Below are 42,806 nucleotides of genomic sequence, written 5' to 3' on the forward strand. Positions count from 1 at the left end.
CGTTGTCAGGACCACTGATCAGGCTGGCCGTAAGCGGGTCGCCGTCGGGGTCGCTGTCGTTGGTCAGCACGTTGCCCGATACGGGTTCATCCTGTACGGCGAGGGCAATGTCACCCACTGCCTGAGGCGTGCTGTTGGGGGCTGGTGTCACGGTAATAAATACCGTTGCCGTATCGCATAGCGAGGGCGTGCCGTTGTCACAAACCGTATAGGTAAACACATCACTGCCGATGAAGTCAGCCGCCGGCGTGTAAACATAGCTGCCGTCAGCATTTACGGTGAGCGTTCCGTTAGCAGGATTGGTCAATCCGGCAAACGTCAACGCATCTCCGTCGGGGTCGCTGTCGTTGGCAGCTACTGTTCCGGTCACGGGCGTGTTGACGGGCGTTGTATTGGCGTCGTCAACGGCTACCGGGGCCTGATTAGCAGCCGGATCCACCGGAGCCGGAAGTACCTGCACGATCACCTGTGCGCTGTCGCAAAGAGATGGCGTGCCCGTATCACAGACCCGGTAGGTGAGCGTATCGGTACCTATAAAGCCTGAATTAGGTGTATAGGTGATCGTACCGTCGGCATTAACCGAGGCCGTACCGTTGGCCGGTGCCTGCACGACCGTGGGGTTCTGCAACGCATCCCCATCCGGGTCCACGTCGTTAGCCAATACGTTTACGCTGAGCGGTGTGCCCTCCGTCGTCTGGGTGTTGTCGTTCAGCGCAATCGGAGCATCGTTGGCCGGAGTCGGATTCGGCTGTACGGTCACGGCCACGCAGGCGGTATCGCTGGCGATGCCGTCGGAAGCCGCGTAGCAGAACACATCCTCTCCCACAAAGCCTGGATCAGGCGTGTAGGTGTAGCTGCCGTCAGGGTTGAGCACAACCGTCCCGTTGTCAGGACCACTGATCAGACTGGCCGTAAGCGGGTCGCCGTCGGGGTCGCTGTCGTTGGTCAGCACGTTGCCCGATACGGGTTCATCCTGTACGGCGAGGGCAATGTCACCCACTGCCTGAGGCGTGCTGTTGGGGGCTGGTGTCACGGTAATAAATACCGTTGCCGTATCGCATAGCGAGGGCGTGCCGTTGTCACAAACCGTATAGGTAAACACATCACTGCCGATGAAGTCGGCGGCCGGCGTGTAGGTGTAGGTACCGTCAGCATTTACGGTGAGCGTTCCGTTGGCAGGATTGGTCAATCCGGCAAACGTCAACGCATCTCCGTCGGGGTCGCTGTCGTTGGCGGCTACCGTACCGGTCACGGGCGTGTTGACGGTGGTAGTATTGGCATCGTCAACGGCTACCGGGGCCTGATTAGCAGCCGGGTCCACCGGAGCCGGAAGTACCTGCACGATCACCTGTGCGCTGTCGCAAAGAGATGGCGTGCCCGTATCACAGACGCGGTAGGTGAGCGTATCCACTCCTACAAAACCTGGATCAGGCGTGTACAGAATGGTACCGTCGGGATTGACACTGGCCGTACCGTTGGCCGGTGCCTGCACGACCGTAGGGTTCTGCAGGGCGTCACCATCCGGGTCCACATCGTTAGCCAATACGTTTACGCTGAGCGGTGTGCCCTCCGTCGTCTGGGTGTTGTCGTTCAGCGCGAGTGGCGCGTCATTGGCCGGAGTCGGATTCGGCTGTACGGTCACGGCCACGCAGGCGGTATCGCTGGCGATGCCGTCGGAAGCCGCGTAGCAGAACACATCCTCTCCCACAAAGCCTGGATCAGGCGTGTAGGTGTAGCTGCCGTCAGGGTTGAGCACAACCGTCCCGTTGTCAGGACCACTGATCAGGCTGGCCGTAAGCGGGTCGCCGTCGGGGTCGCTGTCGTTGGTCAGCACGTTGCCCGATACGGGTTCATCCTGTACGGCGAGGGCAATGTCACCCACTGCCTGAGGTGTGCTGTTGGGGGCTGGTGTCACGGTAATAAATACCGTTGCCGTATCGCATACCGCAGGTGTTGCACCTTCTACACATATCTCATAAGTTACATCATAGGTCCCCGGAGCAGCTGCCGCAGGAATGTTGATGGTTCCGTCTGGATTGATGGTCACACCTGTAAGACCTCCATCATTTACTACGGTAGGTGTAGTGGTATTGGCATCAGTGGCCAATGCACCATTCACTAAGTCATTGGTAAACACGGTAGGTGTAGTACCGCCAGGTGCGATGCCCGTGAAGGTATCGTTTGTTGCTACTATGGTATTACACGTAGTAATATTCACAATAACTTCAGTAGCGGCATTACCATCGCCACTGTAACAGTCATTGGTAGCATCATAAATAGCCGCATAATACGTACCCGATGTACCTACTGTGGTAGGGTCGGCTATTTTATTGGCCGTAGTGGCGGGCAATGCCGTATGCCATGTAAGGACAGTATTGGCGGGTAGATTGCTTACCGAAACCGCCGTATTAAGATTTATTGTCGCAACAGGACATGTATTGTTAAGCGTGATGGGTTGCTGAACTGTGATTGCTACAACCGCCTGATCACAAACGGTAGGTGAGCCTTCCAAGCAAACCTCGTAGGTAACATTATAATTGCCAGTAGCTGCTCCCGCAGGAATGTTGATGGTTCCGTCTGGATTGATGGTTACGCCTGTAAGTCCTCCATCATTTACTACTGTAGGTGTAGTGGTATTGGCATCTGTGGCCAATGCACCATTCACTAAGTCATTGGTAAACACGGTAGGTGTAGTACCGCCAGGTGCTATGCCCGTGAAGGTATCGTTATTGGCAACGATAGTATTACAAGGAGAAATAATTTCTACTATAACCTCGGTAGCCGCGTTGCCATCACCACTGTAACAGTCATTGGTAGCATCAAAAAAAGCCGCATAATACGTACCCGATGTACCTACGGTGGTAGGGTCGGCTATTTTATTGGCCGTGGTGGCAGGTAAAGCCGTGTGCCACGTAAGGACCGTATTGGCTGGTAGATTGCTTACCGATACCGCCGTATTGAGATTTACCGTAGTAGCAGGACACACATTGCTAAGGCACAATGCGGACGTGATGGTTACGTTTAAGGTATTGCTCGAATAACAGTCATTGGTAGCATCAAAAAAAGCGGCGTAGTAAGTACCGGGCGAAAGTGCCGTGATACTACTGAGCTTATTGGCCGTAGTGGCAGGTGTGCCACTATGCCAGGTAAGGGTGGTATTGGCGGGCTGATTGGCCGCCGTAACACCCGTAAGATCGGCTGTGCCGGTGGTGCAACCTGCCGATAGACTGACCTGGGCATGGGATACCATGCTCACAGCCAATACCATCAACAGGCAGAACAGCAGCGAAAGCCTCCCTCTTTGTTTTATATGTTGGTATATGACATTCATTATTTATAATTTTTTAAATGACGTAATCGCTGACCCGTTTGGGGATGGTTCATAAAACGCATTAGGCTTTAAACACCAGTAGCGTAAAATCCTGTAAGTGAGTTGGTTACCCCATAGGGATTTTACGCTACGGCTTTAGTAGTAGTTCTGTACGGCGTGCCGATAAGCACCAAATACTTTTTTATGACCAAACCTTGCTTGACTCATTTTAATAAATATGAAATGTCACTTAATTTTTGACAAGTATGGGTGCTGCCGTTCCTGCATTACAAGAAGAAGACAGCACAAATACATAGGTTTGGTTAGTTTCTATCTCACAGGTACCATTATTGTATTTAAGGCTATACAAACCTCCTGTGGTAGCTGTATAATTGGCGGTAGTAGCACCACTTACGGTGGAACCATCATTGTACCACTGATAAGCAGAGCCCGTGCCGTTGTTGGTGCTTCCATTGAGGTTTACGCTGCCGCCGCTATCAATCAAAACCACTGATACGGTGCGGTCATCGGTACAGGAAGTGCTGGCATCGGTATAAGTAGCGTAATAATTGCCTACCGTTGTGGCATTGTAGGTGGCCGAATTGGCTCCCGAAATGGGTGCATCATCTTGAAACCACTGTATTCCTGTCGCTCCGCTGGGTACGCCGCTCAACGTTACTGGCAATGAGCCTGTGTATTGTGCCATGCTTACCAAGCTAAGCAACAAAAAGCTTATGAGTAAACTGAATTGTTTCATTTTAGTATTTTTTTAATTATTAATTTTTTAATACATATTTTGGGCATTACTGCCCTTTATTACTATCTGCCTGCTTCGCAAACATGTCCACCCAAGCTTGCACTTGTGCGACAGATTTGGGCCGAAGCAGGATTTTGCGTGCGTTATCTAATAGATACATCGTAGGCGTGGCAGATACATAGTAGCTTTCTACTATGGGGCTTTTCCACATTTGGTAGTCGCATAGGCTCGGGAAGGGAAACTGCCCCGCAAAACTGCGGAAGGCTTTCTCTTCGCTATCCAACGAAACAAAAACTACCTCCATACCTGCGGCTTTCCACTGTGCGTATTGCTGGGCTATCTTGGGTATCTCTTCGGTGCATTTTTGGCACCAACCAGCACCAAATACCACCAATTTGTACTTACTCTGGATGTCCGACAAGCGATTGATTTCTTTTCCTGCCGATAGGACTGTACCCGAAAACTGAATATCAGGTGCCGTATTGCCCACTTTCATGGCACGGTAGGTTTCTAATTGCTTTGCCAAATCATTGGTGAGCGTACAACTGCGATTATTCAATAGTTTGAGCGACAGATATTCCGAAGCCTCAAACAAACTTTGCCGCTCCAGCAAATCAAAGAGATAGTCGCCTATTTCGTTGAGTTTTGCCTCGTCGTGGGTAAGCGTAGCGAGCATCGTATCTATCGAGATTTTCATCTCGGCATAGACGCTTTCTAAGGATACGCCACTGTTTTCGAGCAACCAAAAATGCCCTTCTATCGCCTCTCGCTGCAAACCACTCTTGTAGAGCCGCTCGTCGCTGTAATTGAGCTGCCGAAAGGCGGCTATCGTGGCAGGAATTTCCTGTGGACGATACTTAGCCACCGCCTGCACATTGCTCACGAGCTTGCGGATGGGTAAATACCACCGTACATAACTCGTCTCGGGCAGTTGGCTCAAAAAAGCTTGCTCTTCGGTACGCAACCGCTGCTGTTCGGCAGAGATGGCGGTGCGGGTAGCCGTACTTTGTTGGAATAGACTATCTGCCTGATAGCTTTGCTCCAAAAACGTCCATGCCGATAATACCTGCTCCCTTTTGGGTTGCTCGGTGGCGTACTGCTCAAAAGCCCGCTGCTCGGCTCCGCTCACGATTTTTACGGTTTGCGGCAGATGGAGTAGCTCGCCCTTGATGTGCATAGCCTCACGAGAAAGTACCACAATATAAGGCTGTTGCCCTGCGGTGCTGAGCAAGCCCATGCCGTAGTCTCGGGCGGTGTATGCCAGCTGAAACGTACCATCTGCCGCCACCGTAGTGCTGTCTATGGTATAGGCATGCATACCCGCAAAGCCACGCAACACTACGCTCTGCCCCGCCAGCTGTGGAAACTGCCCATTTATGCCCTGCGACCACCCAAGGGTTGCTGATAGCAACAAGCAGAACAAGGCCAAGACAATTCCTTTTATGCGTTGATGATTTCTCATGTTTATCTATTAATCTTTGTTTATTTAATCATTCTTTCCGAAGTGAAAGGAATGATTAATCGTCAAATCAATCAATCCCGATAGCTTTCGGGTTTAATTCTTAATGCAACGAACAGACATGCCTTGAACACGCTGACCAGCAGACATGACGGCATTGCTACTAGTTAAAAATAAGTAGCGTGAATTGGGATTTTCAACGTTACGAGTCCAATATTGTCCGAAGCTACCCACAGCATCGACAGGAGCACCGAGGGCAGTGCCAGCGCGGCTACCAGCCAAAAGCAACTTAAGCGGAGAAGCATAAGCTCCAGCGGCGTTGTTAGAACTCCAAGATAATCGCTCTTGAATCAATTCAAATTCTGTAGGTAACCGGTAGCCGATTGGGCAAGGACTATTGTCACCACTTACACCTTGCCATACATCCTCCATATTAGTTGTTGTTAAATACCAACTGAATGGTGAGGCTCGGTTAATTATAAATAAACCATCCCATGTGTTTCCAGCATTAGGTACTATTGTTGAAGCGACTTCTTCTATGGTACCGCTTGTTCTACATTGATGCCCGTCAGCAAAGCGACCCCATTGGAATAAATCACCGTAAGAAGCAGCATCTGTACTACTGGTAGCTACTTGGCTTGCTCCAAGGTTTCTGTCCATCCATGTTTTTCCAGTAATAGGATTGGTTACATCTACTACTTGGGTAATTACACCGTTGCAATGGACATAGCCAGCAGGGAAAGCTGGTGCTGTAGGACATCCATTAGCACCCACAGGTGTACCCGCAGGCGTGCCAGGACAAGCATCTGTTGCATCAGGCACACCGTCACCATCGGAGTCAGGCCCAGTAGGGCAATTTTGGCAAGCTGCAGGGAGCGTTACGGTGGTTTGGGCCCAAGTGCTTTGCGTTGTTAGGCTCAATAGGGCTATCATAAAGCCAGCGATTTGTAAAAATTTTGATTGTCTCATTTTTTTTTAAATTTATTTTTTGCTCCGTGCTTGGAGCAGTTATTGAATCGTTTGTATAATTATTGTTGTTGAAAAATAAGGTATTGTGCGGTGGTGTTGGGTTTGGTTCAGGGGGAGTTGTTGAGCACGTATAACCTGAGCCTGGCACAGGGGCTACCCACGGGGGGCTTGGCGGCCTCCGGCGGGGAAGCGGCAGCGGGGCTATGCCATAGCTGCTTGTCTGATAGGAATACCACCACCGTCAGGAAGGTAACCACTTGGTGGGATTGGGTGAAGAGCTTGTAAATGTGTGTCATTCATCTGTTTGTTTGATTGTTTTTTAGGGGAAAGCAATGCCTCATTTTTTTTAAGTGGTTGAGCATAGGCCTGCTAAGGGTGTCAAAAGGAGACACTCAGCAAAAAGAAAAAATGACATAATGAATTGTAAAATCTTTGACATAAAAGGTTGATTATTTGAATCGTTTTGTCAACCGATTTCAATATTCGTGCAAAAAGTGATAGTTAAGCCCCAATTTGGTGAAGACCTGTTTTGATTTGTATATGAACTACAAACCGTATAAAAAGCTACCAGGATATTCTAGGCGAATGCCTGAGTTGTCAAAAGTCATGCCAAAGAGGGGCACTGTGAATCGGGGATTATTGGGGATTATATATAATCCCGCGAAGGATGCGGCGCAGACATTTGGAGTGTTGCTGCGCATGAAAATATGTAGTAGTCTTGTAATACGGATATAGAAGCCTGCGGCATGACAAAGTGATTGGGTGTGCGTCTCCGTCATGCCTTTGCCCGTGTCGCTGAGGCGAATATAGACTTGATGCGGCTCGGTGGCGGGTATTACCGGAATACTCAACAAATTACCGTTGGACACAAATACTTTGTTGGATGTATTCACTATTGAAGTCGCCGGCCATAATTTGGCTAAAACCATTGAGATTCGACGAAAACATAAAATCAAGTTGCCAGATGCTATCATAGCCGCAACGGCTCTAGTGCATCATCTGACATTGGTAACGAACAACGTAAGCGACTTTGCCAGGATTGAAAATTTATTGGTAGTGAACCCATTTGCCGCCAAATAGATAAAAAAGCACTTGGGGCGTAAAATGTCACTGCCCAGCAAGCTATCCCCAAAGCAAAAGAAGGGCATAATTTGATGCAACTGATGCTGCCGATCTACTTCAAATTGTGATGCCTGCGGCATGACACATTAATCTTCTTTGGGCAGTCTCAACAAAAACGTTGTACTATTTCCTTCTTTGCTTTCCACACCGATCGAGATTTTTGCCTGTTTTGCAAAGGTACTGACGATAATCAGGCCCAGGCCGAGATTGTCTTGCTTGGGTTGGAACCGCTGGGGAGTAGCCAACACCTCTCTGACCAATTGTAGTTGGGTGTCCGTCAGGCCTTTGCCCGTGTCGCTGATGAGAATATGGACTTCATTTGACTCGGTGACGGGTATTAGTTCGACTGACACGCTGCCTTGTGCAGGGGTGTGTTGGGTGGCATTATCAATGAGGTTGCGCAAAATGAGGTTGAGGGCGTTGGAATCTGTATAAACTGCCAGGTCGGCAGGGCAAGTGAGCGTTAAATTCACCCCTTTGAGGGCGGCCACCGTCCCATATACCGATAGTAAATCTTCCAGGAGAGGCCGCAGGGCGAAAGTGGTGAAGTTGGGCATTAAACTTCCTTTCTGCGACAACGCCCAGTACATCAGATTGTCGAGCATTTGTCGGATGTAGAGTCCTGATTGGTCAATGGAACGCGAAAGTTTGATGATGGACTGTTGGTCGCCGCGTTGAAGGAGTTTACTGAATACCTCGCTGAGGCCGTAAAATGCGTGTAACGGTCGGCGAAGGTCGTGGGCAATGATTCGGATAAACTCATCGCGGAGTTGCACAAGGGCATTGAGCCGGGCGTTAGACTGTCGTAAGCGCACCCCCAAATAGGTCAATGCCGCAGCGACCAGCACGGCAATACCCAGTAAGGTGAGGATGAAGCGATTTCGGTTTTCAATTTGGGTTTGCCGGAGACTCAGTTCGGCAATTTGTTTTTGTTTATTTTCAGCCTGAAACTCGATCAATTTTTGATTGCGCTCAATGTTGTAAATCGTATCTTTTATCGAAAGCATACTATCTGCATACAGCATTGCTTCCTGATACCGTCCACGACGGCTTAATTCATTTTTGAATGAATTGTAAAGACCTTGATAATTATAAGGGAAATTTTTTTGGGGAAATACACGAATCAAGGTGGATAATTTTTGGCATAAGGCCAATTTTTCATCATACCGATTTAAGGAACCGCAATCGTTGATTAAATTCTGTGTATATACGGCAGTGAGGTAGAATTGGTCGGGTTTGAGTTGTGTTAAAATCTCTTTATTGATTGCATAAGAAGCCGCATATTCTCCCCGGTAGTAGTGGATAACAGCAATATATCCTTTGAACGCTGTCCAGGCGTATTTACATTGCGGGTGACTTTCGATATATTTTAGGGTGTTTTGATACGATTGTAAAAGAGAGTCCTGATTGGTACCGGGCTTTAGGGCCTGGTAATAATAGGCCGCACTTTCCACGGCAATAAAATCGTGCATGTCAAAACGAGCCTTCAATAGTTGCCTTGCTCTGAGCAGATAATCCTGGGCAGCATATTGATCTCCTTTGTTCCTATGTGCAATTGTGTAGTTAATATTTACTAATCTTGTAAGTGCAGCGATCATACCAGAGGTATCTTTTGAGATTTCGCAATCTTCCAACAATTGCAAAGCGTTTTTGAAGTCAGACTTGACCCAAACGGCGGCAAGTGATTTTCCCAATGGATGGTTGAGGCGTTGGGCAAGTTGGCGTATGTCGGTGGTGTCACGGTTTTTTTTTTCTGGATAAGTAAAAGGATAGGTTCTATTGAGCCTTATCAAATTCTTCAATCGTTCCTGGGTGGGTTGTGGGTGGGTTTTGAGCCAATTTTCGAGGCTGTCCACGTTGTTGGTTTGGTAGGTATCCGAAAAACGGAACGTTTGAGCCGTGGCCTGACCAACAGGCTGCACGTACATGAGTAATAGAAGAAGAATAGCACGGCCTTTCTTCAAAAATAACTTAGAAAACTGAACAGCTTTTGGGAAGGTGAATCGAAAAGACATCGTCAACGGTCTTTCGGCAATTTGTAGATTCATAGCGAGTCGGGTAAACTTTATAGAATAGAGGGTTCCCCTCAGGGAAAAAGGTAGGGTTCAGCGAAACACCAACCTGGACTGCTCCTTTGGGGGAAGTCATGATTGTTGGTATGAAAAAAAATGGTCAGTGCCCGAAGGAGACTAGTAACATCAGGAACGCTTGTAAAAAGCGTCAATGAAAGCCCTGCGATAACTACGCCCAATGTCGAAGGTTTTTTGGCGAATCACGACGATATTTTTATACAGGTCGATGTGGTCAATGTAGTCAATATTGATGATTACCGATTTATGAATTCTGATAAAATGGTGATCTAGTGAAGGAATTATGGCCGGAAACGACATTTTTTGTACATAAATACGATCATTCGTTTTTATGCTTGAATAATTCTGATTCACCTCAATCCACCAAATTTCGTTCAGGGGAATGCTTTTCTTTGTGGCATACCGAATCGGCACTTCCAACGTAGCAATTTCCCGGCCCTTAAAAGTTCGTAGGGCGTTCTGAACAGCAGCCTGCAGGGTTAACTGGTGAAAAGGCTTTACATGAAAGCTAGAAGTCTCCAATTGGAGGGCGTGTTCAAGATGCATTTTTTCAGCAAATTCCGTGATGAAAAGAATAGGACAGCTGACGGGATTATCCCTAAAATAGTCGTAGGACAATCCATCAGGTAGCCTTACATCAGCGATAATATAATCAGGCTGAAACCGGGCAAGCCTGCAGGCGGCCTCGGATAAGCTACTGGAAATCTGAGGATTGTCGCCCCAATCTTCGACCGTAAGTTGCATTTTGATTTGCCAAATAGGATCATCTTCCAGAATTAATGCATGAGCGTGTGCCATCTTTATGTAGTATATTAAGGAGAGTTTATTGCCTAAATTTAAGAGAATTCGTGCAAAGCAGAAGTAAAACTGGATAAATTATGCTCAAAAATTGATATAAAATTGATTTATCTCCAACAAGTATACTTTTCCACGCAGTTCATCACATTTTGTATGAAAACTACAAAAAAATCAACCACCTTGCTACCCGTTTAAAATCCTTGTTACACTGCTTAACAAACTAGGTATCAAGTAAAATGTACACAATACGTGTACTAAATTTAGCCTACTTCATGTATCTTCTTACTAGTAAAATATTTTATTGGATTTTATACTTAACTATTGTTCAACCAACACTCACTAAATAACTCACCTCACAATTATTATGAATCATCAACTTAAAACAGGAACACGGGCTATTACCCTCCATTTAAGCAGCGATATCGGGCTTGATCATCTACTTGAAGCGCTTCAGCCTACTTTTAATATCCTGATCAGGGAGCCAAATCTGTTCGATTTGCAGGCGAAAGAGGTCAATACTCATGGAATTGAGGACGATTCTTATGATCAGATCAACAGAAATTACAAATTACCAGTAGAAAAAGAAGTGAAAAAAAAGCCGCTCAGCCCAAAAGAACTACAAATTCTGGAACTGATCTCGAAAGGCCAATCATACGAACAAGTCGCTGAAAATTTGAATATGAATATTAATGGAATCCGATATTACATCAAAAAGGTATACCAAAAACTAAATGTAAACAATTCCCGCGAAGCAGCATATATCTACTCTACAAGTCTATCGCAAAAGAAATACTCTTAGTTTTTGCTTGTCCATAGAGCTAAGTTATTGATTATGAACAGTAAAAAATCAGAACAAAGTGCTCGGCCCCTGTTTTGTAACAGCCGTTTGTTCAATTCTAGTGCTCTTACTAAGAGCTCATCAAGAAAACTTCGTCATTGTTATTCATGACCTTATTGATGAGTGAATTGAAATGTAAATAATTTTGAATGTCAGGCTGAGCGAAGTCGAAGCCCGCCGGCAGACTGGCTTCGACTTCGCTCAGCCTGACAAATTCCTAAACTTTATACTTTCTTTACAAATCTACTCACGTATCAATAATACCCTGGTTTGGAGGTCAGGCAACAATGGACATGTAACCCAATTTCCTAAAAAAGATAATAAAAGATAACCCTATCAAAAAAAGAAGAGGCTGTTTCAGAATGGAATCGTATCAATTCCACTCCAAAACAGCCTCTTTTTTTTGATTCTATTTTTTAAAATTGTCTCAGGACCTTTTTGTTAAACTAAATTTTGGTTACTTTTTAACCTTTCTAACGGTAAACGGCACACATATTTCTGCCGGGCAACAATCTTCTACTACCAGGATAATCGGGCAGCAGCCTTCGGCAGGGCACGTGCCGGAAGTCGATGTGTAGGTGTACTCATAGCTTCCTAATTCGGTTTCGGTAGCCGTGTACGAATTACCCATAGCAACCTGTACCGGCTGTCCGCCCTGTGTCTTGCGGAACCATACTACTCCTGTGTACTGCAACGGTACGCTTAGTTCAAGGCTGCTACCCGCGCCTTTGCACAAGAGAACGGGCACCGTAAAGCACTCACGGTCAATATCATCCTCCGTTTCATCGCCGTTGCCGGGCGTGCTGTCTACGTCGTCTTCGGTCATCTTCGTGATCTCAGCCGTGTTGAACCATACACCGGCGGCGATTACTTTCACCCTGATTTGCAGACTTACGGTATCCCCTACCATCAGGCTATCGAAGCTCCATTTTTTGGTCAGTTGCGAGTAGCTTCCGATGTCAGCGGTACTGCTCAGGTACTGAACTCCGGCGTTTAGTTCGTCGGTAACTTCAATGCCATGCGCCGTGGCTTCACCTTCGTTCCAAACCCGGATCGTGTAAGTCAGCGTTTCACCCAGCATCGCCAGATTTTTGTCAATTGCTTTGTCCAGCGCCAGGTCATAAACTTTATCGCAATTCAGACGAGTAACTACAATTGTATCGCTGCAATTGCCGTTGCTGATGATGAACGAGTAGGTAAAATCTTTGGTCGCCATGCCACTGATTTTGCCATCGGTCGTGATCATCGCCGGATTTCCAGCCGCTGCCGTCCAGGTAGCACCCGCTACCGCAGGCAGCGTCAGCGTGTCGAAGCAGGTCGTTTGGTCGGGTAGTTCAAGCACACCCCGGAAGACTACCACCGTATCCGAACACGTACTGCCGAGCGTTGCATCCCGCAAAATGAATAGGTACACACCATTTTCATTCATGCCGCTTACCACTCCTGTTTGGGCAGCAATACTTACACTAACCGGATTGGTTGCTGCACTAATCCATTCTTCACCAGCCGCAGCGTCAGGCAGATTAACAGACGTTGCAGGGTGACACACAAATACTTGTGCAGGTCCGGCATCGGGTTTGACACACACATCGGCACAGTCACGATAGGGAACCAGAATGCTTACATCCGTAAAGCAGTCATCCTTGCCGTTGAAGATTCGGACAATGTAGGTCTGTCCGGTTGTCTGCACCGGGTTTGGCAGATTAGCTACGGTGATAGTCGATCCGGTTAACGCCGTTGCGGATGCATAGTTTGCCAGTCCGGCCACCGAAGTGGCGAAGCTGAATTTGTTTCCATCACTAATTCCGGTCACCACAAACGACGCATCATTTTGAGCCGTTTTGCCATCGCAGGTAGCCGCGGAGGCATCGGTTGCAGCAAACGTTGGCGCCACGCAGGGTGAAATCAAGCCCGCGTCAATTGTTGGGTTGTCTTTGTTTAAGCCCGTCAGCGTTGGATCAAGTGTTACAACCGGCGAAAGTCCAGCGGTGGTAAAGTCGTTGTCGCTTGCGTCGTTTCCGATATTTTGCTTCGGTGAAATCAGGCACGAATCGGGAAGCGTGGTTACGTCAATCTGTACGATGTAATCGCCTTTACCCAGATTCGTAAAGCTATACGCTCCGTTTCCAGCGGTGGTCGTTGAGTCGAGCTTTGCTCCCGGTGCACCGCCAACGGCTGACCAAAGAATCACCTTCACACCATTCACTCCCGGCTCGCCTGCATCCTGCTGCCCGTTGTCGTTCAGGTCCTTCCAAACAAAGTCGCCCAGGCTGCCCGTTGGAACCAGGCAGTTTTGAGTCGTGGTGGTTGAGTCTTTGCAGCCATCAAGTGTTACAATGATTTTTACTGTTTCTCCCGATGGTACACCCGTTACGCTGTTTCCACTGACCGTCCCTTTATCGGCTGTCACCAACGCACCGGCGGTTGCGGTAAATGTAACGTCAAACGTAGTTCCTGCTACATTACAGGTTGTCCCTGTTACCGTAATACTCGGCTGAGGCTTAACGGTAACGGTTGCAATTGCTTCCCCTTCGCATCCATTCACCAAACAGGTGGCCGTGTAAGTGGTGGTTACGGCTGGGCTGACGGTTTTGATCAGGCCCGTCGTGGCGTCGTTCCAGGTTACGGTTCCGGCGCAGTTGGTCACGGTCAATGTGGCGCTTTCACCTATACAAATTTCGGGACTGTTCACCGTTGGTGTGGGCAGTGGGTTGACCGTTACGGTAACCGGTGCCGCCTGACTGGCACAGCCGCTTGCCGTGATTGTACATACAGCGTAGTAAGTGGTGGTCGTAGTTGGGCTAACGGTGAGGTTGCTCAGGGGGGTTGTCAGACCTGCGTCCGTAAACCAGGTAACCGTACCGGCGGTGCACCCCGTTGCCGAAAGCACGCTGCTTTCACCCAAGCAAATGGTTGCAGGTGTAGCGGATGGTACGGGCGGCGTTACCACGGGGCACTCACAGTTAAAAGTAACCGTGAGCGTGTCGGAACATCCGTCGAGTTCAGCGATGATTCGGACGGTTTCGCCGGAAGGCACACCCGTGACGCTGCTGCCGCTAACGGTTCCTTTGTCGGCAGTAACGGTAGCTCCGGCAGTGGCCGTGAAGTTGACGGTGTAGGTGGTTAAATCGCTGGCGCAAACCGGATTTCCGCTGCTGGTAATTTCTGGTTGCGGCTTAACGGTCACGGTTGCGGTGGTTTCTCCTTCGCATCCATTCACCAAACAGGTGGCAGTGTAGGTGGTGGTTACGGCTGGACTGACGGTTTTGATCAGGCCCGTCGTGGCGTCGTTCCAGGTTACGGTTCCGGCGCAGTTGGTCACCGTAAGCGTGGCGCTTTCACCTACGCAAATTTCGGGACTGTTCACCGAAGGTGTAGGCAGCGGGTTGACCGTTACGGTAACCGGTGCCGCCTGACTGGCACAGCCGCTTGCCGTGATCGTACATACAGCGTAGTAAGTGGTGGTAGCAGTTGGGCTAACGGTGAGGTTGCTCAGGGGGGTTGTCAGACCTGCGTCCGTAAACCAGGTAACCGTACCGGCGGCGCATCCTGTTGCCGAAAGCACGCTGCTTTCACCCACGCATATGGTTGCAGGTGTAGCGGATGGTACGGGCGGCGTTACCACGGGGCACTCACAGTTAAAGGTAACCGTGAGCGTGTCGGAACATCCGTCGAGCTCAGCAATGATTCGGACGGTTTCGCCGGAAGGCACACCCGTGACGCTGCTGCCGCTTACTGTTCCCAGGTTGGCCGTAATGGTGGCCCCGGCAGTAGCTGTGAAGTTGACGGTGTAGGTGGTTAAATCGCTGGCGCAAACCGGATTTCCGCTGCTGGTAATTTCTGGTTGCGGCTTAACGGTCACGGTTGCGGTGGTTTCTCCTTCGCATCCATTCACCAAACAGGTGGCAGTGTAGGTGGTCGTTACGGCTGGGCTGACGGTTTTGATCAGGCCCGTCGTGGCGTCGTTCCAGGTTACGGTTCCGGCGCAGTTGGTCACGGTCAGTGTGGCGCTTTCACCTACACAAATTTCGGGACTGTTCACCGTTGGTGTGGGCAATGGGTTGACCGTTACGGTAACCGGTGCCGCCTGACTGGCACAGCCGCTGGCCGTGATTGTACATACAGCGTAGTAAGTGGTGGTCGCAGTTGGGCTAACGGTGAGGTTGCTCAGGGGGGTTGTCAGACCTGCGTCCGTAAACCAGGTAACCGTACCGGCGGTGCACCCCGTTGCCGAAAGCACGCTGCTTTCACCCAAGCAAATGGTTGCAGGTGTAGCGGATGGTACGGGCGGCGTTACCACGGGGCACTCACAGTTAAAAGTAACCGTGAGCGTGTCGGAGCATCCGTCGAGTTCAGCGATGATTCGGACGGTTTCGCCGGAAGGCACACCCGTGACGCTGCTGCCGCTAACGGTTCCTTTGTCGGCAGTAACGGTAGCTCCGGCAGTGGCCGTGAAGTTGACGGTGTAGGTGGTTAAATCGCTGGCGCAAACCGGATTTCCGCTGCTGGTAATTTCTGGCTGCGGCTTAACGGTCACGGTTGCGGTGGTTTCCCCTTCGCATCCATTCACCAAACAGGTGGCCGTGTAGGTGGTCGTTACAGCTGGGCTGACGGTTTTGATCAGGCCCGTCGTAGCGTCGTTCCAGGTTACGGTTCCCGCGCAGTTGGTTACGGTCAGTGTGGCGCTTTCACCTACGCAAATTTCGGGACTGTTCACCGTTGGTGTGGGCAATGGGTTGACTGTTAATATAACAAATGCGGTATCAGCGCAGGTCGGTTCACCAGTCGTATTGACTACCACCGCATAGTATTTTGTACCAGCTGTAGCAAGTGCCGCGCCGGTGGGCGTGAAGCTTGAAGTTGTAGCAATGCTGGAACCCAAGGCAGCGCTCGTGGTATCAGCCAACGGGCCGAACCAATTGTATTCTACGCCGGTAGCAGGCGTGGCTGTGAAGGCTGTGGCTGTTCCACCTATGCAAATAGTTTGTGTTTTCGGATTAACGACAGCTACGGGTTTGACGCATTTCTCACATTCTACATTGGCTGATATAGCCGAGGCAACCGTGAATGACTGACCTGCTGGACTGATAGGAGAAATAATCTCTACTTTCACGGTAGTTGTCCCAACAGGTACATTCACCAACTTTAATTTTGGAATAGCCAAACAGCATGTACCGAATGCAGGGTCAGAACCAGTGATGGTTGTGTCTTTTACAATTGTTCCTGCCGTCACTTTGATTTGAAGGAGGCGGCCATCGTTGGTTAGCTCAGAGATGGGTACGCAAACCGTCACGTCGGCAGGCTTAGTGAGGGTTGGCAATGGCAGATTGACTGTAACCGTATTTTGGAAACCCTGCTCGCAAGTAAACACCCCCGTTGAGGCCATACCTGTTTGTTTCCGGAACACATACGCAACCAAAGACTGTAATGCGCAAAACTTAGTCCCATCGGTCAGAGAGATACTCGCTGTGGCAGGTACTTTGGTACGGTATACCCAAGCATCTCCCAACAAAGGAAGTTGATAGCGGAAAGCAACGTAGTTGGTACTGTTGGCCACAAAAGTGACACTGGGCCCTGGGTTGGTTGTTTTATAGACTGCTTCAACATAAATGCTGTCGGCAGAGGCACCATTAGAAAGTGTAATTGTCGCTGTACCGCTACCCGTGCAATTGACGGTAGGGTTGGATACCCCAAAACCTGCTTTCCCCACCGTTTCTACCATTATTCCACTTTCACAAGTAAAATCCCAACCTGTGGGCTTGGTCGCGCAGTTAGTGGGAACTGCTTTTACCGTCACCGTCGTATCTTTGAAACAATCGTTGGCAGCGTTGAAGACCCGTATGGTAAACACCGAATCAGCTCCGTTGGAAATCGCTGATTTGATAGCCGACGGCAATGTACTTGGAAGGGCTGTTGCACTTGCATAAACAGGACCTGTGTAGGTTGTGCCAAGGCTGATGCCATATTTATCACCCCCTGTGACGGATACTAAATCTATCTTACCTGCTACTGTGCAAGTGGGGTCAGTTGCCTGGGCCGAGATTGTAGGATTTGCACATGCCACCGAAAACGTAGCTACCATATCTCCCAAACCATTTGCTTTCCCAAAAGAATCTGAGGTCCCACCTGTTCCCCAATATACTCTCAATCTGGACGCATTAATTGCATTGGCAGAATTTGTAGGGCTGGCAGGTGGAGCTGTGGATGTTTGCATAAAGCCATCACTGGTACGCATCCACACCACGCCTCCTTCATTGGTGGTGTAGGGGTCTTGCATATTGGCTACTACCAATTCTGTTCCATTGCAATCAGTCACAATCATACCGCCCATGTAGGTGTCCCTTGGCCACCCTGATGGTGCTGGATTAGGTATGGCTTGCATGTCATCATAAAACCTCCCCAATGCTGCCTCTTTTACCCAGCTACTTCCTGATTTTACAGCTTTGATGACGTCTCCATGGGCCTGTACAGATTTAAGATTGGTGGTATTACTCGTATTGGGTATATAGTTTGCATTTCCATACCTATGTGCCGACCAATCCATGATACCGATGACCATATTGTCATTTTTATCAAATTCTATGTCGGATATCAATGGTACAGGATGTTGAATGAATGCATTTGGATTTGTTAAACCGTATGAAGGTGCTATATCTGTTGTGAAATAACCGTACCATCCTAAGCCTGACCCAAAATTGGGATTTCCACGATACGACGTGTATTTGTGAGTAGCTGCAGGATCAGTTGGATCCGCAACTCCCAATGAGTCTATGGTAAAAACTGTGCTGAATGATGTCCCACTCAGTTTCAGAATTGTTCCTCTAAGATCTATTTTGTTTTGATTGGTATTAGAACTGTTATAGCTGCTTTCTCCTGAGCCAACCATGCCTATGTACAACTCGCCTTTATGATGCTTAATGGCAAATGGACGACGATCTTCTGCATTGGGATAGCCTGATGGGGCAGTGATAGCATACCGATTTGTTACAGTCTTGGTACTCATATTTATTTCCAGAACTTGTCTGTTGGTAAGATCCATGACATACATGGTATTGCCATCAGCCGAGATTTCTATATCTCCCAGCCCTTCTTTACCTACTCTTGAGAAAGCCCAAATATCATGGCTGGGTTCTAATATTCCTCCAAGTCCTCTGTTTGCCGCAGTTTCTGACGGAAACAAAGTAGCCCCTGCGCCCAAATGTGTCGTAGAGTTGAGGTCCATCCAGAGCGTAGGTGTACCTGCACCTGCAGTAGTTGGGGTAGTGAGGTCAATTTCATAAATAGCCCCCAGTCCATCGGGCGAGAGGTCGCAGTGGCGTTTGAGAAAGGCCGCCGCGTAGAGTTTTTTGGTTTGGGCGTGCCAAGCCAATCCCCATACAGTACCCACTTCTGAGTAACTGGCCACAACCTGCTTCGTAGCAGAAGTTCCCCGTGCAGTGGTGTGATTAAAAAGTACAATTACATCATCGTTAGGACTCGCGGTTCGCGAACCGTTGACATAACAGGGGGTCAGCAGGTTGAAATCGGCAGGTGCTGGGCAGGTTTGCGCAACTGTTAGGTGATTAATACTGCAAATCAACAAAAAATAAAAAATCGGTTTTTTTATTTTTTTCCGAAGTAGAGAATAGAGTTTGCGCATAGTTTTTGACGTTTTCATCTTTATTTTAATTACCAGAACAGGAGGATAAGAGATATACTAACTTATTAATAACGAAGAGTAGTTAGGTAGTTTCTCCCTCATTCCAAGGATAGAACAGCGGTGAATTAATTTCAAATTTTGAACCATATTGACAAAGACTCGCAAGAAACCGCATCCCATTTGGGTTTTTCTATAAGCCAAAATCTATATAGAGGTATATTAGTCTGATAAGCATCATATGAAGTAGGGGTTTACCCTTATTTTTGGCACAGTTTTCAAGAGAAAATCGATATGTAAAAAGTAAAGTGCACCCGGTAACAAAAAGCAGGCTAAATGAATCGAAACAACAAAAAAACCATATCCCATAAAGGTATATTTACCCCGAGACTATGTTAATCAAAGTAGCCGTCATTGACGATCATCGCATTTTTATCGAAGGTTTGCATAGTTTACTTTCGGCACAAAATGGGTTTCAGATAGTACATCAATTTTACTCGGAACACATTCCCGATGAATACCTTTCCTTTCAAAATATAGATGTTGTACTTCTGGATATTAGTTTAGGCGACAGCAATGGCATAGATTTATGCCTCAAAATCAAAAAAAAGAATCCCGGAACCAAGATCCTGTTTCTTTCAGCTTTCTACCAAAACAGCATTATAATACGCGCGTTAAGAAGCGGTGGTTCGGGCTATATTCTCAAGAATTGCAGTCGAAAGGAATTGTTCGACGCCATTCGCAGTGTATCTCAGGGCAAAAACTATTTTAGCCATGAGATTTCTCAAATGGTCGCACAAAGCTTCCTGATCAAAGACCCTACTAAATTGTCTATCGAATCGATTACTCCACGAGAGCGGGAAATTCTGTATTGGATTGTGAATGAGCTATCAAATGCAGAAATCGCCGAGAAACTCGGCATCAGCATCAAAACCGTAGAGATACATCGAATGAGACTGTTATCTAAATTTGGGGTTAAAAATACCGCCGGGCTGGTTCGCAAGGCGATTGAAAACAACGTCTTGGCGGAGATTTCTCTTTAACCATATAATGCTGCTATGAAAGCCCTTATGTTGTTTTTAACTTTTGGAGTTTGTTCATTAGCGGTAGCTCAAACATGGGATAAATCAGTTACCGGTATTGACGAATTAGATTCGTTAGAGGTTATCTATACTTTGAATGGCAATACGGTTGAATTGGCCAAAATCAAACGCTACAAAGGGCTTTTTTTTCTTGAAATGGGGAGTTTGAGGCAAGATGGATCGGAAGGGGCTTCTGTAAGGCTTCTCAAAGAGAGTGCTGATTTGTTTTTATCGGAAGGGGATTCGCTCAATTATTACATTACGGATGTCAATATCATTCATTTTCATTCCCAAATCCAAAGATATGCTCCCGCCACTGCTTCAAAACTATTGAAGGCTGCTGCTTACTTAGCAAAAAAAAAACAATGGAGTGAATTGATCATTACCAAGTCCTTATTAATCAAACATGCGTTGTTTTTGGGTAACTTTCAGCAAGCTATCAAATACGGGCAGTCAAGCGAAGCACTGATTAAAACACATTTCACAAAAGCGACGGCAGAAGATACTTTGATACGGGCAAGGATTTTCCATCATTTGACCTATATGTATTTAGATTTGTACCAAAGGGACACAAAAAAGGACATATATCTCAGCAAATCTCAGTATTATATCCATCAATGTCAGCAACACTTCACCAAAAACGCTTCTATTTACGGGTGGATATACCCGCTTAATGGCTATGCGTTGGGTTTGATAGAAGAGTTTAGAGGGAATTACAGTAAAGCCATAAGGTACTACGCTGAATTTGAACCCACTATTCCTGAGTATAGCAAATTTGATCGTATTCGGCTCTACAATCATCTTCAGTATTGTCATTATCATCTAAAGAACTATGCACAGGCACAAGCCTACGCTTCCAAAAACCAAGCACTCACTGACAGTATTGAAATTGATAAAAATCGGTATGTAATGGACTATGGCATTTCCAATCATGCCTTATCAAAACGCGATGTAGAGAGTCTCCTGACCAATGAGCGAGCCGAAAATGCCCGTATCGTGGCCGAAAACAAAACACAGTTTCTCTGGATTATCTTGATCTCGCTGGGTAGCATAATTATTTATTTAATCCAACAGCAGGCACATAAAAATAACAAAAATAAGCTGTTGCTCGAAACCACTCGGGCGCATCTGCAAAAAGAAAGTACCATCCGAATACTCGAACTGCAGGAGCAGGAAAGAAAACATATTGCACAAGAATTACACGATAGTTTGGGGGGGATGTTGGCGATTGCCAAACTCAATGCCGAAAACGTGCAAGCTTCACCTTCTGAGGAAAATATGGGGAATCTGATAAGCTTGCTCAATGAATCGCAAAACGAACTCAGACAAATTATTGACCATTTTCAGCTGCCTGCATTGGGGCGTATCCAATTAACGGATATGTTGAGCGATTGGGTTTCTAAACTTAAACAATGGAATCCTTCGATCAATTTTCAATTTCAATGCTCAGGACGGGAAGCAGGTTCAGATTTAATGCGTCAACAACTGTTCAGAGTAGGCCAAGAGCTCATTTACAATGCCATTAAACACGCACAGGCTTCTTCAATCCATTTGGAATTGAGTTTTTTTGAAGAAAATGCTATTCTGCTCATTCAGGATAATGGCAATGGTTTTGATGCAACGCTGCCCAATAAAGGATCAGGACTGACCAACATAAATTCGCGCTTAGAGCTCTTAAAGGGGCACATTGATATTTTTGCAAATGAACCTACGGGAACCTGCGTTTTGGTTCACATTCCATTAAGAATCTAAATGTATCGCACATTCATTGATCGGTGAATAATCCTGTAAAGAAAAGTTAGAGTTTGAGGAATTTGTCAGGCTGAGCAAACAGGGCCGCCTGACATTCAGAATTATTTACATTTTAATTCACTCATCAATAATAAGTAGCTATTAGGAATTAGGTTATTAGCCATTAGGGCTATGTTATTGTAAATCAATACTTTGCGGTACTTTTAAGCATAATCTAAATATACTCAAATACTTAAGTAGTCAGGCAGAATTAGTTTAGAGTATATTTTTCAAGGGGTAACTCTTGAATTATCAGAATTTTTAAGCCCCGTAGGGGCATTCCATGCCGGGCATCCTGTTTGTAGAATAATCCTCCATACATCTCTCATGAGCTCCGTTAGGAGCGGCCCACTAGCAGTACTCACGGGCCGCTCCTAACGGAGCTAGTATAAACACGATCAATATATTAGCTACAAACATTCAGCTCCTACGGAGCATTTTTAAACGTGTAAACATTTAAAAATTAGATTAATTCTGCATGATTACTTAGTCTTTCACAATAAGGGTAAACCCCTATATTAGTGTTAGGTTTTATTCGGACTTCACTACATAAGTGGCCGACTAATTTTACATTTTTCAAATTAAAGAAATGTAAATGCCGCAAACCCTTACTCCCTACAAAACTACTCAGCTATGTATTGAACTTGAAGAGGATGTCAGGATTTATGTCAGTAAAAATACTCGAATGATGTTTCCGAGTTTAGAGACTAATGATATGGTTATTTTGGTCGAAACGTATCCTCTTACTCGCCCAACTTTGATTAAATACCAATTTATTGCAGATGTTTCATTAATTAACAACAGTATCGGCACGACGGCATATACGGGCATTCAAATTGTAATTAGTAACCGTTGGGATAACTATTTTCTGATCAATCACGAACTTAGCAGAGGAGAGCAGGCAGAACGGGTATATGAGAGCCATTCGGCAACACTTGCTCAGCGTATAAATGAATTTCTGAGTTGTACCTCAGATTATTCAAATCATAAACTACCTTTATTCAGTGCATTTTACGGCCTCTTGGCGGCACTCTGCGACGAAACCCAAAAAAGCAAAAAAAGTCCTCTAAATGACCGTGAAAAATTACAAATGATTGAAAAAATAATGGTAGATAAATTCTCAAGCCGCCCCCCAAGCCTCGAATCAATGGCTAGAACAGTAGGGATGAGCGTTTCAAAAATGAAACTTCTCTTCAAAAATTATTACGGACAAAGTATTTATCAGTTTCGCCAAAAAGCCAAACTCCAATATGCTGCGGATTTGTTGAAAACTCAACGTTACACAGTCTCACAGGTAGCTTATAAAGTAGGGTACCATAGTTCGATTAAGTTTATAAAAATTTTCGAAAAGCACCTTGGCGTTACTCCCGGAGAATTTAAAAAACAAGCTATTAATGTTGATGATAATTCAATACCTGAGTAATATTTGGGTAATTATTTAGGTAGCCTAAGTGAATTTATTACATAGAACGTTGGTCAATTGCTCGATCACGTTCATTTGGTTCTTTCTCATTGTAGAGATAAATGCAGAAATACGGGCATAGTAAGTTCCACCTGCTAATGTTCAGCAGCAGTTGCTTACTTTCTGCCGCGTCGGCGGTCAGAGTTACCATGGCCTAATCTAAGTCTCACTCTGCCTGATTGTTAGTGAAGCGAACAGCACTACTTGTCGACGAGCACCTTCAACAAATGCGCCCCATCCAGGCTTTGGCGGCTTTGACCTGTGGTAAAATAGGAGGCTCGACATTCACGAACTATCGGCAGGACACCAGATGGCCCTCTCCCGTAAGTGCACGCCCTCACCGACCAAAATGCGTCGCCTTATGGCGGTGTATCAGGTCAAGTTGCCCAGCACTTTCAATATCCTGAGTTTGTCTATCCCATGAAGATCAACTAGTAAAATACGTACCTCACTGATTACCCTTCTTTCACTTATATATTTATTTTTAAAGTATGATAAATTCTCAAAACAATTCAAAAAAAGCAGCCATATCGAAATCAGTATATTTAACTCAGGATTGACGATAAGCTTATTTGCAAGTAAGAAAACAACCCCTTGTTTATTGATACGTGAGTAGATTTGTAAAGAAAGTATAAAGTTCAGGAAATTTGTCAGGCTGAGCGAAGCGGCCGCCGCTGCGGTCGAAGCCAGTCTGCCGGCGGGCTTCGACCGCCAGGCGGCCCTGTTCGCTCAGCCTGACATTCAAAATTATTTACATTTCAATTCACTCATCAATAGTTTATCAGAGGTTATTTCAAAGAATTTAAGTAAAAAAAATAGTTTACATTAAACCCTTCCAATGTATCATGAGCGAACAAAACACACTAAAAGACAAAAGAGCCGTTACGATCCGATTTGATAGAAATGTAGACATTGAGCAACTTTTTGCTGCCCTTCACCCTACATTTGAGATTAGAATAAATGAGATTAATTGCTACGATCTCACGTACAAGTCAACTGCTCAACTCCGGAATGTCGGGGATGAGATAATCCCCTATAAAAGCATAAGGTCGGCCCGGCCAAAAAATCTGAATGCTCAGGAAATTCATATTTTATCACTTTTGGCCAAGGGCTATTCCTACGAACAGATAGCCGAAGTGATGAAAATGAGCCTGAACGGTCTTAGGTACTATATAAAAAAAATATATCGGATACTGAATGTAAAGAACGGAAGAGAGGCCGTCAATCTTTATTTCCAGGAGATTGCCGTGTAAAGTGGTACCTGATCTAGCGTAGTATATAAAAAAGGCTGGCAAAAAATCTGCCAGCCTTTTTTATGTACGCTATTGTCTTCTCTACTTTTTAGTTTTCGTTATCACAAACGGCACACAAACCTCCGCCGGGCAGCAGTCTTCTACCACTACCACCACCGGACAGCAACCCTCCGCCGGGCACGTGCCCGAGGTGGATGTGAAGGTGTATTCGTAGCTTCCAAGTTCGGTTTCGGTAGCCGTGTACGAATTACCCGTGGACACCTGTACTGGCTGTCCACCCTGCACTTGCCGGAACCAAACCACACCCGTGTACTGCTCAGGGACGCTTAATTCGATCCCGCTGCTTTGTCCGCGGCACAGGAGAATGGGCACCGTAAAACACTCCCGATCAATATCATCCTCCGTTTCGTCGCCGTTGCCGGGTGTGCTGTCTACGTCGTCTTCGGTCATCTTCGTGATCTCTGCCGTGTTGAACCATACACCGGCGGCGATTACTTTCACCCTGATTTGCAGACTTACGGTATCCCCTACCATCAGGCTATCGAAACTCCATTTTTTGGTCAGCTGCGAGTAGCTGCCAATGTCAGCCGTACTGCTCAGGTACTGAACTCCGGCGTTTAGTTCGTCGGTAACTTCAATGCCGTGCGCCGTACCTTCTCCTTCGTTCCAAACCCGGATTGTGTAGGTCAATGTTTCACCGAGCATCGCCAGTTTTTTGTCAATTGCTTTGTCCAGCGCGAGGTCATAGGTCTTGTCGCAATTCAGACGAGTAACTACAATCGTATCGCTGCATTGACCATTGCTGATGATGAACGAGTAGGTAAAATCTTTGGTCGCCATGCCGCTGATTTTGCCATCGGTCGTAATCGTCGCCGGATTTCCAGCCGCTGCCGTCCAGGTAGCACCCGCCACGGTTGGCAGCGTCAGCGTGTCGAAGCAGGTGGTTTGGTTGGGCAGTTCGAGTACACCCCGGAAGACTATCACCGTATCCGAACACGTACTGCCAAGCGTTGCATCACGAAGAATGAATAGGTACACACCGCTTTCATTCATGCCGCTAACAACTCCTGTTTGGGCAGAGATACTTACACTAACAGGGTTCATCGCCGCACTGATCCATTCTTCGCCAGCCGCAGCGTCAGGCAGATTTATAGAAGTTTCAGGCTGACACACAAACACTTGTGCAGGTCCGGCATCGGGTTTGACACACACATCGCCACAGTCCCGGTACGGAAGCAAAATACTCACGTCCGTAAAGCAGTCATCTTTGCCGTTGAAGATTCGGACAATGTAGGTCTGTCCGGTTGTCTGCACCGGGTTTGGCAGATTAGCTACGGTGATAGTCGATCCGGTTAACGCCGTTGCGGATGCATAGTTTGCCAGTCCGGCTACCGAAGTGGCGAAGCTAAATTTGTTTCCACCACTAATTCCGGTGACCACAAACGACGCATCATTTTGGGCCGTTTTGCCATCGCAGGTAGCCGCAGAGGCATCGGTTGCAGCAAACGTTGGCGCTACACAAGGTGAAATCAAGCCCGCGTCAATCGTTGGGTTGTCTTTGTTTAATCCAGTCAATGTTGGATCAAGCGTTACAACTTCGCTCAAACCTTCGGTTGTGAAATCGTTGTCTTTTTCATCGTCACCACCTTCATTTTTCTTCGAAGAAATCAGGCACGAATCGGGAAGCGTCGTTACGTCAATCTGCACGATGTAGTCACCTTTACCCAGATTCGTAAAGCTATACGCTCCGTTTCCAGCGGTGGTGGTGGAGTCGAGTTTCGCTCCCGGTGCGCCACCCTCGGCTGACCACAGAATGACTTTTACACCATTCACACCCGGCTCGCCGGCATCCTGCTGACCGTTGTCATTCAGGTCTTTCCAGACGAAATCGCCGAGTGAACCTTTTGGTGAAATCAAACCTGCATCAATCGTTGGGTTGTCTTTATTCAAGCCCGTCAGCGTTGGATCAAGCGTGACCACTTCACTCAAACCTGAGGTTGAGAAATCATTATCGCTTGCGTCATCACCGATATTTTGCTTCGGTGAAATCAGACACGAATCAGGCAAAGTTGTTAGGTCAATCTGCACGATGTAATCACCCGCCAGAAGATTCGTAAAGCTATACGCTCCGTTTCCAGCGGTGGTGGTGGAGTCGAGCTTTGCTCCCGGTGCACCGCCAACGGCTGACCAAAGAATTACCTTCACGCCATTGACTCCCGGCTCGCCTGCATCCTGCTGCCCGTTGTCATTCAGGTCTTTCCAGACGAAGTCGCCCAGGCTGCCTTTTGGTGAAATCAAACCTGCGTCAATCGTTGGGTTGTCTTTGTTCAGACCTGTAAGCGTTGGATCAAGCGTTACAACTTCACTCAAACCTTCGGTTGAGAAATCGTTGTCGCTTGCGTCATCACCGATATTTTGCTTTGAAGAAATCAGGCAGGAATCGGGAAGCGTCGTTACGTCGATTTGTACAATATAATCACCCGCCAACAGATTCGTAAAGCTATACGCTCCGTTTCCAGCGGTGGTGGTCGAGTCCAGCTTGGCCAGCGGCTGACCGCTTGCATTGGCACTCCACAAAATCACCTTCACACCATTCACGCCCGGCTCGCCAGCATCCTGCTGCCCATTGTCATTCAGGTCCTTCCAAACGAAGTCGCCCAGGCTGCCTTTGGGTGAAATCAAGCCCGCGTCGATCGTTGGGTTGTCTTTGTTCAAGCCCGTCAGGGTTGGGTCAAGCGTTACAACCGTCGAAAGTCCAGCAGTGGTAAAGTCGTTGTCGCTTGCGTCATCACCGATATTTTGTTTTGGTGAAATCAGGCAGGAATCGGGAAGCGTCGATACGTCGATTTGTACAATATAATCACCCGCCAACAGATTCGTAAAGCTATACGCTCCGTTTCCGGTAGTCACTGTGGAATCAAGTTTCGCACCAGGTGCACCGCCAACTGCTGACCACAGAATGACTTTCACACCATTCACACCCGGCTCACCTGCGTCCTGCTGCCCGTTGTCGTTCAGATCTTTCCAAACGAAGTCGCCTAATGAACCTTTGGGAGAATACAAACCTGCATCAATCGTTGGGTTGTCTTTGTTCAGACCTGTAAGCGTTGGATCAAGCGTTACAACCGGCGAAAGTCCAGCGGTGGTAAAGTCGTTGTCGCTTGCGTCGTTTCCGATATTTTGCTTCGGTGAAATCAGGCACGAATCAGGTAAAGTTGTTAGGTCAATTTGCACGATGTAATCGCCCGCCAGCAGATTCGTAAAGCTATACGCTCCGTTTCCAGCAGTCACTGTGGAATCGAGTTTTGCTCCCGGTGCGCCACCTACGGCTGACCATAGAATGACATTTACACCATTCACGCCCGGCTCACCAGCATCCTGCTGACCGTTATCGTTCAGGTCTTTCCAGACAAAGTCGCCTAATGAGCCTTTCGGTGAAATCAAACCAGCGTCAATCGTTGGGTTGTCTTTGTTTAAGCCTGTCAGGGTTGGGTCAAGTGTTACAACCGGCGAAAGTCCATCGGTGGTAAAGTCGTTGTCGCTTGCGTCATCACCGATATTTTGCTTCGGTGAAATCAGGCAAGAGTCAGGTAAAGTTGTTAGGTCAATCTGCACGATGTAATCGCCTTTACCCAAATTCGTAAAGCTATACGCTCCGTTTCCAGCGGTAATTGTTGAGTCGAGCTTGGCACCCGGCGCACCGCCAACGGCTGACCACAGAATTACCTTCACACCATTGACACCCGGCTCACCTGTGTCCTGCTGCCCGTTGTCGTTCAGATCTTTCCAAACGAAGTCGCCTAATGAACCTTTGGGAGAATACAAACCTGCATCAATCGTTGGGTTGTCTTTGTTTAGGCCCGTTAACGTTGGATCAAGTGTTACAATCGGCGAAAGTCCAGCGGTCGTAAAATCATTGTCTTTTTCGTCATCACCGCCTTCGTTTTGTTTTGGTGAAATCAGGCAGGAATCGGGAAGCGTCGATACGTCGATTTGTACAATATAATCACCCGCCAACAGATTCGTAAAGCCATACGCTCCGTTTCCAGCGGTAATTGTAGAATCGAGTTTCGCACCCGGCGCACCGCCAACAGCTGACCAAAGAATCACTTTCACGCCATTCACACCCGGCTCGCCGTCGTCCTGCTGACCGTTGTCATTCAGGTCCTTCCATACGAAGTCGCCTAATGAACCTTTGGGAGAATACAAACCTGCATCAATCGTTGGGTTGTCTTTGCTTAAGCCGGTCAGGGTTGGGTCAAGTGTTACAACCGGCGAAAGTCCAGCGGTGGTAAAGTCGTTGTCGCTTGCGTCGTTTCCGATATTTTGCTTCGATGAAATCAGGCACGAATCAGGTAAAGTTGTTAGGTCAATTTGCACGATGTAATCGCCCGCCAGCAGATTCGTAAAGCTGTACGCTCCGTTTCCGGCGGTGGTCGTTGAATCAAGCTTTGCACCCGGTGCACCGCCAACGGCTGACCACAGAATGACTTTCACACCATTGACACCCGGCTCGCCGTCGTCCTGCTGACCGTTGTCATTCAGGTCCTTCCAAACAAAGTCGCCCAGGCTGCCTTTGGGTGAAATCAAGCCCGCGTCGATTGTTGGGTTGTCTTTATTCAAGCCCGTCAGCGTTGGATCAAGTGTTACAACTTCGCTCAAACCTTCGGTTGTGAAATCGTTGTCTTTTTCATCGTCGCCACCTTCATTTTTCTTCGAAGAAATTAGGCACGAATCGGGAAGCGTCGTTACGTCAATCTGCACGATGTAATCGCCTTTACCCAGATTCGTAAAGCTATACGCTCCGTTTCCAGCGGTGGTGGTGGAGTCAAGCTTCGCACCCGGCGCACCGCCAACGGCTGACCACAGAATTACCTTCACACCATTGACCCCCGGCTCGCCGTCGTCTTGCAGACCGTTGTCGTTCAGGTCCTTCCATACGAAATCGCCTAATGAACCTTTGGGAGAATACAAACCCGCGTCGATTGTTGGGTTGTCTTTGTTAAGTCCAGTCAGCGTTGGATCAAGTGTTACAACCGGCGAAAGTCCAGCGGTGGTAAAATCGTTGTCTTTTTCGTCATCACCGCCTTCGTTTTGCTTCGGTGAAATCAGGCAGGAATCGGGAAGCGTCGTTACGTCGATTTGTACAATATAATCACCCGCCAACAGATTCGTAAAGCTATACGCTCCGTTTCCGGCGGTCGTCGTCGAGTCGAGCTTTGCACCCGGTGCACCCCCCACGGCTGACCAGAGAATGACTTTCACGCCATTCACACCCGGCTCGCCGGCATCCTGCTGCCCGTTGTCGTTCAGGTCTTTCCAGACGAAGTCGCCGAGAGAAGAGCGTTGTTCGAGTAGGCCAAAATCAAGCGTGTGATTATTTTCGCCTTCTATGCCAGTCATGAAAACGATCGTTCCGTCTGGATTTGCATCGCTATCCGCAACATCTGACAAACCGGGACTGACTGCATCTTTTACTGAAAATCCTTCACAGGTAGCCAGGACACCGGTCCCGGGTTGGGTTTTAATTTTCACTACATATTCAGTGGTAGGCAATAAGGCCGTATCGGCTCCGGTGCCTGTCCATCCAGCACCCAGAATACTTTTTGTACTAAAATACCACTGTCCACCATTGGCGGTCGTAGTAGTAGCTAAGGGAGATCCCGTGGCGGAGGAACCTTTATACAACTCCACTTCTACTCCGTCGATTCCGGGTTCCTCCGGATCCTGAATACCATTCCGATTGCTATCTTTCCAAACTCGATTTCCAATTTCAATGGGTGGAAGATCACAAATGAACTCCGTTTCACCCAAACCGTAGGCTTTTCCAAAGGCCCGACCGGCAGTACCTGTCAAAACAGTAATCGCCTTAGTCTGTGGGACACTCGCTCCTGACAGATCAAACCAGTCGATCCCATTTGAAAAAGCAGCAGCCCGTGGATCCATTGATCCGGCAACCAATTCATTTTTCCGAAGGAGTACTGCCAGCCCGCCCAGGCCCGTTTCCTCATGATAAAAGTTTCCGTCTATATAGTTATCATTTCCAAAGACCGGTTCACTTGTTCCACTTGCCGTGCTGGGATCCGTAAAATCCGCCATGTTGATTGTCCATGTTCCGCCATTTTGAATGGGTGCTTTCAAATAATCGCCAAAGGCATCTCCGGTTCTGAGTGTAAATGGAGACGTAGGTTGTGGAGCCTGATACCCTTCCTGATCTCCGAACCGATCTCTAAGGCCCAGGATCATATTCCCGGCTGCATCGAATTCAATATCAGTGAGTATAGGTTGTGGGTATCCACCTTCCCCCAAACCGGACACGGTTATTGGAGGACGAATATTTCCCTTTGCCCAGGGCATCCAATTAGCCGGACCGAAGCAGTTAGGTGTCTGTCCAAAGCCACATCCACGATTGTAAACCAGGGAAAAATCCAGCTCTTTGGTAAACGTAGAAGTACCCGGCACAAAGGAGTACACGAGACCACGAAGCGCCCCGCCTTCCTGACCGTTATTTACGATCCCGATGTACAATTTTCCTTTATAAAATTTTAAACCAAAAGGTCTGATTTCCAGATTATTTACCGCGGGCATATCGGGCAACGGGCTCGCTGGATTAGCCAGCGGAATAACTGCTACCTCGGAAGTATTTGTAGGGGCTACCGGATTTTTGGGGTCTGTACCCAATGAAATTTTGTAAAGGGAGCGATCATGTAGGTTAATTGTCCACAGACTTAGCCCATCATCCGAAATCTCCAAATCTCCAAAAGACCTGCGACTAACCGCATCGTAAGAATTGGCATCAATCACATCAGGACCGGACAGCGTCGTAAAATTATGCGGGTCAGTCCCGGCTACCCCTGCACCAAAAAGGTCTTCCAGATCCAGAAAGAGTTCTCCTGATAAATTACCATCCGCAGGATCTGTTATTTTATAAATGGCCGCCGGCCCGTTGGGACCAAAGCCAGCAAATCGTTTGAGATAGGAAGCCGCAAATAGTAGTTTGGCATGCCGCTGATAGGCTAGACCGTAGGTTGTACCAATTGCACTCGCGATGGCTTCATGCGAAACGAGATCCTTGTCATTCGCTTCATTTGCAGCAGGCACCACATTATTATCAATCGAAATCAGCACATCACCCGTTCCGGTATTATCGCCTTCTACGAAGCAATTGATTACAAATTTCGGATCTGCCTGGCAATAGAAGTTGGGATTACTCAGTGCCAGGTTGTTAGCACAACTATTTACACTCACAAACTGAACCGAGGTTTTGTTGTCGGTACCAGCAAAAGAGGAGTAATAGCCCACAGGAAAACTACTAAACTCGACCCGAAAGGTGGTACCTCCCGATAGGCTCGGACTACTTAACAGATACTTTCCGTCGGCGCCGGTGGTAGTGGTGGTGACGACTCCGGTTGCACTTAGGGCTGTAACGGTCACAGCTGACAAAGGCTGATCGATGCCAGCATCAAAAATACCGTCCTGAGCATAGTCAATAAAGACAAGCCCCCCAATGTAAGGGTCGCCGGAGGTAGTTGGCGGACAATCCTGAGCTTGTGAGTTTTGGAAGAGTGCGGGCATGCCCGCACAAAATAGTATCAGGAAAAAATAGCGTAGCTGCCGGAAAAGATTTTCCTGCGGCATTCCTATTTTCATACCTGCTTCAAGTAAGCGGTAGAAACTTTTTGGCATAATCTGGAAACGGTTTACTTTGGATACTAGTCGATTTTCTGAGAAATCTGGATAGTCCGTTTCCAATTAATGTACCAAATTGCATCGCATTGCTACTAATAAAGGTAATATTCTTACATATTTTTAACTTACTTGTTTTTGTTATATATAAAATTTGTTTTATATCATTTTACTACATAATTTACATATACAGACAACAGAAGAAAAGTAAAAAGAATATTTATTGTAACTAAATTTTGGTTAAAAACGCTTCAATAGAGTTTAGTAACTTTTATTCACTATTCTGTAAGCTTTCCAGAAAGGCTAATTTCAACCCCTCACAACTAGCAGAAAAAAAACAGTTTATAGACTTAAATAGCTATCAATCAGCAAACTTAGATAATTAAAACACAGTGTCTATCTGATTTTCCGACAGTGAAGCAAAAGCAAAAAAAATGCCTGATGTAAGACGAATCTACATCAGGCGATTAATTTTTGACAATTTTAAACAAGTTGAAGCACAATTTGTATCTACCAATTATGCTATTTTTGTAACCTAATATTGCCTATACAATAAACATTCCAATTTGGGAATTTTGCCTATTTTTATTACATATTTTATTTTTTTATATGTAAATAGCAAAACAGAATGTCTTTTTCACTACATCTTCAACATCAATAAATAGCCTTCACGGTACTCTTTTTGCCTTGAAACAGAAACGTTTCGCCCACTTGCCTGCCATACAGTAATTTTCCTATGGGAGAAGCCACCGAAATTGCCAGGATTGTTTTGTCGCCTACCTTGACTACACCTTCGCCTACGGCCAGGAAAAAGTAGTGGGTAGCCGAAAGCACCAAACTCCCCTGCACCACCCGCATAGCGGGAACGGGCAGTTGTGTACTCAGTCGTTCGAGAATTGTCCGATCCTGCCGGGCCTGTTCAAACTGCCGGGCATGCATGTTGCGATCGAGCTGCCCCATTGATCGGGAGGTTTCGTACTTATCGCCCGCCGAGCTTTTGCTTTGGTCATTGGCCGACTCCTGAGCAGCCTGCATCGCAACCCGGGAGGCCGCCATACGTGCATCAAGAATCGTCAGTAAATGGGAAATCAGGTCGTTTTTTAGTTGAATTGCGTTTTGTTCGTCCATTGGTTAGTAGGCCAAAATCGGTGAAAGCCACTTTTCAGCATCTTCCAGCGTCATACCCTTTCGACGGGCATAGTCTTCCACCTGATCTTTATAAATTTTCCCCACCGGAAAGTACCGGCTTTCGGGATGTGCAAAGTACCAGCCACTAACACTACTTGCGGGGTACATTGCAAAGCTTTCTGTCAGGATAATTCCCTCATTTTCTGCGTTTAGCAAATCAAAAAGCGTTCGTTTTTCGGTATGATCCGGACAAGCCGGATAGCCCGGCGCCGGGCGAATACCCTGGTATTTTTCTTTTATAAGTGCCTCATTGTCAAGCTGCTCATTTGCTGCATAGCCCCAGATTTCTTTCCGAACCCGGGCATGCATCAATTCGGCAAATGCTTCGGCCAATCGATCTGCCAGCGATTTCACCATGATGCTATTGTAGTCGTCATGCTCACGTTCGTAGCGTTCGAGCAGCGCTTCAATGCCAATGCCCGCCGTAACGGCAAAGCCTCCTAAATAATCCGTATGCCCACTTTCGAGGGGTGCAATGAAGTCAGAGAGGCAAAAGTTGGGCAGGTTAGCCGCTTTTTGGCTTTGCTGACGCAGGTGATGCAGCACGGTTAGCGTATCAGCGACAATCTCGCCTCCGGTTTGTTCGCTACCGACAGCAGAAGTTTCTGCATTTCGGCGACTGATTTTGTATTCGATATGGGTATGAGAACCGTGCCGCTCGCAGGGAACCTCCTGTACATTTTCTTCAAAATCATGTAGTAAAATGTCGTCGCCAATGGCATTGGCCGGCCAAAAACCGACAATAGCTTTGGCTTGCAGGGATTTGTCACGAATAATTTCTCCCAGCAATACAGCGGCATCTTCGTACAGTTTGCGCGCTTCCTGCCCTACTACTTTATCTTCAAAAATAGCCGGGAATTTGCCGTGTAACTGCCAGGTCTGGAAAAAAGGCGTCCAGTCGATATAGGCTGCAATTTCGGTCAAATCATAATTTTCAAACACACGCGTACCCAAAAACTGCGGACGGGGGGCGCTGTATTCGCTGAACGACACTTTTGCAGCATTGGCCCGGGCCGCTGCCAGGTCGAGGTGCTGCTTATCGGTTTTTCGGCGGGCGTGGTCTTCTCTCAGCTGCGCATATTCCGCTTTAATCTCCGCCAAAACCTCCGTCTGACTTTTATCACTTTGGGTCAATCGCCCCGCAACCGGAACTGAGCGCGAAGCATCCAACACGTGTATCACGGGTCCTGAGTAGTGCGGATCAATTTTGACTGCTGTGTGTATACGTGAGGTAGTGGCACCACCAATCAGCAGCGGAATGGTAAAGCCCTGTCGCTCCATTTCTTTGGCAACGCCCACCATTTCATCCAAAGAAGGCGTAATCAGGCCAGAAAGCCCAATGATGTCTACCTGATGTTCTTTGGCCGCGGCCAGTATTTTGTCGGTTGGCACCATCACGCCAAGATCAATAATCTCGTAGCTATTACAGCCCAATACCACACCCACGATATTTTTTCCGATGTCATGCACATCGCCTTTCACGGTTGCCAGCAGGATTTTTCCGACGGCTTTGGCTTCGACACTTTTGTCGGCTTCAATAAAGGGTTGCAGATAGGCCACGGCTTTTTTCATCACCCGCGCCGATTTCACCACCTGCGGCAGGAACATTTTTCCTTCGCCAAACAAATCACCGACGACGTTCATGCCATCCATGAGCGGGCCTTCGATCACTTCGAGCGGGCGACTAAACAAATGACGGCATTCTTCTACATCAATATCTACATAATCCGAAAACCCTTTGACGAGCGCATGCGTGATCCGCTCTTTGATGGGCAACTCCCGCCACGACAAGTCGGGGCCGGTTTGGGTTTTGCCTTTATCTTTAATGGTTTCGGCAAAGCTTACGAGACGTTCCGTTGCGTCTGGACGACGGTTAAGCAGTACGTCTTCAACCAGTTCAAGCGTAGACTTGGGGATTTCATCATAAATTCCAATTTGTCCGGCATTTACAATTCCCATGTCAAGCCCGGCTTTGATAGCGTGGTATAAAAAGGCCGTATGAATAGCCTCCCGGATGGGCTCGTTGCCCCGAAAACTAAACGATACGTTGGAGACTCCGCCAGAAACTTTTACGTGCGGCAGATTTTGCTTGATCCAGCGGGTGGCGTTAATAAAATCTACGGCGTAGTTATTATGTTCTTCCATGCCCGTAGCAACGGTCAGGATATTGGGATCAAATATGATGTCCTCGGCTGGGAATCCAACTTCTTCCACCAGAATCCGGTAAGCCCGGGAGCAGATTTCGACCCGTCGTTCAAAATTATCGGCCTGCCCGGTTTCGTCAAAAGCCATAACGACCGTTGCTGCACCGTAGCGAAGTACTGTGCGGGCTGATTCCTTAAATTTTTCTTCGCCTTCTTTCAGCGAAATAGAATTCACAATGGCTTTTCCTTGTACGCATTTCAGGCCCGCTTCGATTACCTCCCACTTCGACGAATCGATCATGATCGGAACGCGGGAAATATCCGGTTCGGCCGCAATCAGGTTCAAAAATGTTTTCATGGCTTCGGCACCGTCGATCATGCCTTCGTCCAGGTTTATATCAATAATCTGTGCGCCACTTTCTACCTGTTCGCGGGCAATACTGAGGGCTTCGTCGTACCGGCTTTCCCGGACGAGTCGGGCAAATTTCTTGGAACCCGTTACGTTGCAACGCTCGCCAATGTTGACAAAATTGGTAGCGGGCGTAATTTTCACCGGTTCAAGCCCGGAGAGTTTCATATTTTTTTCAAATTCCGGCAGAGGCCGGGGGCGGTAGCGGGCGGCCAAATCGGCAATCACCCGGATATGCGACGGAGAAGTGCCGCAGCAACCGCCGATAATATTGATTAAATTATCTTTCAAAAATCCTTCGATCACCTCGCCCATTTGTTCGGGCGTTTCGTCGTACTCGCCCATTTCGTTGGGAAGACCGGCGTTGGGGTGAGCGGAGGTAAAAAACGGTGATTCATTGGCCAGAATCTGCACGTAGGGGCGCATTAAATCGGCACCAAGGGCGCAGTTCAGGCCGACGGAAAGCAATGGCAGGTGCGAAACTGACGTCAGAAATGCCTCGGTAGTTTGCCCCGACAGTGTACGACCCGAAGCGTCCGTAATCGTGCCGGACACCATGATCGGCAGGGGTTCGTGCTGTGGATTTTTTACAAAAAAAGTATCAATGGCAAATAGTGCTGCTTTGGCGTTCAGGGTGTCAAATACGGTTTCGACCAAAAGCAAATCAACTCCACCGTCAACCAAACCCCTGATTTGTTCATAGTACGCATCCACCAGCTGATCAAACGAAATGGCCCGATAGCCGGGATTATTCACATCCGGCGACAGCGAGGCGGTGCGGTTGGTGGGCCCCATAGAGCCCGCCACAAAGCGGGGCTTGTGCGGCTGCTGCTCCGTAAATGCATCGGCCACTTCGCGTGCCAGCCGGGCTGACTCATAGTTGAGCTCATAGACAAACTCTTCCATGGAATAGTCGGCCATCGCAATCCAGGTCCCCGAAAATGTATTGGTTTCGGCAATATCGGCACCTGCTTCAAAATAGGCCGCGTGAATCTCCTTGATTATATCAGGCCGGGTCAGCGAAAGCAGGTCGTTATTACCTTTGACATCATGCGGCCAGTCTTTAAACCGTTCGCCGCGGTAGTCTTCATCTTCCAGTTTATAGCGTTGGATCATCGTGCCCATTGCGCCGTCCAGCACAAGAATACGATGGTTCAGAATTTCGCGAATGTTTGTTTTTGTACTCGTTGTCATGGGAATAAATAGATAGCCTCAAAAGCAACCCGAAGCTCCTGAGCCGGAACTTCCTGCGGGTTTATAATACAGACAAAATTACGACCAATCGCAGCTTTTCGGGAATTTTTCTATATTATTGGATATTCTATCTGCTTATTAATGATATTGAAGTGTTTTTTACCTGACAAGTATTGAAATTGCAGATTAATTAGAAAAATTATCTACCAAAATCACTTACCGGAACTGGGCCTTGTCCACCAATTTATTCCAACTCAAAGCTAAACCGTATGCACATTCTGGACGATACCGACCGCGCCATTTTGCACTATTTACAGGAAGACGCCACGCTCAAAACCCGAGAGTTGGCCGCCCGCCTCAACCTCTCCTATACTCCTGTTTATGAGCGTGTAAGGCGTCTGGAAAAGGAAGGAATTATAAAAAAATACGTAGCCCTGATTGACCGGGAAAAAGTGGGCAAGAAGCTGATGGTTTTTTGCAATATCGCTTTAAAAGAACACTCGCTGGCAATGGGCGAAAAATTTGTAGAAGCCATCATGGCGATTCCGGAAGTACTGGAATGCTTTAATATTTCGGGCGATTATGATTTTTTGTTAAAGATTCTGGTCAATGATATGCCGGAGTATCAGCGTTTTCTGATGCAAAAGCTGGGTTCTCTGGAAAATATCGGCAGTACACATAGTCTGTTTGTGATGGGCGAAATCAAAAATCAGTCTGAAATTCAGGTAGTTCAGTCGCGCGATTAACCAAGAACGGGGAAACAACTTGTGGTTGTTTCCCCGTTCAAACGCACTCTTGTACTTACTAATAAATCCGAATCAACGGCCTTTTTTACGGCCATGCTTTTTGGGAGCTTCTATTTGCTGCACGAATGTCCCATCGGCTTCAAAGACAAGAACAATGGGTTTCATGTCCGTGCTCAACATCACAAAAAATTGTCCGGCTTCATTGGTGCCTGCATGTTTAATGGTAGCTGCGGAATAGTTTGCCGTTACGTAGGCCGTAATTGCCGCAGGCAAATCAGCTGTGGCTACTTCGGTCAACTTCGCATGCTGCTTATAACGAGCGAGTTCTTTCTGAAAACTTCCGGTGTTGTCAAAGAGCAATCCTTTGGCCGTTCCGTCCGCAAGTGTGAGTCCTACTACCACATTTCCGGCGGCGTCTGTTCCGGCAAATTTCACGGTAGCCCCCGCATAGGTTGTGGTAATGTACGTAGTAATTGCCGCAGGAATATCAGCCGCAGCCAATTCTGTCAGTTTTCCTTTGCAGGTAGATTTGGTGGTTGAGTCAGCCTCAGCAGAGTAGCGGGCGGCCGAAAAAAGGACATCTTCAAAAGCAGTTTCGTCGAGAGGACTTACGGCGTCAGGCTGACAGCTCATCATAAACAAACCCAAAAAAGCAGCGAGAATTAACAGGGATTTTTTCATAAACATAAACCAGGTTTTTGGTACGGGATAAAATAAATACTGAGGTGAATCCGGATTCAAATACACCATACGGAGCAAGTCATAAATCTGTGGCAGCCTGATTCAATTCTTTTTCAGTTTATTTTTTATTTAAAATTCTACTCAACTTTATGCAACACTTTACCGTGACACTGCGTAAGGATTCATCAAACGCACAACTCTATTTTACCCGCCTTGCTGTTCAGAAAAAAAATACATTTCTCAGAAAACGACTTCGAGAGCGTTATCAAAGCATGCATTGACGGTAATAGTCAGGCACAGCAGATACTATTCAGGCAGTATTTTAGTTATGCCAAAAGTGTAAGTCTTCGGTATAGCTCTTCGCGGGAAGAAGCCGAAGAAGTGCTAAATGAAGGTTTTCTGAAAGTCTTTCAAAATCTTAGCCGATACGATCCCAATCAGCCGTTTAAGCCATGGCTGCGTACGATTATGGTCAATACGGCCATCAGTTATTTCCGAAAACACGGAAAGCACCACCGCGATACTATTACGCTTGAAGATGCACCCTACCCTCGCTTCGACGATCAGATTTTAGAACAAATTACGGCTGACGAAATTCTTGAACTTATACAAATGCTAAGACCCGTATACCGAACCGTTTTTATGATGTATGCCATTGATGGTTACAATCACCGCGAAATCGCAGACAGTTTAAGCATCAACGAGGCCACGGTCCGGTCGCACTATGTACGGGCAAGGGCCCGGCTACAACATTTGATTAAACAGTACTATCCCGATCTTTTTCCGAGTGATTTGGGAATACAGTCCTTTAAGAGAAATGAAAACTAACAAATTTGAAGAAACTTTACGCCGCAAACTAGAAGGGATTCAACCTGACTATACAGAACAGGATTGGAGGAAGCTGCAGGCTTTTCGGCAAAAGCACGCATCGCCGGGTTTCCTACAAACCTATGGTCAGTGGCTCGGCTATGCCGCAGCGGCTGCCACTACGGTCGTGGTTTTGGCGCTCTATACCCAACAGGTAAAGGTCAATAAGTCACTGGAAAAAGAAATGGCTGCGCTCAAAACTCAGGTTTTGCAGCAGCAGATAACACCACCTGCGGCTTCGGCAATGCCTCCGCGAGACACGATTTATGTAGTAGAACGTCAGACTATATACCGCGACCGTCTTCCGGAAGCAGAAGATCTTTCTCGAAATGAGGTAGACAAAAAAGCAGCAGAACCGGTAGCCACAGAAAACACTGGAAAGCAGTTATCTACTGATAAACAATCACTTGCCGGAAATATTTCAACTCCCCAACGCAGGCAGGAGATGACTGCTCAGTCAGGTTCATCAGCTGAGAATGTTACTCAGGAATCCATTGTTCGCGCAAGGGAGTCTAACTTTCCCGGAAATATGAATGAAAAATCACTTCTTTCTGAAAAAGAAAATGATTCTCCGGCTTTGGCCATGCAGGAAAATAGTTCTGACAAAATAATTCTTGGCGATCTGGAATTTTTGAAACCTTCGGAATTTCTGATTCAACATGATCGACTGCAAAAACGTCTGACTTCCAGAATTCCGCAGAAAAAAAACAACCTGCTTTTAACTACCACCAACACCCAACAAGCCTACGCTGACCAAAAAGCTACGGCTCCTCAGAAATCAGCGAAAGAACAGAAAACAGAACGAATTGTGCCTGATTTTGGCCTGCCTTTTCGAGCCGGCTTAGCGCAGCAATGGGAAGGTCCTACGAACACATTTTCTCTTGCCTATGAGGTTTTATTGGGCAAACGGTGGGGTATTCAGAGTGGCTTAGCCTGGCAACGACTGGAACCTCAAAAATTCTTTACCGAAAAAACATTTCGGGACGATATGAAGAAGGATTTTAGAAAAGAGCACGCCGATCGGCTACCGCCGAATTTTCGGATATTCAATATTAATACCAGAACCACGCTCCTGCAGATTCCACTATCGGTAGCTTACCGTGGCGACCTTACTCGTAATTTCAGCTATTTCATGACCGCAGGTACGAATCTTAACCTCCGGGCCAATCAGACTTTAACCTATGATTTTGAACGGCCCAGTCAGGATTTTGGCCAGGAAAGCAAGGAAAGAACTATGTCGTTTCCTCTTATAAATAATGCTGTGGTTTCGGCAGGAATTGAAAAACGCTGGTCTCCCATTGTGTTGCAGGTAGACTCCTTCCTGAATACAAAATTTAATACCTTTTCGTACCTGCGTCAACGTACCTCCGTGGGGCTTAGAGTTAAGGTATTGTATGAATTTGGCAGTACAAAAAGTTATTGATCGGCAAACCGATATAGCTTAAAAATGGCATAATTTGGTCTAAAACCCTAATTTTGGAGTTAGGATTTAAACTTAATCAAAAGCCTTGAAATTAGCTGCCATAGATATTGGCTCCAACGGTGCACGCATGCAGATTTCGTCTGTATTGCACGACGGGGGCAACACCCGGTTTAAAAAAGTAGAATACGTACGTTTTCCTTTGCGACTCGGGCACGACGTGTTCAATGAGGGACGGATTTCGCCTCTCAGCGAAGATCGCATGATGAAACTCATGCTTGCTTACCAATTGCTCATGGAACTTCACGAAGTTGATGGTCACATGGCCTGCGCCACGTCGGCGATGCGCGAAGCTGATAACGGCCTCGAAGTACGTCAGCGAATCGAAGAACGCACAGGCATTCATATCCAAATTATCAATGGTCAGCGGGAAGCCGAGTTGGTCAACAATGTGGTGGTAAAATCGCTGGGCGATGGACAGTTTATTCACATTGATGTAGGCGGCGGAAGCACCGAACTGAACCTTTACAAAGACCGCGTAAAACTGGCTGCCAGGTCATTCAAACTTGGTTCGGTGCGTTTGCTGGAAGGCAAAGAGTCATCCAATGCATGGGAGAAAGTAAAAGAATGGATTGAAGAAAATGTTGATTCTGCTTTGCCGATTCAGGGCGTAGCGACGGGCGGGAACATCAATAAGTTATTTGATCTTTCGTCAAAATTAACCCAAAGCTCGGCAAGCATTGATGAAATAAAGCGCATGCGCAACTACATTGCCGGGTTTACGCTGCAAGAGCGGATTCACAAATTACAGCTCAATCCTGACCGTGCGGATGTGATCGTTCCGGCGGGGGATATTTACCTGTCGGCCATGAAGTGGGCCGGAGCGGAGATTATCCACGTACCAGATGTGGGCCTGAAAGACGGGATTTTACAACTTTTGTATGATCGGATTCAGGCACGAAGCTGAATCCGATCTACACATTTTATAATAGGAGCAGTTTTTACCAAACCTGCTCTAAATCCTTTGCGGTATACAAATGATTCCTTTCGGTAAAAGCCGACCCGCTCTTTTCTTTTTTCAGAGAAAGTGGATTTTTGCGACCCATCCGCGAAAGTACTGCAATAGGGAAAAGAATCAGGAAGAAAATAATGGAAAGTAAAATACGTCCGTTAATTGCTCCCAGAATTTCAGCCAGTTTGTACCAGCCTTTCACGATCAAATCGCCCAAAAATGGAACGGCAATGCTAATGACTCCAACAGCACCGGCTGCATAGAGCAGGTACGGAAAACGGGAACCGAAAATAAAATAAATCACGACCAATCCGGTGACGATCACCAATTGGGCTTTGGATTTGTCTGCTTCACTCATAAGACTACTTTTGAAAAGCTAAAAACAAAGTCAGGTCGGCACCTATAAACCACCAACCTGACTAAAAATACGACTTAAAATAAGGTATAAATAAACGGTGCAACAGCCGAACCTCCGCCAATGACGATCAGTACGCCGATCAGCAATAAAACAAAAATTACGGGGGCCAACCACCACTTTTTACGTTCCTTCATGAACGAGAACAAGTCTTTTAAAAAATCCATAGTATTTTATCCTTAATGTGTTATTAAATACGTCCTTACTTATTATTGGGATGTCCCGGTATTATAAAACCTCGCAATCACGTTACTGTACACAGGGCTGCACCCTGTGCTGGTGTATTGCGCCCTTTCAGGGCTTTTGTGGATTGCTCTTTTTATTTTCCTTTTTCTTTTCCTTCTGCTCACACCCAACTACGTCCACCCTACCAACACCCACAGGGCTGCACCCTGTGCTAGTGTATTGCGCCCTTTCAGGGCTTTTGTGGATTGCTCTTTTTATTTTCCTTTTTCTTTTCCTTCTGCCAACACCCAA

At 47.0% G+C, this 42,806-nt stretch carries 26 protein-coding genes; 10 read left to right on the forward strand and 16 right to left on the reverse strand.

Translation table 11 applies throughout. The features are described from left to right. From EZE20_RS19230 to EZE20_RS19245, 4 genes are all read right to left on the reverse strand, one after another. On the reverse strand, window positions 1-3,331 hold a 3,331-nt coding region (locus tag EZE20_RS19230), incomplete at its 3' end, for an Ig-like domain-containing protein (protein WP_132120750.1). Between the two features lie 229 nt (window positions 3,332-3,560). Beyond that, window positions 3,561-4,067, reverse strand: a complete 507-nt coding sequence (locus EZE20_RS19235; protein ID WP_207104707.1) for a hypothetical protein — start codon at window positions 4,065-4,067, stop codon at window positions 3,561-3,563. Window positions 4,068-4,113: 46 nt separating this feature from the next. Continuing rightward, the gene (locus EZE20_RS19240; RefSeq protein ID WP_132120754.1) at window positions 4,114-5,529 is read right to left on the reverse strand and encodes a thioredoxin-like domain-containing protein; all 1,416 of its coding nucleotides are present in this window, start codon (window positions 5,527-5,529) and stop codon (window positions 4,114-4,116) included. 93 nt (window positions 5,530-5,622) lie between these two features. Then, window positions 5,623-6,495, reverse strand: coding sequence for a fibrobacter succinogenes major paralogous domain-containing protein (locus EZE20_RS19245; RefSeq protein WP_132120756.1), 873 nt, complete (start codon window positions 6,493-6,495; stop codon window positions 5,623-5,625). A gap of 825 nt (window positions 6,496-7,320) precedes the next feature. Here EZE20_RS19245 and EZE20_RS24670 point away from each other — a divergent pair. Then, a complete protein-coding gene (locus EZE20_RS24670; RefSeq protein ID WP_132120758.1) occupies window positions 7,321-7,575 on the forward strand; it encodes a PIN domain-containing protein in 255 nt (84 codons plus the stop codon). Here EZE20_RS24670 and EZE20_RS24130 read toward each other — a convergent pair. The 3 genes from EZE20_RS24130 to EZE20_RS19260 all read right to left on the reverse strand — a co-directional run bounded on the left by EZE20_RS24130 (window position 7,491) and on the right by EZE20_RS19260 (window position 10,505). After that, window positions 7,491-7,697 carry a hypothetical protein gene (locus EZE20_RS24130; RefSeq protein WP_165933529.1) on the reverse strand — a complete coding sequence of 69 codons (207 nt, stop codon included), beginning with the start codon at window positions 7,695-7,697 and terminating at the stop codon, window positions 7,491-7,493. The two genes, EZE20_RS24670 and EZE20_RS24130, sit on opposite strands and share 85 nt — an antisense overlap. Window positions 7,698-7,703: 6 nt before the next feature. Then, on the reverse strand, window positions 7,704-9,665 hold the full coding sequence (locus tag EZE20_RS19255; RefSeq protein ID WP_132120760.1) for a sensor histidine kinase: 1,962 nt from the start codon (window positions 9,663-9,665) through the stop codon (window positions 7,704-7,706). A 150-nt stretch (window positions 9,666-9,815) separates the two neighbouring features. After that, on the reverse strand, window positions 9,816-10,505 hold the full coding sequence (locus tag EZE20_RS19260; protein ID WP_132120762.1) for a LytR/AlgR family response regulator transcription factor: 690 nt from the start codon (window positions 10,503-10,505) through the stop codon (window positions 9,816-9,818). A gap of 364 nt (window positions 10,506-10,869) precedes the next feature. On the opposite strand from EZE20_RS19260, the gene EZE20_RS19265 reads away from it, so the two are divergent. Next, entirely contained in the window at window positions 10,870-11,304 is a 435-nt protein-coding gene (locus EZE20_RS19265) for a helix-turn-helix transcriptional regulator (RefSeq protein WP_132120764.1), read from the forward strand. Between the two features lie 496 nt (window positions 11,305-11,800). On the opposite strand, the gene EZE20_RS19270 is transcribed toward EZE20_RS19265, so the two are convergent. Next, a complete protein-coding gene (locus EZE20_RS19270; protein WP_165933530.1) occupies window positions 11,801-18,982 on the reverse strand; it encodes an Ig-like domain-containing protein in 7,182 nt (2,393 codons plus the stop codon). 389 nt (window positions 18,983-19,371) lie between these two features. On the opposite strand from EZE20_RS19270, the gene EZE20_RS19275 reads away from it, so the two are divergent. The 3 genes from EZE20_RS19275 (at window position 19,372) to EZE20_RS19285 (ending at window position 23,275) form a co-directional block, all read left to right on the forward strand. After that, window positions 19,372-20,022 carry a response regulator gene (locus EZE20_RS19275; RefSeq protein WP_132120768.1) on the forward strand — a complete coding sequence of 217 codons (651 nt, stop codon included), beginning with the start codon at window positions 19,372-19,374 and terminating at the stop codon, window positions 20,020-20,022. A gap of 15 nt (window positions 20,023-20,037) precedes the next feature. Beyond that, entirely contained in the window at window positions 20,038-21,813 is a 1,776-nt protein-coding gene (locus EZE20_RS19280; RefSeq protein WP_132120770.1) for a sensor histidine kinase, read from the forward strand. A gap of 634 nt (window positions 21,814-22,447) precedes the next feature. Then, entirely contained in the window at window positions 22,448-23,275 is an 828-nt protein-coding gene (locus EZE20_RS19285) for a helix-turn-helix domain-containing protein (protein WP_132120772.1), read from the forward strand. Between the two features lie 637 nt (window positions 23,276-23,912). Here the strand turns inward: EZE20_RS19285 and EZE20_RS24135 are convergent. After that, window positions 23,913-24,059 (reverse strand): hypothetical protein, encoded by a 147-nt coding sequence (locus EZE20_RS24135; protein WP_165933531.1) that lies wholly within the window; start codon window positions 24,057-24,059, stop codon window positions 23,913-23,915. Between the two features lie 100 nt (window positions 24,060-24,159). Here EZE20_RS24135 and EZE20_RS19290 point away from each other — a divergent pair, with 100 nt between their 5' ends. Next, a complete protein-coding gene (locus EZE20_RS19290) occupies window positions 24,160-24,567 on the forward strand; it encodes a helix-turn-helix transcriptional regulator (protein ID WP_132120774.1) in 408 nt (135 codons plus the stop codon). A gap of 81 nt (window positions 24,568-24,648) precedes the next feature. Here EZE20_RS19290 and EZE20_RS19295 read toward each other — a convergent pair whose 3' ends face one another. From EZE20_RS19295 to metH, 3 genes are all read right to left on the reverse strand, one after another. After that, window positions 24,649-32,253 (reverse strand): SdrD B-like domain-containing protein, encoded by a 7,605-nt coding sequence (locus EZE20_RS19295; protein WP_132120776.1) that lies wholly within the window; start codon window positions 32,251-32,253, stop codon window positions 24,649-24,651. A gap of 654 nt (window positions 32,254-32,907) precedes the next feature. After that, window positions 32,908-33,381 (reverse strand): transcription elongation factor, encoded by a 474-nt coding sequence (locus EZE20_RS19300; RefSeq protein WP_132120779.1) that lies wholly within the window; start codon window positions 33,379-33,381, stop codon window positions 32,908-32,910. A gap of 3 nt (window positions 33,382-33,384) precedes the next feature. Then, the gene (metH, locus tag EZE20_RS19305) at window positions 33,385-37,188 is read right to left on the reverse strand and encodes a methionine synthase (RefSeq protein ID WP_132120781.1); all 3,804 of its coding nucleotides are present in this window, start codon (window positions 37,186-37,188) and stop codon (window positions 33,385-33,387) included. A gap of 269 nt (window positions 37,189-37,457) precedes the next feature. Here metH and EZE20_RS19310 point away from each other — a divergent pair, with 269 nt between their 5' ends. Further along, window positions 37,458-37,934, forward strand: coding sequence for an Lrp/AsnC family transcriptional regulator (locus tag EZE20_RS19310; protein ID WP_132120783.1), 477 nt, complete (start codon window positions 37,458-37,460; stop codon window positions 37,932-37,934). 72 nt (window positions 37,935-38,006) lie between these two features. Here EZE20_RS19310 and EZE20_RS19315 read toward each other — a convergent pair whose 3' ends face one another. Then, window positions 38,007-38,615, reverse strand: a complete 609-nt coding sequence (locus EZE20_RS19315) for a hypothetical protein (protein ID WP_132120785.1) — start codon at window positions 38,613-38,615, stop codon at window positions 38,007-38,009. A gap of 213 nt (window positions 38,616-38,828) precedes the next feature. On the opposite strand from EZE20_RS19315, the gene EZE20_RS19320 reads away from it, so the two are divergent. The 3 genes from EZE20_RS19320 to EZE20_RS19330 all read left to right on the forward strand — a co-directional run bounded on the left by EZE20_RS19320 (window position 38,829) and on the right by EZE20_RS19330 (window position 41,869). After that, window positions 38,829-39,443 carry an RNA polymerase sigma factor gene (locus EZE20_RS19320; protein WP_132120787.1) on the forward strand — a complete coding sequence of 205 codons (615 nt, stop codon included), beginning with the start codon at window positions 38,829-38,831 and terminating at the stop codon, window positions 39,441-39,443. Then, complete coding sequence (locus tag EZE20_RS19325; protein ID WP_132120789.1) at window positions 39,433-40,905, forward strand: porin family protein; 1,473 nt, start codon at window positions 39,433-39,435, stop codon at window positions 40,903-40,905. Before EZE20_RS19320 ends, EZE20_RS19325 begins: the two co-directional genes overlap by 11 nt. 85 nt (window positions 40,906-40,990) lie before the next feature. Beyond that, on the forward strand, window positions 40,991-41,869 hold the full coding sequence (locus tag EZE20_RS19330; RefSeq protein ID WP_132120791.1) for a Ppx/GppA phosphatase family protein: 879 nt from the start codon (window positions 40,991-40,993) through the stop codon (window positions 41,867-41,869). Window positions 41,870-41,903: 34 nt separating this feature from the next. On the opposite strand, the gene EZE20_RS19335 is transcribed toward EZE20_RS19330, so the two are convergent. The 3 genes from EZE20_RS19335 to EZE20_RS24335 all read right to left on the reverse strand — a co-directional run. Then, window positions 41,904-42,272 carry an SxtJ family membrane protein gene (locus tag EZE20_RS19335; protein ID WP_132120793.1) on the reverse strand — a complete coding sequence of 123 codons (369 nt, stop codon included), beginning with the start codon at window positions 42,270-42,272 and terminating at the stop codon, window positions 41,904-41,906. Between the two features lie 74 nt (window positions 42,273-42,346). Further along, window positions 42,347-42,496 carry a DUF5989 family protein gene (locus tag EZE20_RS24140; RefSeq protein ID WP_165933532.1) on the reverse strand — a complete coding sequence of 50 codons (150 nt, stop codon included), beginning with the start codon at window positions 42,494-42,496 and terminating at the stop codon, window positions 42,347-42,349. A gap of 127 nt (window positions 42,497-42,623) precedes the next feature. Beyond that, window positions 42,624-42,806, reverse strand: a 183-nt coding sequence (locus EZE20_RS24335) for a hypothetical protein (RefSeq protein WP_207104708.1), incomplete at its 5' end; no start/stop codon positions are given.

Origin of the sequence: Arundinibacter roseus, from assembly GCF_004348825.1 — a bacterium.
GTDB lineage: Bacteria > Bacteroidota > Bacteroidia > Cytophagales > Spirosomataceae > Arundinibacter > Arundinibacter roseus.

What these genes read in the sequence shown, in the direction of transcription:
- EZE20_RS19260 (WP_132120762.1), bottom strand. Translation starts at nt 10,505, where the DNA reads ATGGCACACGCTCATGCATTAATTCTGGAAGATGATCCTATTTGGCAA.
- EZE20_RS19285 (WP_132120772.1), top strand. Translation starts at nt 22,448, where the DNA reads ATGCCGCAAACCCTTACTCCCTACAAAACTACTCAGCTATGTATTGAA.
- EZE20_RS19300 (WP_132120779.1), bottom strand. Translation starts at nt 33,381, where the DNA reads ATGGACGAACAAAACGCAATTCAACTAAAAAACGACCTGATTTCCCAT.
- metH (WP_132120781.1), bottom strand. Translation starts at nt 37,188, where the DNA reads ATGACAACGAGTACAAAAACAAACATTCGCGAAATTCTGAACCATCGT.
- EZE20_RS19325 (WP_132120789.1), top strand. Translation starts at nt 39,433, where the DNA reads ATGAAAACTAACAAATTTGAAGAAACTTTACGCCGCAAACTAGAAGGG.
- EZE20_RS24140 (WP_165933532.1), bottom strand. Translation starts at nt 42,496, where the DNA reads ATGGATTTTTTAAAAGACTTGTTCTCGTTCATGAAGGAACGTAAAAAG.
- EZE20_RS19265 (WP_132120764.1), top strand. Translation starts at nt 10,870, where the DNA reads ATGAATCATCAACTTAAAACAGGAACACGGGCTATTACCCTCCATTTA.
- EZE20_RS19240 (WP_132120754.1), bottom strand. Translation starts at nt 5,529, where the DNA reads ATGAGAAATCATCAACGCATAAAAGGAATTGTCTTGGCCTTGTTCTGC.
- EZE20_RS19315 (WP_132120785.1), bottom strand. Translation starts at nt 38,615, where the DNA reads ATGAAAAAATCCCTGTTAATTCTCGCTGCTTTTTTGGGTTTGTTTATG.
- EZE20_RS19275 (WP_132120768.1), top strand. Translation starts at nt 19,372, where the DNA reads ATGTTAATCAAAGTAGCCGTCATTGACGATCATCGCATTTTTATCGAA.
- EZE20_RS19290 (WP_132120774.1), top strand. Translation starts at nt 24,160, where the DNA reads ATGAGCGAACAAAACACACTAAAAGACAAAAGAGCCGTTACGATCCGA.
- EZE20_RS19310 (WP_132120783.1), top strand. Translation starts at nt 37,458, where the DNA reads ATGCACATTCTGGACGATACCGACCGCGCCATTTTGCACTATTTACAG.
- EZE20_RS19245 (WP_132120756.1), bottom strand. Translation starts at nt 6,495, where the DNA reads ATGAGACAATCAAAATTTTTACAAATCGCTGGCTTTATGATAGCCCTA.
- EZE20_RS19255 (WP_132120760.1), bottom strand. Translation starts at nt 9,665, where the DNA reads ATGAATCTACAAATTGCCGAAAGACCGTTGACGATGTCTTTTCGATTC.
- EZE20_RS19235 (WP_207104707.1), bottom strand. Translation starts at nt 4,067, where the DNA reads ATGAAACAATTCAGTTTACTCATAAGCTTTTTGTTGCTTAGCTTGGTA.
- EZE20_RS24130 (WP_165933529.1), bottom strand. Translation starts at nt 7,697, where the DNA reads ATGCCGCAGGCATCACAATTTGAAGTAGATCGGCAGCATCAGTTGCAT.
- EZE20_RS19295 (WP_132120776.1), bottom strand. Translation starts at nt 32,253, where the DNA reads ATGCCAAAAAGTTTCTACCGCTTACTTGAAGCAGGTATGAAAATAGGA.
- EZE20_RS19280 (WP_132120770.1), top strand. Translation starts at nt 20,038, where the DNA reads ATGAAAGCCCTTATGTTGTTTTTAACTTTTGGAGTTTGTTCATTAGCG.
- EZE20_RS19335 (WP_132120793.1), bottom strand. Translation starts at nt 42,272, where the DNA reads ATGAGTGAAGCAGACAAATCCAAAGCCCAATTGGTGATCGTCACCGGA.
- EZE20_RS19270 (WP_165933530.1), bottom strand. Translation starts at nt 18,982, where the DNA reads ATGCGCAAACTCTATTCTCTACTTCGGAAAAAAATAAAAAAACCGATT.